Origin of the sequence: Minwuia thermotolerans, from assembly GCF_002924445.1 — a bacterium.
GTDB lineage: Bacteria > Pseudomonadota > Alphaproteobacteria > Minwuiales > Minwuiaceae > Minwuia > Minwuia thermotolerans.
The window spans coordinates 57,523-112,181 of record NZ_PIGG01000045.1; the positions used below are offsets into that span (position 1 = coordinate 57,523).

Sequence of the window (54,659 nt, forward strand, 5' to 3'; positions counted from 1 at the left end):
GGCCGCAGGAAGACGGCCCGCTGCTCTACAGGCCGCGCAAGCGCGGCGAGAAGCCGTCCGGACGCAAGAGCGCAAACGCCGGCCGCCGTGGCCGCAAGCCGGTCCCGCCGGACCCCGATTCACCTTTCGCAGCCCTGTTGGAGTTGAGGAAGACATGACAGAAAGCGCCATCCGCATCGATCTCTGGCTCTGGTACGCCCGCCTCTTCAAAAGCCGCTCGCTCGCGGCGAAGGCCGTCAAGGGAACCCGGTTCAGGATCAACAAGCGGGTGGTGACCAAACCAAGCCAGACAATCCGGCCCGGCGATGTCCTGACCTTCCCGAGAGGCGACGACGTCTGCGTCATCGAGGTCGTGCAGATCGGCGCACGGCGCGGTCCCACTTCGGAAGCCCGCGGCCTCTACCGCGACCTGGCGGCGCACGACGCGGGATAGCGGAAGCTTTCTTCGCGACTTGCAATCCGGCCCCCGAGAGCCGAGAAATTCCCCTGCCCGAGCGAGAATCGAGGGGACGTCATGCGCATCGCCACCTGGAACGTGAACTCCATCAAGGCCCGCCTGCCCCGCGTGGTGGAATGGCTGGGCGCCGCGGCGCCGGACGTGGTCTGCCTGCAGGAGACCAAGTGCGAGGACCAGAACTTCCCGGCGATGGAAATCGAGGATCTCGGCTACAACATCGCGATCCACGGGCAGAAGTCCTACAACGGCGTCGCCATCCTGTCGAAACGGCCGATCGAGGACGTACAGACCGGCCTGCCCGGCGATGACGGCGACGAACAGGCGCGCTACATCGAAGCCACCGTGGACGGCGTCCGCATCTGCGGGCTCTACCTGCCCAACGGCAATCCCGTACCGGGGCCGAAGTTCGACTACAAGCTGGGATGGATGGACCGGCTGATCGGGCGCGCGCAGGAACTGCTGTCGCTCGAGGAGACCTTCATCATGGCCGGCGACTACAATGTCTGTCCAACCGACGACGACGTCTTCGATCCCGCCGGTTTCGCCGACGACGCGCTCTGCCAGCCGGAAAGCCGCAACCGGTTCCGCCAGCTCCTGAATCTCGGTCTGACGGATGGCGTGCACGTGTTCAATCCGCAGCCGCATTTCTACACCTACTGGGACTATCAGCGCGGCGCCTGGCAGAAGGATCACGGGCTGCGCATCGATCACCTGCTGCTCTCGCCACAGGCGACGGACCGGCTGGTGGCCAGCGGCGTCGACAAGGCTCCGCGCGGGGAGCCAAAGGCCTCCGACCACACGCCGGCGTGGATCGAACTCTCGGAACCGGACGCATGAAGGTTCTGGAGGGCGGATGTCTTTGCGGCGCGGTGCGCTACCGCCTGTTCGCCGCGCCCAGCGCTGTCTTCTACTGCCATTGCCGCATGTGCCAGAAGCACGCCGGCGGGCCGTTTCTCGCCTTCCTGACCCTAGCCGCCGATGCGGTGCAGTGGGCCGGCGAGCCGGCGGTATGGCGGTCATCCGACATCGCGGTCCGCGCCCATTGCGGCGCCTGCGGAACGCCGCTCTACTGGCAGGGCGATGACCTGAAGGACGAATTCGACATCGCGCTGGCGACGCTGGACGAGCCCGACGCCTTCCCGCCGCGCGAACACCTCTGGACCGAAAGCGCCCGCGCCTGGCCCGTGATCGAAGACGGCCTGCCGCGCCACGCGCGCGAACGCGACGGATCGGGCTGAGCAGGCGCGGCCATGGACCCCACCGCCTTCATTCTGCCGCTGGCCGGCATTGCGCTGATCGTCGTGCTCGTCTGGCTGTTGCGCGGGGGGCGATCGGTCGACCTGGACGAGGGCAATGTGAGCCGCGCGCTGGCGGACGAGGGACTCTCCGCCGTCCGCACGGCGATTTCCGCCGACCGCAAGAGCGGGCTCGCCTGGCTCGCCGGCGAGGACCGTCTCGCCGTCATCCGCTCGATGGGCGATGACGTCGGCGTCAGCGTGCTTGCCCCGGACGATGTCAGCCGGCTCACCATCCGTGGCGCCCCGCCCCTCCTGACGGTTCATTTCCGCACGCTGGGGCAGTCGCGGCTGGCGATGCGCTTCGCCGGCGACGCCGAGCTCGACCGCTGGCGTCCGGTCCTTGCGCTCTATGGCGATCTCGGGGAAAAGTCTGTCTCATGACGCTACCGGATCCAGTCGCCATCGCCATTCCGGCCTTCATCGTACTGATCGTGCTGGAACTCGCGATCGGCCGTCTCGGGCTGGCGCGCGGCCGCTACGAGCTGCGCGACACCACGGCCAGCCTGGTGATGGGACTCGGCAATCTGGCGCTCGGCATCCCCTTCGCGATCCTGATCTACGGCCTGACCGTCTGGGCGCACCGGTTCGCGCTGTTCGACATCGGTTTCCAGTGGTGGGCCTTCGCGCTGATCCTGTTCGCCGAGGATTTCGTCTACTACTGGTTCCACAGGCTCAGCCACGAACACCGCTTCTGGTGGGCGGCCCACGTGAACCATCATTCCAGCCGCCACTACAACCTGTCGACGGCGCTGCGCCAGACGTGGACCGGAAACGCTGCCGGCACCTTCGTGCTCTGGCTGCCGCTGGCGCTGATCGGTTTTCCGCCGGCGCTGATCGTCTTCCAGAAGGGCGTCAGCCTCGTCTACCAGTTCTGGATCCATACCGAGAGCGTGGGCCGCCTGCCCCGCCCCATCGAGTGGATCTTCAACACGCCCTCCCATCACCGGGTCCATCACGCCGTCAATCCGCGCTATCTGGACCGCAACTATGCCGGCATCCTGATCATCTGGGATCGCCTGTTCGGCACGTTCGTGCCGGAGGACGACGCCGAGCCCTGCCGCTACGGCATCGTGAAGCAACTCGGCACCTTCAACCCCCTGCGCATCGCCTTCCACGAATGGGCCGACATGATCGGCGACCTGCGCCGGGCCAGGAACCTGCGGGAAGCGGCGGGCTACCTGTTCGGCCCGCCCGGCTGGTCTCCCGACGGCAGCCGCCGCACCTCCGCCCAGATCCGCGCCGGCGCCGCGAAGGCGTAGGCCCTAACCTTCTCCGCCCCGGGCGAGAGCGGGTATGCGGATCGTGAAGCGGGCGCCGCGGATACCGACCAGCAGGCCGTGCTTGCCCACCTCGCGGATGTTCTCCACCTCGATGGTGCCGCCGTGCGCCTCGATGATCTGGCGGCAGATGTTCAGCCCCAGACCCGAATGGCTGCCGAAATCCTCGCCGCTGGGCCGTTCGGAGTAGAAGCGTTCGAAGATCTTGGCGCGCGCTTCCTCCGGCACGCCGGGGCCCTGATCCTCGACGGACATGACCACGTCCGCCCGGTCCCGCCGCACCGTCACCAGAACGCGACCGCCCGCCGGACTGAACGAAACCGCATTGTCGACGAGGTTGCGCAGCACCTGGCCCAGCCGGTGTTCGGCGCCCAGCACCATCAGGCTGCGGTCCCGTTCGACCTCGATGTCGATGCGGATGTCGGGCCGGGGCGACTGCAGCACCTCCTGCAGGTCGACGACCATGCGCCCGATATCGACGGGTTCGCGTTCGATGCGTCCCATCTCCGCGTCGATGCGGCTGGCGTCGGAGATTTCGCTGATCAGCCGGTTCATCCGCGCCAGATCCTGCAGGATGATCCGGCTGAGCTGCTCGCGGTGCTCGGGCTTCTCCGCACGCTCGAGAGTTTCGACGGCGCTGCGCAGGCTGGTCAGCGGATTCTTCAGTTCGTGAGCCACATCGGCCGCGAAGGTCTCGATGGCGCCGACGCGGGCGTTCAGCGCCGAGGTCATCTCCCGCAACGAGACCGAGAGATCGCCGATCTCGTCGTGGCGATTCCTGAGATCGGGAATATCGGCGGACTGACCGCCCTGGTTGCGGACCTTGTCGGCGGCCTGTGAGAGACGCTGGACGGGGCGGATGATGGAGCGCGAGAGGAAGACCGACAGCAGGAACGTGATCAGCGCGGCCACGGCGAAGACAGCCAGCGTGCCGACCTGTTCGCGGCGCACGGCGGCGTCGATTTCGGCGCTGTCGACAGTCAGAACCACCGCGCCCAGCACGCGCTTCAGCGCCTGGACCGGCACCGCCGTCCCGATGAGCAGCCGGCCGTCCGGCAGCGTCCATACCTGGCGCGCGTCGCCGCCCTGCAGGGCCGTGGCAATGCCCGGCCAGGTCCAGTCCGACGACAGGCTCACTTCGTCATAGGCCGGGTACTCGCCCCGCCGGGGCAGCCAGTTCATCGCCCGGTCCCAGAGGTCGCGCGCCAGCGACAGCGGCCAGATCGACCGGTCCGGATCGAACAGGCGGCGGGCCTCGACGTCCCTGTCGCTGGCCGGCAGGCGGCGGCTGTCGACCATCAGCCGGCCGTTCGAATCGAACAGCCGCGCGCGGGCGTTGGTCGTGACCACGGCGCGGCGGAGAATATAGGGCGCGAGCGTCGCGTCGATGCGCAGATCCTCGATCGGCCCGGCCAGCGCCGCTTCGCCCAGTGCGCCCGCGATCAGGTGGGCTTCCTTCTCCAGCGCCTGCTGGCGCGCCTCAAGCAGGCCGGCGCGGTACTGGTCCAGGTAGAACCAGGCGCCGACCAGCACCAGAAAGGCCGGCAGGTTGATGGTCAGGATACGGCGTGCAAGGGGCGACATCGACGCCCGGTTCAGTTTTCGCGGAACCGGTAGCCCACGCCATAGAGCGTATCGATCGCGGTGAAGCCTTCGTCGACGGCCTTGAACTTCTTGCGCAGCCGCTTGATGTGGCTGTCGATGGTGCGGTCGTCGACATAGACGTTCTCCTCGTAGGCGGCGTCCATCAGTTGGTCGCGGGTCTTCACGTGGCCCGGCCGGATTGCGAGCGATTCGAGGATCAGGAACTCGGTCACCGTCAGCTTGATCTCGCGGCCGCGCCATTCGCAGTGATGGCGGTTCGGATCCAGCATCAGATCGCCGCGGATGATGATCTTCCGCTCCCCCTCGCCGCCGGCGCCGGCCGCTTCGCGGCGGCGCAGCACTGCGCGGATGCGTTCCACCAGCAGGCGCATGGAGAACGGCTTGGTGATGTAGTCGTCGGCGCCCATCTTCAGGCCGAGCACCTCGTCGACCTCGTCGTCCTTCGAGGTGAGGAAGATCACCGGCACGTCGGAATTTCGCCTCAGCTTGGTCAGCGCCTCCATGCCGTCCATGCGCGGCATCTTGATGTCGAGGACGACCAGGTCCGCGGGCTGGGTCTGCAGTCCGCGCAGGGCCTCGATACCGTCGCCGAAGCTGCGTACGCGAAACCCTTCGCCCTCCAGGGCGATGGTTACCGATGTCCTGATGTTCTGATCGTCATCGACCAGTGCAATTGTCTCGCTCACCCCTCGTCACTCCCTGAACGGCGTGTTGTTCCTGCAGGTATCCAGACACCTGACTGGAACACAAGCGGGCCCGTCATTTGTCCAAGATGAGGCCGAATTGGGGCGGTTACAACGTCCGGCGCGCCGCCGGGCGCTTCAGGCGCGGCGCAACGGGCGGTGAGACATGCGCCGGAAGCGCCAGCCATTGACCGCCGTCGCAGCGACCACGCCGATGTAGATTCCGCCCATCAGGCCGGCCGTCCCGAGCTCCAGATGGAAGGCCATGATCCAGGCTGCAGGGATCGCCAGCACCCAGAAGGACAGAATCTGCGCCATCATCGGGAACCAGACGTCGCCCAGGGCGCGCAGCGCATTGATCAGCACCGCCTGGGAGCCGTCGAAGATCATCATGGTTCCCGCCACAGCCAGCGCCGGCAGGGCGAAGGCGACGACACCGGCGTCGGCGGTGTAGACCGCGACCAGCGTCTCGGGGATGGCGAGGAAGCTGCCGCCCAGCACGGTCATCGCGGCGACAACGAGCCCCAGTCCGGCCGCGAGAGCGCTGCGCACGCCCTGCGGGTCGGCGCGGCCCACGGCGTTGCCCACCCTGACTCCCGTCGCCGCGCCCAGCCCGATGGCCGACATGAACACCAGCGCTACCAGGTTATGGGCGATCTGGTAGCCGGCGATGCCATCGCCGCCGAGAAAGCCGGCAAGCTGGATCATCGTGGTGAAGGCCGCGACTTCCACGAACATCGCCAGCCCCATGGGATAGCCCAGTCGCCGCATCCGGCGGCCGACGCGCGCCTCCGGCAGGCTCGCGCGCCGGATGCCGAAGCGGTCGCGGTCCGGCAGCCACCAGATATAGGTCAGAATGGCGAAGGCGGTGAGCCAGCGGGCGATCGTCGTGGCCAGGGCCGCGCCCTCGGCGCCCATGCCGGAGAAGCCCAGATTGCCGTAGATCATCACCCAGTTGAGGCCGAAATTGACCACGTTGGCCGCCATCATGATGACCATGCCGGGCAGCGGCCGGCTCAATCCCTCGAGAAAGAACGAGCTGGCGACGAAGACCATCACCGCCGGCAGGCCGTAGCCCAGCATACGCATCACCTCGCCGCCGCCAGCGGCAAGCGCCGGGTCGTGACCCACGGCGCCGAGCAGGAATTCGCCGAACTGGCAGATCAGCAGGAACGCCAGGCCGAGAACCGCGGCGTGAACGAGACCCGTGCGCCAGATGCCGCCGGTCCGCCCGGACTCGCCGGCGCCGTCGGCCTGGGCGGTCAGGATCGAGACGCCGAGCAGGAAACCCAGGCCCAGCAGCGTCAGCGCGATGGTCGGCGAGAGACCCATGCCGAACCAGGCCAGCTCCTCGCCGCCGGCCCGGCCGGTCATCGCCGTATCGACAGCCATCATGATGAGCACACCCGAACGGGCGACGATAACCGGTCCCGCGAGCTTCAGCGTCTGGCCGACATGGCGTCCGAATCCGCCGCCGCCTGCCGGGACGGAGGCGGCCCCGGCGTCCGCGCTCATGCCGCTTCGTCGTTCTTGACCTGCCGCGTAATCGACAGAAAGACATCCTCCAGATCGGCCTCGTGGGTGGTGACATCCACAATCTGATAGCCCGCCGCCTGTACCGCCGCGAGCATGGCGCCGATGGAGTCCTTCGATGGCCTGTAGCTCAGGGAGATGTAGCCCACGTCATCGACTTCAGCGCCCATGCGCCTGAGCTCGGCAGGCAGCTCGCCCACCTCCCCCTCGACCCGGACCGCGATGGTCTTTCGGTCCAGACGCCGGACGAGCCGTTCCTTGGGTTCGCTGACCACCACCTCGCCATTGTCGATGATGGCGATCGTGTCACAAAGCTCCTCGGCCTCCTCGAGGTAATGCGTCGTCAGCACGATCGTGGTGCCGTCCTGGTTGAGCCGGCGGATATAGCCCCAGAGCTGCTGGCGCAGTTCCACGTCGACCCCGGCGGTGGGCTCGTCCAGCACCAGCACCGGCGGACGGTGGATCATCGCCTTGGCCACAAGCAACCGCCGGCGCATGCCGCCCGAGAGCGTGCGCGAATAGACGTCGGCCTTGTCGGCCAGCCCCATGGCGTCGAGGACCTCCATGGTCTGGCGCTCCTTCTTCGGCACGCCGTAGAGCCCTGCCTGGAATTCCACCACCTCACGCGGGGTGAAGAACGCGTCCAGATTGAGTTCCTGCGGCACGACGCCGATGGCCGAGCGCGCCTTCCGGGTCGCGCGGTCGATGTCGTGACCCCAGATCGAGGCGGCGCCGCCGGACTTGATGACCAGTCCGGCAAGGATGTTGATGAAGGTGGACTTCCCCGCGCCATTCGGTCCCAGCAGGGCGAAGAACGAACCGCGCGGCACGGAAAGATCGACGCCCTTGAGGGCTTCCTTGCCGGGTTCGCCCTTCGAGCCGCGATAGGTCTTGCGCAGGCCCTCGGCCAGGATGGCGTGATCGATGCTCATGGCGGTCAGGTCCGTTCGTTTCCCCAGGATTCCGCGGACGGTTCTGCGCCGTCGCGCGGTCGGCATGGTTGCATATATGCAGAAGTCGGGGCGCGGACCATGCCCGATTTCCCCCGCCGCGATCAATCTGTTGAACCGCGGGGACGAGGTTGTATCATCGCGCCGCCTTGGATGAGACAAGTGTTGGGGGGATGACCGTGGCTACGGCGGAAACCGTGAAGATCGACAAGCGCCGGGTCGCCTGCGACGGCGGCGGCGGCGCCCTGGGCCATCCGACCGTCTATCTGGAAATGGGCCGCAACGACCGGATCGACTGCCCCTATTGCGGCCGGCATTTCGTCTATCAGGGCCCCGAGCGCAAGGAGCCCGGTTCCTGAGGGCCCGCCCGGGCCAGATCGACCCTGTCGCGTCCGCGCTCAACGGCTAGAATGCCGGCCCGAATGGATTCCCGAAGGACGGCGCGCTGATGGCGGAGAACGGCAAGCATCTGGTCTATCTGATCGACGGCTCGGGCTACATCTTCCGCGCCTATCACGCCCTGCCGCCGCTGACCCGCCCCGACGGCACCAATGTCGGCGCGGTCTCGGGTTTCTGCAACATGCTCTACAAGCTGCTGGACGAGACGCTGCAGTCCGGCAAGGCGACCCACTTCGCCGTCATCTTCGACCATTCCTCCAAGAGTTTCCGCAACGAGATCTACAGCGACTACAAGGCCAACCGGCCGCCGCCGCCCGAGGACCTGGTGCCGCAATTTCCGCTGTTCCGCGACGCCGTGCGCGCCTTCGGCCTGCCCTGCATCGAGATGGAAGGCTACGAGGCCGACGACCTGATCGCGACCTACACCGAACAGGCGAAGGCCGACGGCCATGACGTCGTGATCGTCTCCTCCGACAAGGACCTGATGCAGCTCGTCGACGGCGGCGTCACCATGCTGGACCCGATGAAGAACCGCCCGATCGGCCGCGCCGAGGTGCGCGAGAAGTTCTTCGTGGAGCCCGAGCGGGTGGTCGACGTCCAGGCGCTGGCCGGGGATTCAACCGACAACGTGCCGGGCGTACCGGGAATCGGCATCAAGACCGCTGCGCAACTCATTGAGGAATATGGGGACCTCGAAAACCTTCTCGCTCATGCCGAAGAGATCAAGCAGCCCAAGCGCCGTCAGAATCTGATCGAGCATGCCGAGCTTGCGCGGATCAGCCGGGACCTGGTCCGGCTGAAGCGCGACGTCGAGGTCGAACACGACATTGACGGCTTCATCATCGGGGCCCCCGATCCGGCGCCGCTGATCGGCTTCCTCGAGGCGCAGAGCTTCCGCACCCTGACCAGCCGGGTCCGCGCGCGCTTCGGCGGCGAGGAGGGTCAGGCCCTGAACGAAGTCGCCGAAACGCCGCCGCCGGAAGATGCCGAATACGAACTGATTCAGGATATGGCGGCGCTGGAGAAGTGGATCGCGGAGATCCGCAAATGCGGTTTCGTCGCGGTGGACACGGAAACGAATTCCCTCGACGCGGTCGCGGCCGATCTCGTCGGCATCTCGCTTTCCACCGCGCCGGGCCACGCCTGCTACATCCCGCTGCGCCACCGCGGCGCGGCGCCGGACGGCGAACTCGATCTGGGCGGCGGGGCCGCGGATGCGCCGAAGCAGATTCCGCTCGCTGACGCCATCGCGGCGTTGCGGCCCGTGTTCGCCGATCCGGGCATTCTCAAGATCGGGCAGAACATCAAGTACGACTGCACGGTGCTGCAGCGCGCCGGCGCGCCGATGCACCCGATCGACGACACAATGCTGCTCAGTTTCGTGCTGGACGCCGGCGCCCACGGCCACGGCATGGACGAGCTTTCGCGGCTGCATCTGGACTACACGCCGATCCCCTACAAGGAGGTCGCGGGCACGGGCAAGGCGCAGATCACCTTCGACAGGGTGCCGCTGGACAAGGCGCTCGACTACGCCGCCGAGGACGCCGACATCACCTTCCGGCTCTGGCGGGTGTTGAAGCCGCGCCTGGCGCAGGAGCACATGGCGACCGTCTACGAGACCATCGAACGCCCGCTGGTGCCTGTGATCGCGGCGATGGAACAGGCCGGCATCAAGGTCGACGCGGAAATCCTGCGCGAGCTGTCCAACGACTTCGAACTGCGCGCCGCCGAAATCGAAAGCGATATCCACGCACTGGCCGGCGAAAGCTTCAACATCGGCAGCCCCAAACAGCTCGGCGAGATCCTGTTCGACCGGATGAGCCTCGGCGGCGGCAGGAAGGGCAAGACCGGCGCCTACGCCACCGGCGCGGACATCCTGGAAGACCTGGCGGCCCAGGGCCATGAACTGCCGCGGCGGGTGCTCGACTGGCGCCAGCTCACCAAGCTGAAGTCGACCTATACCGACGCCCTGCAGAAGGAAATCAATCCGCTTACCGGCCGGGTTCACACCGCCTATCACATGGCCGGGGCGTCGACGGGCCGTCTCGCCTCGTCCGATCCGAACCTGCAGAACATCCCGATCCGTACCGAGGAGGGCCGCAAGATCCGCCGTGCCTTCGTCGCCGAGAAGGGCTGCAAGCTGATCTCGGCTGACTACAGCCAGATCGAGCTGCGCATCCTGGCCCATATCGCCGACATCGAGGCGCTGAAGGGCGCCTTCGCCGAGGGCGCGGACATTCACGCGCTCACCGCCTCGGAGGTCTTCGGCGTGCCCCTGGCCGAGATGGACGGCGCCACGCGGCGCAAGGCCAAGGCGATCAACTTCGGCATCATCTACGGCATCTCGCCCTTCGGACTTGCGCGGCAGCTGCAGATCCCCCAGGGCGAGGCGAAGAGCTTCATCGACGCCTATTTCGAGCGCTATCCCGGCGTGAAGGACTACATGGACCAGGCGCGGGAACAGGCCAGGGAACACGGCTTCGTGGAGACGCTCTACGGTCGCCGCATCCACCTCGCCACGATCCGCGACAAGAACCCGGCGCGGCGGAGCTTCGCGGAACGGGCAGCGATCAACGCGCCGATTCAGGGCTCGGCCGCCGATATCATCAAGCGCGCCATGATCCGCATTCCCGCCGCCCTCGACGACGCCGGGCTGGCGGCGAAGATGCTGCTGCAGGTCCACGACGAACTGATCTTCGAAGCGCCCGAGGATCAGGTCGACGCCACCATCAAGGCCGTGAAGACCACCATGGAGCGCGCGGCGCGCCTCTCCGTCCCGCTCACGGTGGAGGCGGGCGTCGGCGATTCATGGGCCGACGCGCACTGAGCGCATCGGCCCGTAGCGGATATCAGGCGCCGGCGCGGGTGCGGATGAACAGGCCCGCCCGATCGATGGCCTCCCGGCCTTCCGACAGCATCGGCGCGAACAGGTGCCAGACGTGGATCATGCCGCCGGCTTCCTCCAGCGAAGACTGCACGCCGTCGGCCAGCGCCTTGCGGTGCAGCCGGCGCGCGTCATCGACCAGGGTTTCCCGGGTGCCGACCTGGATCAGCAGCGGCGGCAGGCCCGTGAGATCCGCGTGGATCGGCGAGGCCAGCGGCTGACGCGCGTCGGCGCCATTCAGGTACATGCCGGCCATGCGGTCGAGGCCCGGTTTCTGCACCATCGGGTCGATATCGTGATTGGCGGCCATGCTCTCGCCGACGCCTTCCATGTCGACCCAGGGCGACATGGGCACGGCGCAGGCGGGCGGTTCCACGCCCGCGTCCCGCAGCGCCAGCAGCAAGGCCATGGTCAGGCCGCCACCCGCCGAGTCGCCTGCGACGGCGATATCTCCCGGCTTGAAGCCCTGGCCCAGAATCCATTTGTAGGCCGCCACGGCATCGTCGACCGCCGCCGGGAACGGGTTCTCCGGCGCCAGGCGGTAGTCGATCAGCAGGATCCGCGCGTCCGCCGCCTTCGACAGGTTGTACGCCAGCGTGCGGTGGGTGTTTATGGAGCCAATGACATAACCGCCGCCGTGCAGGAACAGCACGGCCCTGTCCTGATTGGCGCCCGGCGCGGAAACCCACTCGCCTGGCACGCCGCCGGCGTCGACGGCCTCGGTCCTGGCGTCGCCGGGCGTCGGCAGGAAGGTGGCGAGCTTCTCGAACCGCTCCCGCATCTCGGCCGGCGGCGGGTTCTCCGGCTGCGGGCGGCTGGTCAGCAGTTCGATGATGGAGTTCAGTTCCTGCACGGTCATTGGTCGAGTTCCTCCCCAGGTTCGGACCGCGCGATCTTGACCCAGCCGCCGGCCGCGCTCAATCCCGCAGCGGCGCTCACCTGCCCCTCGCGCAGCGTTGATCCGGCCGCGGCGGGCGCGACATTGCCGGCGACGGGGTTCCTCGCCATTGTGAAGGCCTTCCGAAGAACGGCGCAGCGCCGGCCCATTCCCCATCGCCGGAGCGACAGGACGTCATGACCGACAGCCACAATGGCGAGAGCGCGAAACGACCGGGAGTCCTGCGCCGCTTCGGGCCGCTGGCGCTGCTGATCCTCGCCATCGCGGCGTTCTTCGCCTTCGGCCTGGACGAATGGCTCAGCTTCCGCGCCATCAGGGACAACCGCGACGCCCTGCAGGCCTTCGTCGCCGAGCGTCGGGTTCTCGCCGCGATCGCCTTCATCGCCGTCTATGCCACCGCAACGGCGCTGTCGGTGCCCGGCGCGACGGTGCTGACGGTCACCGGCGGATTCCTGTTCGGCAACATCTTCGGCACGGTCTGGGCCGTGATCGGCGCCACCATCGGCGCGACGCTGGTCTTTCTCGCCGCCCGCAGCGCCCTGGGCGACGCCCTGCGCCGCCGCGCCGGCGGCCGCGTGAAGCGGCTGGAGGAGGGCTTCCGCGAGAACGCCTTCAGTTACCTGCTGTTCCTGCGCCTGGTGCCGCTGTTCCCGTTCTTCGTCGTCAACCTGGCGCCGGCCTTCCTCGGCGTGCGTCTCAGGACCTATGTCGCGGCGACCTTCATCGGCATCATTCCCGGCGGCTTCGTCTACGCCCAGGTCGGCCACGGCCTGGACAGCATCTTCCGCGCCGGCGGCGAACCGGACCTCGGCGACATCTTCACCACCGACGTGATCCTGGCGTTTGTCGGTCTCGGCCTGCTGGCCCTGCTGCCCGTGGCGGTGCGGCGGTTTCGGGCCCGGCGTCGCGCGAAGCCCTGACCGGATTCTATTTTACGAACATATAATGTGAAAATAGCAGAACAACACGCCGCTTGACAGCGCGGCGCGGTCTCCATAGCGTCCCCTTCGCGCCGATTTGAGCCAGCTTGCGGGCGCGGGAGCGGAAGCCCGCTTCGAAGAAATACTGCTAAAGAGGTGGTCTGCTCCGGACCGAGCGCCGCCCCGGGTTCAGCCGATCGGGCGGCTTTTTCGTCTCCACCGCCCGAACCGACACGAACCGGGACGCGCCGTCGCCGTAACGGCCCCTCGCTGGTCCCTTGTGCTCGTGGAAAGGAGCCCCAGAGATGAGCCTCGATTCGAAGAACCCGGAAACCATCGTCCTGCATGCGGGACACCGCGCCGACCCGACGACCGGCGCGGTCGCCGTGCCGATCTACCAGACCACCTCGTACCAGTTCCAGCACACCGAGCATGCCGCGAACCTGTTCGCGCTGAAGGAGCTGGGCAACATCTACAGCCGCATCATGAACCCGACCTGCGACGCGCTGGAACAGCGCGTGGCGGCGCTGGAAGGCGGCGCGGCGGCGCTGGCGCTGGCGTCGGGTCAGGCGGCGAGCGCCTTCGCGGTGCAGAACCTCGCCCGCGCCGGCGACAACATCGTCTCCTCGACCGACCTCTATGGCGGCACCTGGAACCTGTTCGCCAACACGCTGAAGGACCAGGGGATCGAAGTCCGCTTCGTCGACCCGGAAGATCCGCAGGCCTTCGCCAACGCGACCGACGACCGGACCCGCGCCTATTACGCGGAGACCCTGCCCAATCCGAAGCTGAAGGTGTTCCCCATTGCCGAGGTCGCCGAGATCGGCCGCGGCTTCGGCATCCCGCTGATCATGGACAACACCGCGGCGCCCATCATCTGCAAGCCGTTCGAGCATGGCGCGGCGGTCATCGTCTATTCGGCCACCAAGTACATCGGCGGTCACGGCACCTCCATCGGCGGCCTGCTGGTCGACGGCGGCAATTTCGACTGGGAAGCCCACAAGGAGCGTCAGCCGGCCCTGAACACGCCCGATCCGAGCTATCACGGCGCCGTCTGGGCGGAGGCCGTGAAGCCGCTCGGTCCCATCGCCTACATCCTGAAGGCGCGGGTGACCCTGCTGCGCGACCTGGGCGCGGCGATGAGCCCTTTCAACGCCTTCCAGTTCCTGCAGGGCCTCGAGACCCTGCCGCTGCGCATGCGCGCCCACAGCGAGAACGCGGCGAAGGTCGCGGACTATCTGAAGGGCCACGACAAGGTCGACAAGGTGATCTTCCCCGGCCTTCAGGACGGCGAAGCCAGACGCCGCGCCGACGCCCATCTCAAGGGCGGCTACAGCGGCCTGCTGGGCTTCGAGATCAAGGGCGACAAGGACGCCGGCGCGAAGTTCATCAATGCGCTCGAACTGTTCTATCACGTCGCCAATATCGGCGACGCGCGCAGCCTGGCCATCCACCCGGCGACCACGACCCACAGCCAGCTCACGCCCGAGGAGCAGACGGCCTCCGGCGTCTCCGATTCCTATGTCCGCCTGTCGATCGGCATCGAGCACATCGACGACATCCTGGCCGACCTGGAACAGGCGCTGGCCAAGGCCTGAGCGGGCCGCGAACGCGCTTGACAGTCCGCCGGGTCGCCCCCTATAGACGGGCGGCCCGGCGGACGCCGTCCGGGCCGCGTGGGGCCGTAGCTCAGATGGGAGAGCGTCGCGTTCGCAATGCGAAGGTCAGGGGTTCGATTCCCCTCGGCTCCACCAATTCCCTTCCCGCAATCCGACGACGCCCGCGCCGGGCGAATCACCTGAGTGTCCGGCGACCTGCCGGCGTCCGCCGCCCATCGCCGCTGGCACGACATGGGCGGCGTCAGTTCCCCGAGAACAGCAGGTCCGGCAGCCACAGCGCGATGGCCGGAAACAGCACGATAAGGAACAGGCCGAACAGCTCAACCACCGTATAGGGCCCGACCGACCAGTAGATGTCCTTCATGGTCAGGTGCCGCATGGACGGATCCGCTTGCGTCACCGATCTGAGATAGAACAGGTTGAAGCCGAATGGTGGCGTCATGTAGCTGATTTCCATCATCACGACGAAGAGGATGCCGAACCACACCGGATCAAATCCGTGCGCGTTCACAAGCGGCAGGAAGACCGGCAGCGTGATCAGCATGATCCCCACCGGGTCCAGCACCATGCCGAGGAAGAACAGCACGACCATCATGAACAGCATGGCGCCCCAGCGGCCGCCCGGGATCTGCTCGGTCAGATGCGTGATGAAACTCTCCGCGCCCATCGCGGTATAGGCCGTGGAATAAGCATGCGCCGCGAAGACGATCCAGGTGATCAGCGTGGTGAGACGGAAGGTCCGGATGGCGGCTTCCTTCACCAGCCGCGTATTCAGCTTGCGGTTGACCGCGCTGGCGACCAGAGCGCCGAGCACGCCGACCGCCGCCGCCTCCGTGACGGTCGCAAGACCCGAAAAGATCGCCCCGAGCACCATCACGATGATCATGATGGGCAGCAGCACGGACCTGAGAGCGCGAAATTTCTCGGGCCAGGTCCCGCGGTCCTCGGCCGGCAGCGAAGGGCCCAGCCTTGGCTGGAACCAGCAGCGGATGCCGATATAGGCGGAGACGAGCGCGAACAGCAGCAACCCGGGACCGACGCCGGCCGCGAACAGCTTGCCGATCGAGACTTCCGTGATCAGCGCGTAGAGCACCATCAGGATCGACGGCGGAATCAGGATGCCCCAGCCGCCGCCCGCATTGATCGCGCCCAGCGCCAGCCGCGCGTCATAGCCACGCGACAGCATCTGCGGCAGGGCGATGGTCCCCATGGTCACCACGGCGGCGCCGGAGATCCCGGACATGGCCGCGAAGATGGTGCAGATCAGCACCGTGCCGATGGCCAGACCGCCGCGCAGACCGCCCCACCAGAGATGCATCATCCGGTAGAGGTCGTGGGCGACACCCGATCGTTCCAGAACCATGGCCATGAAGACGTAGAGCGGTATCGCGATGAGCGATGATGTCTCCATCAGGTCCCATATTTTCGACGCCACCAGATAGAGGCCGTCGGAGGCCGGATTCGCCTGGAACTCGACAAAGATGAATATGACGCTGAGGCCGCCCAGCACGAAGGTCAGCGGCACGCCCAGCAGGATGAAGAGAAACAGAAGGCCGAAAAAAAGGAACGTCTTCCACTCGATGGCCATGGCCGCATAGGCCACAACGATTTCAGACATCGACCTTGCCCTCCGCGCCATCGGCGATCGGGCCAAAGGCGGTCTCGTCCACGTCGATGCCCATCAGGATGAACACGTCAGCGGCGAATTTCACGATGCCCTGCAGCAACAGCAAAGTGGCGGCCACGACGATCATCCATTTCGATGGCCAGAGCGGCGCTTTCCAGATGGCGAGTTCATCCACCTCCGGTTTGCACCAGGGGGGAACGCCTTCGGTCATGCAGACGGACTGCGCCGCCATCTCGTAGGCGTTGGGCAGCAAGACGATCATGAAGGAGAAGAACAGGAACGAGGTCGCGATATCCACGGCCGCCTTCCGCTTCTTCGAAAAACTGCCGTAGAACAGGTCGACGTTGACGTGCTCGCGGCGGGCCAGCAGGTAGCCGCCCCCGATGATGGCATAGACGCCGAAAATCAGCCGCGAGGCCTGTTGCGACCAGGAAATCGGCGCACCGACCACCTTGCGCATGATGACATCCGCCAGCAGCAGGACGAACAGGATCAGGACCGCCCAGTTGACCACCCTGGCAATCCAGAGATTGGTCGTCGTGATCATCCGGGCGATCGCCGTGATGGCGCCCATGTGACTATCCACTCAATTCAGGATCCGAACTTCCGCACGACCGGTCGCCCGGAATCGGTCCGGAGCTCCGACCGGCGAAGGACGCAGGCGCCGGGGCCGGGGTTCCCTGCCCCCGGCCCCGGCCCCGGCAGATGTCGCGGTCAGGCGTAGCCCAGCACCTTGAGGAACTCGACCAGCATCTCGGTGCCCTTCGCGGCGTTGCCGCCCTTGGCCCGCTCCTCTTCCAGGATGGCGCGCGACGCTTCGGCGAACTTGTCCAGCACACCCTGGGGGAACTGCTTCACCTTGACGCCGTGGTCGGCGATGCCGGCCGCCAGCGCCGTCATCTCCTTGTACTGATACTCGGCGCAGCGCTTCCAGAAGCGGTTCTCCAGATGCATCATCAGCGTGAAACGCAGATCCTCGGGCAGCGCGTCGATCGCCGCCTTGTTCATGATCAGCGTATCCATGGCCATGCCCATGGTCGGCTTCATGTGGAACTTGGCGACTTCCCACAACGACATGGACTGGGCGCCCTGCGCCGCGCCCCAGTGGGCGCCGTCGACGACGCCGGAAGCCAGCGACTGATAGAGCTCGGGTCCGGCGACGTACTGCGGTGCAGCGCCAGCGGCCTCCAGGTACTTCAGGTAGGAACCCGAGGAGCGCAGCTTCATGGCGGAGAAGTCGCTCGCATCGTTGATCTCCTTCGAGACCACCAGTTCGGTCGGATAGACCTTCTCCGCGCGGCTGACGACGCCGTGATAGGCCAGTTCCTCGTTGAACATGGCCTCTGCGCCCATGTTCTTCAGATAGTACTGGAACTCCCAGGGCTCGCGGAACGTGCCCGGCACGCCAAGGCAGAGACCGGCCATCGGCGCCTCGCCCAGGATGTAGCCCGGCGAGAGGGTGCCCATCTCGACCACGCCCTTCTTGACGATCTGGAAGATCTCGGCGCCCTTGGCGAATTCGCCCGCACCGTGGAGTTCCAGGGTGAAGCGGCCGTTGGTGATCTCCGCCAGTTCGTCGGCGATGACCTGCAGGCTGTCGCCATAGGAAGCGGAGGCCTTCGGCCAGTGCGACTGCACCTTCCAGACGATCTTCTCCTGCGCGCGGGCCGAACCCGACCCGATGATGGCGGGCGCTGCGGCCAGCGCCGCGCCTCCCAGAAGCGCCTTGCGGCGGGACAGTCCGGTCTTCTTCTCGGTCATGAGATACCTCCCTCGTCACGCGGAGACAGCCGGCCCGTCCGGCAGCCCCGATGCGCAATCATTTCTGATTCTTCATTCTTCCCAACATGATGAACACGCCGGGCGGGCAGGGCAATCAGGAATACGCAGAAAGGCGAGTACCAATGGCGAGGCGGCGGGCGCTCGTGTACCGCGCACTTCCGGACTAGTCTTGACGCCACCGCGCGATTCATCGTCGTTTGCGGCCGGGACGGGGGATACAGGTGGACATCTTCATTCAGCTTCTGCCGCTGGCGCTGGCGATCATCATGCTCTCGCTGGGCCTCGGCCTCACGGTGGCCGACTTCGCCCGCGTGCTGACCGCGCCGCGCGCCTTCGTCATCGGCCTGATCTCCCAGGTCGTGGCCATCCCGCTTGTCGCCTGGGTGCTGGCGAGCTTCGCCGGCCTGCCGCCGGCGCTGGCCGTGGGCGTCATGATCCTGGCCCTCTGTCCGGGCGGCGTGACCTCGAACGTGCTGACCCGGTTCGCGCACGGCGACCTGGCGCTCTCGATCTCGCTGACCGGCCTGGTGAGCCTGCTTTCGGTGCTGACCGTGCCGGTTCTCGCGGCTTTCTTCGCCGACCATTTCATGGGCCTCGACGCGCCGGCGATCGACGTCACCGCGCTCGGCCTCGCCATGTTCGCGATGACCGCGGTGCCGGTGGCGATCGGCATGACCGTGCGACGCTTCGCGCCCGGCTTCAGCGCCCGCGCCGAAGGCCCGCTCTCGGTGCTGGCGCTGGTGCTGTTCGTCCTCATTGTCATCGGCGCCATCGTGCTCAACTGGAGCCTGCTGGTGGAGAACCTGCCGCGTCTCGGCCCGTCGCTGGTGGCGCTCAACGTCGTCCTGCTGGCGATCGGCCTGGGGCTCGCGCGCCTTGCCGGCCTGTCGCAGCGCCAGGGCACCGCCATCGCTATCGAGACCGGAATCCAGAACTCCACGCTGGGCATCACCGTGGGTTCGCTGATCGTGGAGCAGGCCTCGGGCCTGCCGCCCTTCAGCCTGCCGTCCGGCGTCTACGGTCTGACCATGTACGCCGTGGCGCTGCCCTTCATCTTCTGGCGCCGCGCCGGTCAACGGAAAGCAGCGCCGCTCAGCCCCTGAGCCCCACCCCGGCGAGACAGCCGAGACTTTCCACCCGGTCCTCGACGCCGGCCAGCCGGAGCAGGTGCCAGGCCAGCACCTGATTGCTGGCCAGCGCCGGCTTGCCCAGCGCCGCTTCCGCCTCGGCCAGGATATCGACGGCGCGGAGATTGGTGCAGGAGGCGAAGACGGCCTCGACATCGGCGGCCGCGCCAATGGCGGTCATGGCTTCCACGATCGACGGCTTGGCGATGCGCGCGACCAGCCGTTCCTCCTTCTGGCCGAAGCTGCCGAAGGCCGCGACACCCACGCCATGACCCTCCAGCGCGGCGCGTAGCGAGTCCGAGACATCCTCGACATAGGGGCTGACCAGCCCGAGACGCCTGACGCCCAGCGCATCACAGGCGGCCTTCAGCGCCGTCAGCGGATTGGTGACCGGCGTGCCGGGATGCGAGGCGGCGATCATGCGCGCGACCTCGGCCTCGCCCAGCACGGTCGCGCCGGAGGTGCAGCCATAGGCGATGGCGTCGAGCGCCGCCGCCTGCGGCAGCAGCGCCGCGGCGTCGGGGAGGGTCTCGCGCATGGTGCGGATGGTCTCGGCGGTCAGATCCGGCGAGCTCGGCACCCGGCTGTGGAACAGCGCCACATCGCCGGGCAGCAGGCGGCGGAAGTCGCGCTCGATGGTCTCGTCGATGGAGAGCAGGATCAGCCCCAGCGCGGCGCGGCGCGGCGGCGCGGCCTCGACATCATAGTCCAGCCGCATCAGCCGCCCTCCCCGATCACCGGCAGCTCCGTCGGCGCGGGCCGGGTCAGCCAGGCCGGTCCGTCCTCGCCGATGACGATGTTCTCCTCCAGCACCATCACCCGGCCCGGCCGGAAGGTCATCCCCGGCTCCAGGGTCAGCACCATGCCCGGCCGGATCACGGTCTCGTCGCCCGGCCGGTGGGAAGGCCACTCGGTGAGCTGCATGCCGAGCCCGTGGCCGAGGCGCCCGACATCATTGCCGAGCGCCCCGCCCCGCTCCAGCACCGCCTGCATGGCGCGGAAAAGTTCAGCGCAGGTGACCCCCGGCCGCGCCGCCTCGAACCCCGCGTCGACGGCGGCCCGGACGGTGGCGTAGGCGCGGCGCGCATCGTCGTCGGCCCGCTCGAAGGCGTAGTTGCGGTCGAAATCGCAGTAATAGCCATCGAAGGTCGCGCCAGTGTCCAGCATCAGCACATCGCCCGGCTCCGTTCGCCGCTCGCTCGGCGGAGAGATGATGTCGCCGATCCCGCCCGGGGCCGCGCCGCCGACCAGATAGGGCACGTCATCGGCGCCGCGCTGCAGGCATTCGATGCGGAAGGCGCGGAAGATCTCCGCCTCGCTCATGCCCGTGCTCACGAAACCGGGCAGCGCCTCGAAGACGCCGGAGACGAGGGCGCAGATATGGGCGATCTTCCCGATCTCGGCCGGCGACTTGGTCATGCGCAGCTCCCGTACGATCGCCCCGGCGTCCACGAAGGCGCAGTCCTCCAGCCCAGCCACGAGGCGGGCGTGATCGGCGAGCGGCATGCGCAGATGCGTTTCCGGCCCCATGGGCAGGCCGATCCGCGCCCTCGGCCCCGCCAGTTCCAGCACCGCGTCGGCCAGCAGGGTCACGCCCTCGTCCTCGGGGCGGGGCGAGGGCCAGCTGCGGACGTCGTCCAGCCATGTGCGGGCCAGACACTCCGCGCCGATCGAGGGGACCACTGCGACGGGCTTGCCCTCGGCAGGAACCAGCAGGAACCAGGGCCGCGTCGGGCTCTGCCAGAACTGGGTGAGAAAGCCGGAGTAATAGCGGAACTCGGGCTCGGTCGTGAGCAGCAGGATGTCGATGCCGGCTTCCGTCATCAGCGCCTGGGCGCGGGCGGTCCGCGCCGCCAGTTCGTCGGGCGTAAAGCCGCGCGCCGGCTCCGCCCCCGGCTCAGCCATCGATCAGGTCTTCCAGGCGCGCGCCGGGACCATTGCCATCGACGATCTCCCGGTAGATCGCCGGATCGGTCGCGCCTTCGCAGCCGAACAGCAGCACGCGGGAATCGGCGTCCAGTCCGATTGCCGCCCGCAGGTCCGGGTCCGCTGCCGCGCCGATCAGTCCGATCAGGCCGGGCACAGCCGACTCGCCGGCCGTGATCGGCCCGCCGCCCGCCGCGCCGGCGGCCAGCAACCGCATGGCGGGAGCGACCTTCTCCTCGCCGATGGTCAGATAGTCGGCGGCGCTGCGCGAGAGCACCTCCCAGGCCAGCAGGGAAACCTCGCCGCAGGAGAGACCGGCCATCACCGTTTCCTCCTCCAGCGTTACGGACGTCGGCCTGCCTGCCCGGGCCGTCGCCATGAGGCAGGCCGCCCGGGTCGGCTCCACGATGACGAAGCGCGGCCGCGCGGGACCGAGACGCTGCCACATGGCCGCACAGACCGCCGCCGCCAGTCCGCCAACCCCGGCCTGCACGAAGACATGGGTCGGCGGCTGCGGCAGCTGCGCCATTGTCTCCCCCGCCATCACGCCATAGCCGGCCATCACCAGCCGCGGCACCTCCATGTAGCCCTCCCAGGAGGTGTCGGAGACCACCTGCCAGCCATTGGCCTCGGCCTCCCCGGCGCAGAGGCGCACGGACTCGTCATAGTCGCCCTCGATGCGGACGACCTCCGCGCCGAAGGCTTCCATGGCCTGCTGGCGGCCCTTGCTGACACCGGCATGGATGTAGATGCGGCAGCGGCAGCCGGCCATTTCGGCGCCCCAGGCGACCGAGCGGCCGTGATTGCCGTCGGTCGCCGTGACCACGGTCAGGCCCTGCAGATCATCGCGATGCCCGCCGTTCCTGATCGCGGCCGGATCCGGCCGCCACCCGGTCTGAGCTTCGACATGATCGGCGGCCAGTCGAAGGACGGCATAGGCCCCGCCCAGCGCCTTGAAGCTGCCGAGCCCCAGCCGTTCGCCCTCGTCCTTGTAGTGAACCGCGGCGAGGCCAAGCCGGTCGGCAAGGCGGTTGAGCTCGGCCAGCGGCGTCGGCCGGTACCCGGGCCAGGCCGCGATCTCTTTTGCCGCTTCATCGAACATCGCCGGCGAGACCACGCGGTCGAGTTCCCCCGGCCACGGGCCGCGTTCGGCCTGTCTCTTCACGTGATCGGCGACGATTGCCTTCCCGGCCATGCTTTCCCCTCTCCGCCTGCGGAAGGGACGAGCATGACCGTCGGGCCCGGCCGGCGCAACCGGACCCGGGTAGCCGCCTGCTACCGGATCAGGCCTTGCCCGCGCGAATCTCCGCGGCGCGGTGAATGCCGCGGCGGATGCGGGCGTAGGTGCCGCAACGGCAGATGTTGGTCATTGCCGCATCGATCTCGGCATCACTCGGCGCCGGGTTCTCCGCCAAAAGCGCGGCGGCGGCCATGATCTGCCCGGACTGGCAGTAGCCGCACTGGGGCACGTCGATCTCCGCCCAGGCCTGCTGCACCGGATGGGCGTTGTCCGGCGACAGCCCCTCGATCGTGGTGATCCTTGCCTCACCCACCGCCTCGACCGGCAACACGCATGTCCGGGTGGCGACGCCATCCAGATGCACGGTGCAGGCGCCGCAGAGCCCGGCCCCGCAGCCGAAACGGGTGCCGACCAGACCCACGGTGTCGCGCAGCACCCAGAGCAGCGGCGTGTCGGGTTCGACATCGACCTGGAGCCTGCGGCCATTGACGTTGAGCGTGAACATGGCGGCGTCTCTCCGTTGCAGGCGTCTCAGACGCTGAAGCCGTGGCGGGTCAGCGGAAGCTCCCGGATGCGCCGCCCGGTCGCGGCGAAGATCGCGTTGACCAGCGCGCCGGCGGCGGGCGGCGTGCCCGGCTCGCCCAGGCCGGTCGGATGGGCGTCGCTGTCGATGAAATGGACCTCGACGGGCGGCGCCTCGTTCAGATGCATGACGCGGTAGTCGTGGAAATTGCTCTGTTCGACGCGCCCGCCCTCGACGGTGATCTCGCTGAACAGCGCCCCTTCCAGACCCCAGAGCACGGCGCCGTGGACCTGCGATTCGGCGATGGCCGGGTTGATCACGCGGCCGCAGTCGACCGCGCAGACGATACGGTGGATCGTCAGGTCACCCTTCCCCCCGACCGAAATCTCGGCGACCTCCGCAACCCAGGTGCCGAAGGAGCGGTGCACGGCAATACCCTGGAAACGGCCCTTCGGCGCCTCGCCCCAACCCGCCTTTTCCGCCGCCAGCTCCAGCACGCCGAGATAGCGCGGCTCTCCCGCCAGCAATCGGCGGCGGTATTCGACCGGATCGATCCCGGCCGCGTGGGCGCACTCATCGACCACCGCCTCCTTGCAGAAGCCCGAGAGCGAATGCTGTACCGAGCGGTGTGAGCCCGTCGGCAGCGCGAAATCCATGATCTCCGTATCGACGTCGAGATCGTCGACCGCGTAGGGAAACGGATTGGTTTCGACGAAGGAGCGGCTGAGTCCCGCACCCATGTTGACGTCGCCGATGATCGATTCCACCGGTATCCAGGCGAGATGCGGGAGATTGTCGTCCAGGGCGCGTTCGAAATGCGAAGGCTCTGCGACCTTGACGCGCCAGTTCGTCGGCATGCCGTCCTGGCCGAGCGCAATCTGGAAGCGGACGCGCGACATCGGGCGGTAGAAATCGTGGCGCATGTCTTCCTCGCGCGTCCAGAGCAGCTTCACGGGCTTGCCGATGGCCCTGGCAACGGTCACCGCCTGGCGGACGAAATCGCTCTCGAGACGCCGCCCGAAGCCGCCGCCCAGATGCGTGGTGTTGATCTCGATCCGGTCCTTCGGCAGTCCCGTGACCTCCCGGATCGCGGCCGAGGCCGATTGCTGGTTCTGGGTCGGCGCCCAGACCCGGCAGAAGTCCGCCGTCACGTGGGCGGTGCAGTTCATCGGCTCCAGCGGCTGATGCGCCAGCAGCGGCGTCTGGTATTCAACATCCAGGTGATGGGCGGCACCCTCGAAATCCCGCGTGGCCATTTTGGCGAGCGACGCCTTCATCGCCCCGGTGAAGCGCGCGCTGCTCTCGTCCGCATTGGGCCCGTCGTCCCAGGCGACCGAGAGCGCCTCGAGTCCCTTCTTCGCGCGCCAGAAACTGTCGGCAACGACGGCGACGCCGTTGTGGATCGGCACCACGGCCCGCACCCCGGGCGAGGCCAGGGCGGCGGCTTCGTCCATTCCCGCGATGGTTCCGCCGACGACTGGCGACTGGGCCACGGTCGCGTAGAGCATGTCCGGCAGCCGGACATCGATGCCATAGATCGGCGCGCCGCTGATCTTGCCCGGCGTGTCGAGCCGCCGGACCGGCTGACCCACCAGCCGGAAGGAGGCGGCGTCCTTGAGCGGCGGATCCGAAGGCGGCGAGAGCCCGGCCGCCGCGGCGGCGAGCTCGCCATAGCCTGCCGACCGGCCGTCCGGATGACGGACCGTCGACACGTCAGTGGTGCAGTCCGTGGCCGCCACGTCCCAGCTCTCCGCGGCGGCCTCCACCAGCATCATGCGCGCGGCCGCGCCCAGCTTCCTGAGCTTCTCCCAATGGCTGGTCACCGAATTGCTGCCGCCGGTCACCTGGACCATGTAGTCCGGATTGTCGAAGGCGGCGTGATAGGGCGCGAACACCTTGCGGATGACGGTCCAGTCGGCGTCCATTTCCTCGGCGACGATCATGGTGAGCGCGGTCTGCACACCCTGGCCCATCTCCGAGGCCGGCACGAAAAATGTGATCGCGCCGTCGCCGTCAATGTGGAGCCAGGCGTTGCGGAAGGCTTCCTTCCCGTCGGTCTCCGAGAAGGCGTCGATGGTATCGAGTTCCGGACTGCAGCCGATCAGCAGCCCGGCCGCCGACAACGCGCCCAGGCTCAGAAACTGCCGTCTGTCGAGGCTCTGAGACCTTGCCATGGCGCGCCGCCGCTGTTGTGACCCGCTCGACTATGGCCCCCTGGCCCGCACGTGGCCAAGACCCGGCGTGTAAACTTTCGTAACGGCCGGAGAACGACCGCTCAGCCCTTCAGCCGCGCCAGGATCGCGCCCATGCGCTCGCCGACGTCGGCGATCTCGTACGCCGCTTCGGCCTCATATCGGAGGCCCTCGTCGAGACCCGCATTCTCGGACTTCCGGTAGAGATCCTTGTAGGCCGCGATGGAGCCGGCGCTGTTCTCGGCGATCGCGGCGGCCAGCTTCGCCACATGGGTGTCGAGCTCCGCCAATGGCACCGCCTCCATGATTAGGCCGTATTGTGCCGCCTCGACGCCGGTGATCGTGCGTGCAGTGAAGGAGAGCTCTTTGGCGCGCTGCATGCCGACACGTCGCGCCAGCCGCTGGGTCATGCCCCAGGTTGGACGCAGGCCGATCTTCGCATGCGTGTCGCCGAACTTCGCCTCTTCGGCGGCGATCGCGATGTCGGCGGCGAGCATCAATTCAACGCCGCCGGTGAAGCAGAAACCGTTGACCTTGGCGATCACCGCCTGGGGCATGTGTTCCATCAGGCGCTGCACGCGGCGCGCCGCCGCATTCAGTTCCTCGCCCACGTCGCCGGCGGTCAGGTCGCGGCCGGTCGCCTGCAGCGCCTTGAGATCGACGCCGGCGGTGAAGGCGCGGCCCGCGCCGGTGAGAACCACCACACCGATATCGTCCGAGCGCGCAAACCCTTCCAGCGCGTTGCCCGTCTGGCGCAGCATCTCGGCAGTCAGGGCGTTGAGCGCGTCCGGCCGGTCGAAGGTGACGGTGGCGACCCTGCCGACGGTCTCCACGGTGATGAATTCGCTGGTCATGACGCCCTCCCCCTCCGGTTTGCCGCGCGATCCTAGTGCGGGCGGCGACAGCCCGTCTAGGACAGGAAATCGACGGCGAGGACGAGGCGGTCGACCTCGTCGGTCTGCTCCGCAAGCGGCAGCACGAGAGCCAGGAACGCCACCGCCGTTCCGCCCACCACGCGCAGTTCGCCGCGGAACCCCGCGGGCTCGCGATGCTCGGCGGCCGCGCGGCAGATCCGCTCGAAGCCCTTCAGGACCTGGCCGTCATAGACTTCCCGGAACCAGCGCCCGTCGTCGTCGCGCCCGGTGACCTCGGCAAAGCGCGAGCCCTGCAGACGCCAGCGGAACGCGCGGCCCCCCTCGCCCACGTCGATCAGGCTGGCATGGCCGACCCAGGGCAGCAGCTTCTCCGGGGAAAAGTCGCCGTGATCCGGCAACCGGCCGCCGTCCCGGCGGTCGCGCCAGTAGTCCTCGATCGATTCGAGCAGGTGGGAACGCGACGCCGCGGCGGGCGTTTCCGTCAGTTCCAGACTTTCATACGCGGTCTGGTCTTCTCTGTTCCGGGCCATGCTGCCGCTCCGATACGCGAACGGGGTCACCGGGAGATGGGTTTCGGCCGCCGGCGCTTCAACGCGCCGACCCGACTCTCGGCCTCAGCGGTGGCGGTTGCGCACCCGCACGCGCTCGCGCCAATGGAGCGCAACAGCGAGGACGGCGCCCAGTCCCGCGGCGGCGAGCACGATGGCCAGATGGGTCCGGTCGGAGACCCAGTGCGCGACCAGTCCGACGATGCCGGTGACCGGCTCGCCATGGCCCGGATGGGCCGAAGCGCCCGTGGCGGCAAGGGTGGACAGGACAGCGGCGGAAAGGACGGACAGGTGGCGCACGGCGTTCTCCTCGAAAGTGCTCAGTCGACAGGCAGCGGTCACGATCTAGGCAAGAATCAGCTTCAGGAGCAAGCTCGCAAGCCCCAGTGCGGCAACGCCGCACGCCCAGATCGCCACGAACCAAAGGATCCGGCGGACTCTTTCAGGAATCGCCGGCACGCTCAATGGTAACCCTCTCCCTCCCGCACCTTGCCGCGGAACACCCAATAGGCGTGCACGGTGTAGGCCAGAATGATGGGCAACAGGATACCGGCGCCGACCAGCATGAAGATCAGGGTGCTCCGCGGCGCCGCCGCCTCCACGATGGTGATCTCCGGCGGGATCATCATCGGCCAGAAGCTGATGCCGAGGCCGACGAAGCAGAGCGCGAACAGACCCTGGGCGGCGAGGAACGGCGCCCGGTCGCCGCCGCGCAACAGGCCACGCACCATGATCGCGGCCGTCGCCGCGACCAGCAGCGGCACCGGCCAGGCGAACCAGATCACGGGCGTGCTGAACCAGCGCTGGAAATAGAGCGGATCGAGGAACGGCGTCCAGAGGCTGACCGCGCCGACCAGGACATAGGTGGTCACGCCGGCGGCCCAAGCGAAATCCGTCGCCTGGCGGCGCAGCCCGCCCTCGGTCTTCATGATCAGCCAGGTGGCGCCGAGCAGGGCATATCCGGCGATCAGCGCCGCGCCGGTAAACAGGCTGAAGGGCGTCAGCCAGTCGAAGGGCCCGCCGGCATAGGCCCGGTTCTCCACCGCGATCCCCTGCACCAGCGCCCCCAGGGTCACACCCTGCGCCAGCGCCGCGACGAGCGAACCGCCGAAGAAGGAGGCGTCCCAGAGCCAGCGGCGGCGTTCGCTCTTCCAGCGGAACTCGAACGCGACCCCGCGGAAGATCAGCGCCACCAGCATCACGATGACGGGGATGTAGAGCGCCGGCATGATCACGGCGTAGGCCAGCGGGAAGACCGCGAACAGCCCGCCCCCGCCGAGGACCAGCCAGGTTTCGTTACCGTCCCAGACCGGCGCGACGGAGTTCATCGCGACGTCCCGGCGTGCGTCGTCCTTCAGCATCGGGAACAGGATGCCGATGCCCAGGTCGAAACCGTCCAGGGCGACATAGAGCAGGACGGACAGGGCGATCAGACATGCCCATACATAGGCGAGTTCAGGCATGGCGGCCCTCCTTCATCGCGCTTTCGCTGGGCGCCGCACGGGTGGGACCGGGTTCGGCCTCCTCCGCCTCCGGCGTGCCCGGCGTCGCCGCCATCAGCCGCAGGATGTAGACCGCGCCCGCGCCGAAGACGGCGAAATAGGTGACGACGAAGACCGCCAGCGAGGTCCCCACCGTCCCGGCGTCGATCTCCGAGGCCGACTGGGAGGTCCGCAGCAGGCCGTAGACCGTCCAGGGCTGACGCCCGACCTCGGTCGTCACCCAGCCGGCCAGCACCGCGACGATGCCCGACGGGCCCATGACGACGCCGGCACGGAGCAGCCAGCCGCTGTCGAACAGTCTTCGGCGCCAGCGCAGCCAGAGGCTCCAGAACCCGAGCAGCGCCATGGCCGCGCCCAGCGCCACCATGATCCGGAAACTCCAGAACACGATCGTCGCATTCGGCCGGTCCCCGGGCGGGAAGGCCTTCAGCCCCTGAACCTCGCCTTCCCATTCATGGGTCAGGATCAGACTGCCAAGCTTCGGTATCTCGATCGCGTAGCGTGTTTCCTCCGCCGCCATGTCGGGCCAGCCGAACAGGATCAGCGGCGCGCCGCGCTGCGTCTCGAAATGCCCTTCCATTGCCGCGACCTTGGCCGGCTGGTGCTCCAGCGTGTTCAGGCCGTGCAGATCGCCGGCGAGGATCTGCGCCGGCGCCACCAGGGCCGCCATCCACATGGCCATGGAGAACATGACCCGCGCCGCCTCGTTCGCCCGGTCGCGCAACAGGTGGAAGGCGCCGACCGCGCCGACGATGAAGGCGGTGGTGAGGTAGGCCGCCAGCACCATGTGCACGAGGCGGTAGGGAAAGGACGGGTTGAAGACGATGTCCCACCAGTCGTCGGGTACGAACTGGCCCGCAGCATTGATGGCGTAGCCGGCGGGCGTCTGCATCCAGCTGTTCACCGACAGGATCCAGAATGCCGAGAAGAAGGTGCCGAAGGCGACCATCAGCGTGGCCGTGAAGTGCAGGCGCTTCCCCACCCGCTTCATGCCGAACAGCATGATGCCGAGGAAGCCGGCCTCGAGGAAGAACGCCGACAGCACCTCGTAGCCCATCAGCGGGCCGAGGATCGGTCCCGTCCGGTCGGAGAAGACGCTCCAGTTGGTGCCGAACTGGTAAGACATGACGATGCCGGAGACGACGCCCATGCCGAAGCTGAGGGCGAAGATCTTCAGCCAGAAACGGAATACCCGGAGGTAGATATCCCGGCCCGTCCACAGCCAGAGCGCCTCGAGTACCGCAAGATAGGAGGCCAGGCCGATGGTGATTGCCGGGAAGACGATGTGGAACGCGACCGTGAAGGCGAACTGCGCCCGGGCGAGGTCGACGGCGAGGGACTGGTCCATGGGGCGTTCCGTTCCTGCCTGAGAGGCTGTCTTCTATTTCACACCCGAAGCGCGGAGTTCACAGGCGCCCTGCTGTCGCAGGCCACATGTTGCCCTCCCGTTCTCGCTCTCATAGGATGTGTTTCATGAGATCATGCAATCGACATGAGGGAAAGTCGCATGGGGCACGCACTGGTCTACGTCCTGTTGCCGGAGGATCCGGGAGCAACCGGAAAGCATCCCGATTCAGTCGTCATCGACCGCCTGATGCCTTACGCGGACATGGGCATGAGCGACGATACGGAGGCCTATCGGCTGTCCGAACCCGCGCCGCCGGATGATGATGGCTACATGTCGGCGAACTGGCGCATGACGCCGCGCCAATGCCGCCTCGAACTGGACGCCCGCCTGCAGGAAGCCGGTATCCCGAATGACATGACCGCAGAGACGCCGCTCGAGCGGCTTGCCGAGCTCGCCAACCGGACCCGGGAGTATCACGGCGAGAGCTATCGGGTGGAGAACGGCATGATCGTCGCTGTCTCGACCGTCCAGCCATTCCCGAAATACGACTGGTACGAAATTGGCGGGCGCTGGTCGTCCGAGTTTGCACCCCCTGAGGTCGTGAAACGCACGGAGCGCGAGGTCACCTGCAGCCTGTGCGAAGGCAGCGGCCGGCTGGTCGAGAAGACGGGCTTCCTCTCGAGCCTGTTCGGAAGGAAGCCCGACCCGTCGGACGGCGCCCCCTGTCCGCGCTGCAAGGCCACCGGCACCGTCACCGAAGTGACGGAGAGCGGCGAGGCCCGGGACGAGGACCTGATCCTGTCGCCGAAAGACGCGATACGGATCATGGACGCCGAGGACATCGGCGGCCCCTGGGCGATCGTTGACCTCGACGGCGTCTGGCACGGCGGTGAAGGCGGCATGCTCTGGGGCCTCCCCGAAGAGGATGACGCCGAAGCCGCCATCAAGGACATTGCACGCGACATCCTGCGCAGGGCGCCGGTGGGGACCGTCGTCGTGCCTGTCGACATCCACATGTAGCCAAGGTCACTGCGCGTAGCCCCCCGCACACTTCGTGTCATCATTCCTGGGGACATGCCAGGAATGCACCACACAACAATTCCTGTTGCGCGCCATCTTTTTATAGAAGAACATCCAGTTCAACAAACCTGTTCGCGCTCCGGACGCTTTTCGTGTGAGGTGTGCAAATACTTTTCCTCGATCTTGCCCAGAATGCCAGTCTTCTATTGGCGCTTTGTTTCCTGCAGCGATTCATCGTCGAAAAGGAAAAGAGTCACAAGCGCCGGCGGAGCGTCTATTCGGGATTTCTTTTCGGAATCGCCGCGATCTCAGCCATGCTCATGGCCACCGAGACGGCGCCGGGCGTGATTTTCGATGGGCGGACCGTGGTTCTTTCCATGGGCGCGCTTTTCGGCGGTCCCCTGGTGGCGGTTCTCTCCGCGGCCATGGCCGCAGCATTCCGTCTCTGGCTCGGCGGCGGCGGAGCCCTTGTCGGCGTTTGCGTTATCGCGACAGCCACAGGCATCGGCCTTCTTGCCCGGAAAGCCGTCGGGGGCCACGAGACCGACGTCAAGTTCTGGCGGCTGGTGGCAATCGGCCTGCTGGTCCACCTGGGCGCCGCCGCATGGTTCCTCGCCCTGCCTTTCGACTTTGGCGCCACCGGCTATGTCGACGTCGTCTGGCCCTATGTGGCGATCCTGACTCCCGCCACGGTCATAACAGGCCTTCTGCTGCGTGAAATCGAGAAGATGCGCCAGGTCGACCGGATCGTGCGCGAAAGCCGGGACCGCTTCACGGAGCTGTTCGAGTCCAGCACCGTTGCGCTGTTCGAGGAGGACGTCTCCGCCACACTGCGGCAGCTCGGGAAGCTGAGGGCCGAGGGCGTTGAGAACCTGCGCCAGCGTCTTGTGGACGAACCCGCTCTGATCGCGCGCCTCGCCCGCACCATTCGGGTCGTTGACGTCAATCCGGCAGCCGTCCGCATGTTCGGCGCAGGCTCGCCGGCCGACCTCCGGGGCGACATCTCGACCCTGTTCGGCGACGGCGCAGACCGGACCTTCGCCAATCTGCTCTGCGCGATCTGGAACGGCGAGCCCGAATTCCTGGAACAGACGACGTTCCGCACCCTGGATGGCGAGGAGAAAGCCGGCCTGATCTCCGTCCCCTTGCCGGCAAGTCCGGAAGCCGCGCGTCACGTTCCCGTCAGTATCGTCGATATCAGCGACCAGATCGCCGCGGAGGAACAGTCCCGCAAGCTCGGCAAGCAACTGGAGAACGCCGCGCTGGGCGCGGTGACTGCGGTCGCCGCAACCGTCGAGAAGCGCGACCCCTATACCAGCGGCCACCAGGCCAATGTCGCCGCCCTGTCGGTGGAGATCGCGCGCAAGCTCAGCTGGGACGAGTTCCGGATCGAGGGGCTTCGTCTCGGCGCCCTGATCCACGATATCGGCAAGATTTCGGTCCCTGCCGAGATCCTGAACCGCCCCGGCAAGCTCACCGACAGCGAGTTCACGATCATCAAGGCGCACCCCCTGAACGGCTACGACATTCTTGCGTCAACCGAGTTCCCCTGGCCCATTCATGCGATGATCCTGCAGCATCACGAACGCCTCGATGGCAGCGGCTATCCCAACGGCCTGACGGCGGACGCCATCCTGGAGGAATCGCGTGTGCTCTCGGTGGCCGACGTGCTGGACGCCATCACCTCCCATCGCCCCTACCGGCCGGGTCTCGGGATCGAAGTCGCCCTGAAGGAGATCGAGGACGGCCGCGGCGCGCGTTACGATCCGGCGGTCGTCGACGCCGCCCTGGCCCTGGTGCGCGACGATGGCTATCGCTGGCAGAAGGACTTGAAGGAGACCAGCTGAGGTCTGCGCCGCCGACATTGCGCACCCGGCCGGCTGCCGGCATGGTCCGCATCCGGGGAGGTATCGCGCATGAAGATATGCGTCATGGGCGCCGGCGGGCTGGGCGGCTTCTTCGGGGGCTGGCTCGCCGCCGCCGGCGAGGAGGTCAGCTTCGTCGCCCGCGGCGACCATCTGCGCGCCATGCAGGCGAACGGCCTTACTGTGCGGAGCGCACTGGGCGACCGCGCTGTCAGTCCCGTCCGCGCCACCGACGATCCGGGCGTCATCGGACCGGTCGACGTGGTGCTGTTCTGCGTCAAGACCTACCATCTGGAAGAAGCCGCGCCGCGCTGCCGGCCCCTGCTCGGCCCGGAGACGGCCGTGATCTCCGTGCTCAACGGCGTCGAGGCGCCCGAACGGCTGGGCGCGATCCTCGGTCCCGCTCATGTGGTCCCCGGCCTCACCTACGTGCCCGCGGCCATCGCCGCGCCTGGCGTCATCGAGCACAAGGGCGACGCGGCGGGGCTGGTGTTCGGCGAAGCGGACGGCCGCGAGAACCCGCGCCTCCTCGCCTTCCGCGATGCCTGCCGCGGCGCCGGGATCGATGCCCGGATCGAGAAGGACATCATGGCGGCGCTCTGGACCAAGCTTGTGCTCTGGTGCGGCACCAGCGGCGTGACCAGCTTCGCCCGCTCCCCCTTCGGCGCCGTGCGTTCCTCGGCCGAAATGCGGGAAATGTACGCGGCCCTTGTCGCCGAGGCTGCCGCGGTGGCCCGGGCCCGCGGCATCGCCCTGCCCCGGTCGGTCGAGGCCGACCTGTTGGCGCGGCTCGACGCCATGCCCGCGGAAGCCACCTCCTCGACCCACCGCGACCTGGAGAACGGCCGCCCGCTGGAGCTCGACGCCGGGCTCGGCGCCATTGTCCGGCTCGGCAGGGAAGCAGGCGTCGCCACGCCGATGAGCGCCCGCGTGCTGGCCGCGCTCGTCCCCTTCGCCGCCGGGGACTCATCGCGGGCGTGATTTCTGCTACCATTGACCGGGGAGGATGACCGCCATGCTGACACCCGAAGAGAACGAGCTGCTGACCCGGACCGGACCCGGCACCCCAATGGGCGAGTTGTTCCGCCGCTTCTGGCAGCCCGTCGCCCTGGCCGAGGAAGTCGCGGCGCCGGACCAGCCGCCCAAGCGCATGAAGCTGATGGGCGAGGACCTGCTGCTGTTCCGCCAGAGCGACGGCCGCGTGGGACTGGTCGAACCGCGCTGCGCCCACCGCGGCGCCGACCTCTATTTCGGCCGCAACGAGGAATGCGGCCTTCGCTGCGTCTATCACGGCTGGAAGTTCGACGCCGACGGCCGCTGCGTCGATGTCCCCAACATGCAGCCGGGCCGCGCCCGCGACAACATCATGAAGACCGCCCGCATCCGGTCCTACCCGGTGCGCGAATGGGGCGGCCAGATCTGGGCCTGGTTCGGCCCGGAGGGCATGGAACCGGAACTGCCCATGGTCGAATGGGCGCTGGTGCCGCCCGAGAACCGCTATATCTCCAAGAAGCTGCAGGAGTGCAACTGGGCGCAATCGCTGGAAGGCGCGATCGACACCGCGCATTTCAGCTACGTCCACCGCGTCCTGTCGGAGGAAGGCACGGGCAAGCCGGTCTATCTCGACAAGCGCCAGCAGTGGATACACGAGGACGGCGCCCCAACCTTCGAGGTGATCGGCCATGACGGCGGCCTGGTCATGGGCGGCGCCCGCCGCGCCGATCCGGGCGAGCTCTACTGGCGGATCAGCCAGTACCTGGTCCCCAACCATTCGCTGGCCCCGGGCACCTTCCCCGGCGAGCCCTACGCGGCGCAGAGCTGGATGCCGGTCGATGACGAGAACTGCTGGATCTTCACCGTCACCTGGTGCCCGGACCGCCCGATCAGCGACGAGGAGCTGGAACGCTACGACAGCGGGCGCAGCGTCCATGCCATGGTCGACGAAAACTACGTGCCTCACCGCAACCGCGCCAACGAGTACATGCTCGACCGAGAACTGCAGCGAACCAGGCTGTTCATGGGCATCACGGGCCTGTCGGAGCAGGACGCGGCGATCCAGGATAGCCAGGGCCGCATCGCCGACCGCGCGCGGGAGACCCTGACGCCGTCGGACGCCGGTATCGTGCAGTTCCGAAAGCTGGTGCTGGGCCTCGCCCGGGATCTGCAGCAGGGCATTGAGCCGCCCCAGGCGCAAAGGCCCGAGGTCTATGCCTGCCATTCCGGCGGCGCGGTCGAGCCAGAGGATGTGTCCTTCGGGGAGGTGCTGGAGCGGCGTTTCGGCCATCCGACCGCCCATGCCACGGACCTGCTGCCCGGGCGCCAGGCGGCGGAGTAGCGGCCGCGCTTGACCCCCGCCCCGCCCTGTAGGAGACAGCGGGATACGGTTCGACACGGGGAGCGGAGCGCCTTGACCAATCATCTCTACGATCATCTGCTGGGCGTCCGCGCCGGGGAGGCCAGGACCTTCATCGACGTACCCGGGGCCGGGTCCATCGGGTTCGACGGCCTGCATCGGCTCGCCGGCCAGGTGGCCGGTGCGCTGGTCGGTATGGGCGTCCAGCCCGGCGACCGGGTGGCGTTGCAGGCGGAGAAGTCGCCGCAGGCGGTCGCGCTCTATCTCGGCGCCGTCCGCGCCGGCGCGATCTTCCTGCCGCTGAACACCGGCTACACCCCCTCCGAGATCGACTATTTCATCGGCAATGCGGAGCCGAAAGTCTTCGTCTGCGATCCGGCGAAGCGCGATGCGCTGGCGGTATCCGCCGCCGCGCACGGCGCACGGCTGGAAACGCTTGGCGCGGATGGCCGGGGCAGCCTGTGGGAGACGGTGGAAGCCTCGGCGCCGGACTTCGCGACCGTCGAACGGGGCGCCGACGATCTGGCGGCGATCCTCTATACCTCCGGCACCACCGGGCGCTCCAAGGGCGCGATGCTGAGCCACGGGAACCTGCTGTCGAACGCGCAGGTGCTGAAGGACTACTGGCGATTCACGGACGCCGACGTGCTGCTCCACGCCCTGCCCATCTACCACTCCCACGGCCTGTTCGTGGCCATCAACACCTGCCTGCTGGCCGGCGCGACGATGATCTTCTTCCCGAAGTTCGACGCCGAGACGGTGCTGCGCGAGATGCCCCGCGCGACGGCCATGATGGGCGTGCCGACCTTCTACACCCGCCTGCTCGCCGCCGAAGCCTTCACGAAGGATCTCGCCGGCCACATGCGGCTGTTCATCTCCGGCTCCGCCCCGCTGCTGGCCGAAACCCATGACCGCTTCCGCGAGCGCACCGGCCACGCCATCCTGGAACGCTACGGCATGACCGAAACCAACATGAACACCTCCAACCCCTATGACGGCGAGCGGCGCGCCGGCACTGTGGGCTTTCCCCTGCCGGGCGTGGAGCTGCGCGTCGCCGACCCGGAGAGCGGCAGGATCCTGGGCGCCGGCGAGATCGGCGTCATCGAGGTGAAGGGTCCCAACGTCTTCTCCGGCTACTGGCGCATGCCCGAGAAGACCGCTGAGGAATTCCGCGAGGACGGCTTCTTCATCACCGGCGACCTGGGCAAGGTGGACGCCGACGGCTATGTCACCATCGTCGGGCGCGGCAAGGATCTGGTGATCTCCGGCGGCTTCAACGTCTATCCGAAGGAAATCGAGGAGAAGATCGACGATCTGGAGGGCGTGGCGGAATCGGCCGTGATCGGCGTGCCCCATCCCGATTTCGGCGAGGGCGTCACCGCGGTGGTCGTGAAGGATGGTTCGAAGGATATCTCGGAGGACGATATCGCCGCAGCGATCCGCGAGGACCTCGCCGCCTTCAAACAGCCGAAGCGCATCTTCTTCGTCGACGAACTGCCCCGCAACACCATGGGCAAGGCGCAGAAGAACGTCCTGCGGGACCGCTACAAGGACATTTACGAAAAGCAGTAGGAAGCCAGGGCGTCCGGCCCCCACGGACCGGTCCTGGGCCCTTGGGTCAAGCCCAAGGGCGCCAATCATGGGACCACAAAGCTGGCGATGTACCGGAAGGCTCCGCAAGCGCCGCAAACACCGTGGCGTCCTGGGGCTCGACCCCAGGACCCAGATCAATCGCGGTCAGGCCGGAGACGCAATCCCGGGGATACAGCTCCTACTCCGCTGCCGCGGGCCGGCGCGCCTTGGCGATCATCTCGAGAATCTCGGCCGCGGCAGCCGGGATGTGCGTCCCGGGACCGTAGATGCCGGCGACGCCTTCCTTGCGCAGCATCTCGTAGTCGCCCGAAGGGATGACGCCGCCGCAGATCACCAGGATGTCTTCGGCGTCCTGATCCTTCAGCGCCTGCATCAGGGCCGGCACCAGCGCCTTGTGCCCGGCCGCCAGCGAGGAGACGCCGATCACGTGGACGTCGTTCTCCACGGCGTCGCGGGCGACCTCCTCGGGCGTCTGGAACAGCGGCCCCACGTCGACATCGAAGCCGATATCGGCAAAGGCTGTGGCGATGACCTTGGCGCCGCGGTCGTGGCCGTCCTGGCCCATCTTGACCACCAGCATGCGCGGACGGCGCCCTTCCGCCTCGGCGAAGGCCTCGATGTCCTTGCCGATTTTCGCAAAGCCCTCGTCGCCCTCGTAGGCCGCGGCGTAGACGCCGGAGACGGAGCGGATCTGGGCGCGGTGACGACCGAAGACCTCTTCCATGGCGTCGGACATCTCGCCGACGGTGGCGCGGGCGCGGGCCGCGTCGACGCAGAGCGCCAGCAGGTTGCCGTCGCCCCTCGCGCCCTCCGTCAGCGCCGCCAGCGCCTTGCGGCAGGCCGCCTCGTCGCGGCTCTCGCGGATCCGCTTCAGCCCGGCGATCTGTGACTCGCGCACCTTCGTGGTGTCGATGTCGAGCACGTCCGGCGAGTTGTCCTGCGTCGGCTTGTACTTGTTGACGCCGACAATGACCTCCTCGCCGCGGTCGATCCGCGCCTGGCGGCGGGTCGCCGATTCCTCGATGCGCAGCTTGGGCATGCCCTCCTCGACGGCCTTGGTCATGCCGCCCAGTTCCTCGACCTCCTGGATCAACGCCCAGGCGTCCTCGGCCAGCTTCGCCGTCAGCGCCTCGACGTAATAGGAGCCGCCCAGCGGGTCGACGACCTGCGGAATGCCTGTCTCCTCCTGCAGGATCAGCTGGGTATTGCGCGCGATGCGGGCCGAGAAGTCCGTCGGCAGGGCGATGGCCTCGTCCAGGGCGTTGGTATGCAGGCTCTGCGTACCGCCGAGTACCGCCGCCATGGCCTCGATCGTGGTGCGCATGACGTTGTTGTAGGGATCCTGCTCGGTCAGGCTGACGCCCGACGTCTGGCAATGGGTCCGCAGCATGGTCGAGCGCGGATCCTTGGGATCGAACTGGCTGACGATGCGGTGCCAGAGCAGGCGCGCGGCGCGCAGCTTGGCCACTTCCATGAAGAAGTTCATGCCGATGCAGAAGAAGAAGCTCAGCCGCGGCGCGAAGCGGTCGATGTCCAGGCCGCGGTTGACCGCGGTGCGGACATATTCCAGGCCGTCGGCCAGGGTGAAGGCCAGCTCCTGCACCTGCGTCGCGCCCGCTTCCTGCATGTGGTAGCCGGAGATCGAGATCGAGTTGAACCGCGGCATGTGGTTCGCGGTGTAGTCGATGATGTCGGCAACGATCCGCATCGAGGGTTCGGGCGGATAGATATAGGTGTTGCGGACCATGAACTCCTTCAGGATGTCGTTCTGGATGGTCCCGGAGAGCTTGTCGGGCGTGACGCCCTGCTCTTCCGCCGCCACGATGTAGCCGGCCATGGTCGGCAGCACGGCGCCGTTCATGGTCATCGACACCGACACCTGATCCAGCGGGATCTGGTCGAAGAGAACCTTCATGTCCTCGACGGAATCGATGGCAACGCCCGCCTTGCCGACGTCCCCCATCACCCGCGGATGGTCGCTGTCATAGCCGCGGTGGGTGGCGAGGTCGAAGGCGACGGAAAGGCCCTGCTGCCCGCCGGCCAGGTTGCGGCGGTAGAAGGCGTTGGATTCCTCGGCGGTGGAATAGCCGGCGTACTGGCGGATGGTCCAGGGGCGGTTGGCGTACATGGTCGCGCGGACGCCGCGGACATAGGGCGCGAAGCCGGGCAGGCTGCCGAGATGCTCCAGACCGTCGACATCCTCCTCCGTATAGAGCGGCTTGACGTCGATGCCCTCGGGCGTGCGCCAGACCAGATCGTCCAGCGTCTTGCCCTTCAGCTCCTTTTCGGCCGCTGCCTTCCAGTCCTCGACCGTCCGCTTCTTCGAACCGCTCACGACTTCCATCCCCAAACAGAATTGACGTGCGCCGTGTATAACGCCGCGCGCGGCGCGACGCAAAGCGATGGGCGCATGTCGGCCCGGGATGGCCGGCAAATACTGCCACGTCCGGCGTGGGCCCTGCGGCCCGGTTCACGATTTCGAACCCGATTTATTCGGCCTTTTCGCAGAATGAGTCGGGATTCCAGCCAGATAGCGTGGCGGTCGTCACAATCCGGCATCCGGCAAACTGGCACGGCCATTGCTTTTTTCCTCGTGAGACTGCGGTGGGCCGACCGGAAAGACGCGGCCTTCAAACAGAGGAGACCCGACCATGTACTATCTGCTGATTGCCGCTGCGATGGGTGTGGGCGTTCCGGCCGAGGAATCCGCGCTGATCCAGGTGACCGAGATCGTCGTGCCCAACGAGGCGCTGACCGCCTACGACCAGCAGCGCATCAACTACAATGTCCGCAACTGGGAAGCCGAGCTGGGTGGCCAGGCCATTGTGCACTTCGGCACCTATGACGACCTCGAGGCCTGCAAGGCCGCCCGTGCCGAAATCCGGCTGGCGCTGCGCGACGCCGACAAGGCCGACGCGATCCGCTCCAACTGCTTCGAGAGCCGTGAGCAGGTCGCGAGCAACTGACCCCATTCAAGGCCCGGCGAAGAAGGGGGCTGCGCCCGAAGGCGCGGCCCCTTTTGCTTTTCCGCAGGAAGCCTAGTTGATGGCGCTGAGCGGCGTGTCCCGCAGCTTCTCGCGGTAGGCGGTCATGAACTGCTCGAAGCGGCCGACCTGGGCGATCTCGGCGGCGAGATTGCGGAATTCGGCAGTCTCGCGCTGATCCACCGAGGTCACCACTTGGAAGGCCGGCCATTCCGGCTTGTCCTGCATGCGGATGGTGAAGTCGTCCCTGATCCGCTCCAGCGCCGGACGGTCGCCGGCCAGCGAGCTGGCGATGGCGAAACGCAGGATGTCCTGACGCGCTTCGGTGTCCAGTTCCTTGTTGGTGGTGCGCAGCTCCACCAAACGGGTGCTGAGCGAGACTGCCGCGCGTTGCCATTTCCGGGCGCGCCACAGTATCTCGGTCCGGACGTCGTTGACGTCCTCGCCTTCCAGGCCGTTGAGCAGCGCGAGGGCGCGCTCGTAGTGGCCGAGATCGGTCAGGCCACGGGCTTCCAGCATGCGGCGCTCCTTCACCTGATCGTCGGTCAGCGAGAGGTTGCGCGAAGCGCGCAGTGCGGAGATCGCCTCGTTCGGCTTCCGGTCCAGCAGATAGAGAACCGCCAGGCGCGTGGCGACCCGGGATTTCTCGACCCCGGTCAAACGGTGGCGTACCTGGTGCTCCAGCAGCTTTGCGGCTTCGTCCAGCAGTTCCACCGCGGCCAGCCGGTCGGCCAGACGGCGGATCATCCGGTCGCCCCGGTCGCCCTCGGGGGTCAGCTCGCGGAAATCGTAATAGAGTCCCATGGCTGTCACCGGGGACATGGATTCGGCGTGCACACCCTCGAACAGGCTGGCGAAGACCTCGTTCATGCCGCCGGCCAGTTTCTGCGCCTCGGGCAGGTCCGGGAACTGCTCCACCGTCCGGCGCATGGTGACCATGCCCAGGCGGTAGTCGCCCACGTCGATGTAGAGCTCACCCAGACGCCGCATCAGATCGAATTCGAAGACGTCGCCGCGCCAGGCGAAGCGGAGCCGCTCCAGCCGCTCGATGGCGTCTTTCCTGGTGATCCGCTCGTCGTCCAGCAGCAGGTCGGTCTCGGCGAAGCGCGCCCGCGCACGGACGGAGCGCTGCACGCTCTCCGAAAGTTCCGCGAACAGATCGGCGGCATCCTCGGTCTCGCCGGTCAGCGCCTTGATGCGCGCCGCCAGCAGGCGCGCCTCCTCGCGGCGCGCCTCCGTGCCGGCCTGCTTCAGCAGCTTGGCGACCTGTTCCTCGGCCAGCGCCGGATCATGCAGGTGCAGCGCCGTTTCGGCCAGGGCGATGCGGAACATCGGCTGCATGTCGGCCGGAAGTTCGTCCAGCGCCGTCAGACCGTAGCGGAACTCGCGCCGCGCCTCCTGGAATTCCCGGCGCTTGGCGGCAAGCAGCCCGCGGAACAGGGCCACGTCGCCAGCGTCCTTGAGCTGCGGATGACGCAGGTCCGCCGCCGCCTCCGCATACTGCCCGGCCAGCAGGCGCGCAACGCCACGCAGCGCCCGGTAGCCGGGATCGATGTCGGCGCGCTTGTCGTCGTCCTCGATACGGGCCATCACGCCCAGCGCCTCGCTGGCCAGACCGTTGGCGACCATGAAGCGGGCGAGAATGCGCCGTTCGCCATTGCGGGCCAGCGGCTGGGCGACCGAGATGCGCTGCAGCAGGTCCTGGCGGATGGCCACGGGGTCTTCCTCGCCCTTCCACGTCGTCAGGTCGAGCACGCGCCGAGAGGGCGTCGGCGCACCGTCACCATTGAGCTTCGGCGGTCCTTCCGTCAGATGCGCGGCGGTCGTTGCCTCAGCGGCCAGATGCAGCGTCCGGGGTCCCGCGATCGAAAGGCCGGACTCGTCCACGGCCACGTCGAGGTCCAGTGACTTGAAGCGCACGGCGACGCCCTGCGGCGTCTCCGGCAGGTCGAACTTGACCAGCCGCCGCTCCGGCCTGACGCCAAGCGCCGCTTCCCGGAGCGGAATCAGGGCGATGCGGTCGCCGACCAGCGGGTCGTCGACGATCACCGGCCTGGCCGCGTCGGCCACGGCGGCGAACATCCTGGGACCGCGGGCGCTCTCGGCCTGGGCGTCGAAGATGACGGCGCTCTCCGCCCGTCCGCGGCCGCCGCCGATGTCCACCACCCAGTCGTTGCCATCGACCGTGATGTCCAGTGGCGAACCCGCCGCCACGTCGATGCGGAACAGGGTGCCGTCGCTGGAATGTTCGGGCTCGATGCGGTCGACCGGCCCCAGACCCGTGGTGGGCTGACCGCCGAAATCGGGCGTCATGTCGTCCCCGAACACCAGCCAGACATGCTCACCCCTGTGCAGGGCCGCAGCGCTGGTCCGGACCGGCCAGCGGAAACGGAAGATCGTGCGGCCGGGACGCAACTCGTGCTCGACCCGGACGGTCTGCGACGGGTCGGAGACGGGCCGGGGCGCCGGCTCGGCGGCGGCCTTCGCAGGTGCCGGCGCCTCGGCGCGGGCGGCCGGTTTCTTCGGTTCGGGCGCCGAAGCGGGTGCGGGCTTCGGTGATGGCGTGCGCATTTCCGCGGCCTCGCGGGCGCGGCCGAGTGCGTCGGCCAGCGGCTGCGTGGCATAGTCGGTCTTGCGCGCGGGTCGTGCGGGCCTGGCTGTCGCTGCGCCCAGGGCCACGTCGACAACGACCTTGGGACCGATCCGGAATGCCTTGAGGATGTCGCCCGACGGCGCCTCGAACCGCACGGTCCGGCCGTCGGCCGAGACCTTCACCGCACCGATCGCACGCGGCGCCCGGGCGCGGAACTGCGAGATGTCGAAGTCCGCCGCCCGCTCGAAGCGGACGCTGACCTCGCCCTGCGCCTCGCTGACCGTGTACTCCACGGGGGAGGTCCAGTCGAAGACCGCGCGGCTGTAGCCCGCATGGTCGCCAAAGCGGATGTTGACGCTCTCGCGCGCCGCAGCCGGGCCGGCGGCCAGCACCACGAGAACCGAGATCGACAGCAGCAGATGTTTCATCCGCGATTCTCCGAAGCGACATCGAGAATGATCTGCAGCGCTGCCGGAGTCTCGCCGGGGCTGAAGCGGGTCTCGACGGGAATGGCGGTGTCGACGCCGCCGCGTTGGAGCAGCGCCGCCAGACTGCCGGCCTGTCTGAGGCCGTCATCGAAAACGCCGAGAACGCCGGCGCGGCGGCCCTGTGAAGCTGGAAGAATTACCGCCACGCGAAGGGGATATCCGGCAGATCTGAGATACTGGATCATGTCGGCGGGCGCCGCGGGCGCGACGCCGCCGATCGGCTGCTGCAGGGCCACGCCCGAGGCCAGCCGCACGACCGTCCAGGGCCAGCCGGCGCGCGCCAGACGCTCCGCCAGTACAGTCGCCAGGTAATCGCTTTCGGCGTCGGCCACCACCGGGGCGCGGCGCATGGCCAGCGCCGCCGGCCCCGGATCCGGCGCCACGGTCTGCCACTGGCCGTCATTGCTGCCGAGTACCAGCGCCAGGCGGTCAAGCTTCGGCGCGTCGTACTCCGAAATCGCCAGCAGCATGACGAAGAAGGCGCCCAGCACCGCGGCGAGGTCGGAGAATGCGATCAGCCAGGAGGTTCTGGGCATGCCTGTCACGCCTCCGGCGCCGGCTGCAGCAGGAACTCGATCGAGGCGGACGGATCGCGTTGGACGCGCAAGGCGAAACGTGCGGGATCGACGCCGTTGCGGATCAGATCGCCGCCCAGCGCCGCCGCTCGGCGGCGGGCCAGCGACGTGTCGCCCGCGTCGCCCATCACCAGGACGAGATCCAACCTTTCATTCGCGCCAGTTTCACCCAGCAGCGCGGCGAGCCGGTTCACCATGGCGATCCGGGTCGGCCTGAGTATGCTGCTGTCCGCGCCGAAGGCCTTGCGCTGCGGCATGCTGACGGCGATGAGACCCTCGGATGCCTGCAACCGCCATTCACCGCGATCCATGTGCCCGTCGAACAGTTCCACCAGCTGCGCCTCCAACGCGTCGGCCACCAGCGTCAGCGGCCCATCGGGCCGGGGCGCCAGCTCGACCGGCGCGATGGTGATGCCGGCAAGCACGGCACGGGCGCGGGCCTCGGAAATCTCGGCGTTCGAGTTCAACATGATGAAGAAGGCCAGAAGGATCAGGTAAAGCGCCAGGAACAGCACCACATTGGCCTGGTCCGGTCCCGCCGGCGCATCGGCCTCGGGCGTCGTCGGCTCTGTTTCGGTGGTGCTGGTGTACATGCCGCAAGCCTAGCGCCGCCATGGTTAAGGCCGCGTAAAGCGAAGACCGCCTCAGCGCTTGAGGCGCTCTTCCAGATCCTCGCGTGTCGCCAGCTCGATCGTCAGCTCCTGCGCCCGTTCGGGGGTCATCTCGGCCATGATGCCGGCGATGCTGGTTTCCTTCATGCGGGCGCTGACCTCGATCAGCACGTCCATCTCGATCTGCTCGAAGATGCGGGCCGCGTCCTTGGCCTTCATCTTCTCGTAGACCTTGACCAGCCGCGCGAAGCGATACTCCTCGGCCTCGTCGTGCTTCTTCACCAGACCCTGGATGCGCTTCTCGAGCTGCTGCAGGGTGGCGATCTTCTCGTCGATGCGCTGTTCCGTGGCCGCCAGCAGGTTTTCGCGGACGTCCAGATCGGCCGCGCGCCCCTCGATCTGGTCGCGGCGGCGGGCGAGGTTTTCCAGCAGCGCGATCTCGGAGGGCGAGAACGTGGTCGGATCCCTTTCCGCCAGGCTGCCGGACAGCGCCGTGGCGGGTTCGGCCTCCGCTGTCTTCTCGGCGGCTTCGGGGTCGACCGGCTCCTTGGCGGCAGCGGTCTCGTCCTCGGCGGCAGTTTCGTTTCCGGCGTCGGCCTGGGCCTGAGCCTGGGCGAGAGTGACAAGGGCGCCCTCGCCTTCCTGGAAGATGTCGGTAATGCGGACGCCGAGCACCATGGTGGCGGCGATGACGGTAACGGGCAGCAGCCTGATGCGGAGTGCTTTCACGTCAGCGGACCTTTCTCAGTGCCTGCAGCAGATCGTGCTCGGCAGGGCTGCGCTCCTGGCGCTGCGTCTCGGCGGGTGCGGCGGCCTTGCTCCGGTCGACGCCCTGTTCGATGCGCTCGGCCACCTTGCCGCCGCTGTGGACCACGACTTCCAGCTCGTCGAGCATGCTGCGCCCAGCATCGATCCGCTTCTGCAGATCGGCGCCGACCGCATTGGCCGCGACCTTGAGTTCGCCGACGCTGGCGCGGGCATTCTCGGTCGCCTGGTGGAAGGAGCGGACCAGCTCCGCCATTTCCCCCTGAGCGTTGCGCAGACGCGACAGACGCCGGTTCAGGACGAAGCAGTAGATGACCGTTGCCGCCAGCAGCACCGCCAGCAGCCCGTCAAGGATCACGTCGACGCCAAGGTCCATCAGTTCCCCCGGAACTTGCGGTGGCTGCGGTCGATCTTGACCGCGATGTTCTGGCCGCGCCGGCCCATGCGGCCCACGCCCATGGGAATGCCGCCGCAATGGAGCTGGATCGCGCTTTCCGGCGAAGCGTTGAGCAGCAGGGTGTCCCCCTTCCGCATCGCCATGAACTTGCTCAGCGGCATCGTCTGTTCGTCCAGCACGGCGACGAGGTCGACGTCGGTCTGCCAGAGCTCGGTCGCCAGATGGTTCTCCCAGATACTGTCACGGCCGAACTTCTCGCCCATGAACATCTGAAGCAGCAGTTCGCGGATCGGCTCCAGCGTGGCGTAGGGCAGCAGCACGTCCAGCCGGCCGCCACGGTCTTCCATGTCGATGCGCAGCTTGATGACGATGGCCGCGTTGGCGGGCCGGGCGATGGTCGCGAAGCGCGGATTGGTCTCGACGCGGTCGAAGTTGAAGGAAACCGGTGACAGCGGCTCGAAAGCGGCGGCCATGTCGGCCAGGACCACGGCGACCATGCGCTCGACCAGATTGCGCTCGATGGTGGTGTAGGGCCGGCCCTCGATGCGCATCGCCGCGGTGCCGCGGCGCCCGCCCAGCAACACGTCGACGATCGAGTAGATCAGCGAGGAATCGACGGTGATCAGACCGTAGTTGTCCCACTCGACGGCGCGGAAGACGGAGAGGATCGCCGGCAGTGGAATGGAGTTCAGATAGTCGCCGAAGCGGATCGAGGTGATGTTGTCCAGCGTCACCTCGACATTGTCCGAGGTGAAATTGCGCAGGCTCGTCGTCATCATCCGGACCAGCCGGTCGAAGACGACCTCCAGCATCGGCAGCCGCTCGTAGTTGACCAGCGCCGAGTTGATGATCGCCTTGATACCGGACTTGTCTGTGTCGTCCTCGTCGCCCGCGTCGAAGCCGAGCAGGCTGTCGATCTCGTCCTGGTTCAGGATGCGGTTGGTGGCGCCGCCGCTCTCGCCGTCGCCGGTAAGCTTGTCCCAGGCGGCGGCCATATCATCTTCGTTGTCCTTGGCCGCGGCTTCCGCCGCATTGGCCTCGGACCACTGTTCAGCCAGCTTGTCCTGGTCGACGGTGTCACTCATTCGACGCAACTCCCGATGACGGTGGAACGCATTACTGAACCAGCATTTCCTTGAACAGTACGTCGCGGATACGGGCCGGACGTACGGACTGGTTCACGCGGATCATCAGCTCCTCCTTCAGCCGGTACATGCCGGCGGAGCCTCTGAGATCCTCGCGGCGCAGCTCTCTCAGATAGACCTGAAAATGATCGACGATCCGCGGCATGACGCGGTCGATCCGCTTGACGATGCTGCCGTCGCCGAACTCCAGCGCGACCTTGATCTTCAGATAGCGGGGCTGGCTGCCCGAGGTGTTGAGGTTCACCAGCATGTCCGGCAGTTCATAGAAGATCAGATCGGAACCGGCGTAGGTCACGCGGCCGCCGCTGGGCACGCCGCCGCCATGGCCGTCGGCCCCGCCATGGCCATCGCTCTCGCCGCCGCCGTGATCGGACCCGCTCTCTTCCTTGCCATGCCCGTCTTCGACTGGCGCGTGGGATTCCGCGGCCGCCTCGGCAGGACTGTCGCCGCCCGAGAGCATCATGAAGGCCGCGCTGCCGCCGACAAGCAGCAGGACCGGCAGCGCGATGAAGAGCACCAGCACCTTGCCGCTGAGCTTCCTCTTGCGCGGCGCGTCACCGTCTTCCGGGACCTCGCCTTCCTCGTCCGCCATGTTCACCGTTTCCCTGAATGGGTAATGCCTTGATGTCGTGAAGCGGAGCATCGGCGTTTTCGGTTAACAAAGCGTTGGAACCGGGGCAGCGGACGGGCAAAAAATGCCGCCCCGCGGCAAGCCCTGACCGGCAATCCCCCACCAGCCAAATTGAAAATCACTCTATTTCAATAACTTGGCTCTGGCACGGCGCGTGCTCTCTGTTCGACCGGCATCAACGCTCGACGAATTCGAGGACATCATGGGAATCGAGAACGCGATCCTGATCGGCCTGTCCCGCCAGATGGCGCTTCGCCATCAGATGGACATGGTCGCCAACAACATCGCCAACATGAACACCACCGCCTACAAGTCGGAGGAACTGCTGTTCCGCGAGTACCTGGTGACGTCCGAACAGGGCGACCAGATGTCCTACGTCGAGAGCTACGGCACGCTCCGCAACACCACCGAAGGCGCAATGCGCCCCACCGAGAACCCGCTGGATCTGGCGATCTCGGGCGTCGGCTACTTCGTGGTGGAGACCGAGGACGGTCCCAAATACACCCGCAACGGCCATTTCCGCCTCAACGAGGAAGGCCAGCTCACGACCATGGAAGGCGATCCGGTTCTCGACGTCGACGACCGCATCATCGAGTTCGCCGATCCCTCTACCGAAATCTCCGTCTCCAAGGACGGCTCCATCACCGGCGTCGACGGCCAGGACTTCCGCATCGCCGTGGTGAGCTTCGAGAACGACCAGGCGCTGAAGAAGGATCAGAACGGCCTCTACAAGACCGATCAGGATCCCGTGCCCGTCGAAACCCCCGGCGTCCTGCAGGGCATGCTGGAGGGGTCCAACGTCCAGCCCATTATCCAGATGACCAACATGATCGAGGTCCAGCGCGCCTACGAGCAGATGCAGAAGGCCATGAACACCGAACACGACCTGCAGCGCGACGCCATCGGGCGTCTGGGCGCGGTCGCCTGAACGCCGGAACCCGAGGAGTAAGCCGAAATGCGCAGCCTTTCCATCGCCGCCACGGGCATGCTGGCCCAGCAGCTCAACGTCGAGGTCATCTCGAACAACATCGCCAACCTGAACACCACCGGCTTCAAGCGTCAGCGCGCCGCGTTCCAGGATCTGCTCTACCAGAACGTCCGCCGCGTCGGCTCCAACTCCTCCGACGCCGGCACCATCGTGCCCTCGGGCGTGCAGATCGGCGTCGGCGTGAAGGCCGGATCGGTCTACCGCATCTCCGAACAGGGCGATCTGGCGATCACGGACAACCCGCTGGACATGGCCATCAACGGACGCGGCTTCTTTCGTGTGACCCTGCCCACCGGCGAGGACGCCTTCACCCGGGCCGGCACCTTCTCGGTGTCGCCGGACGGCCAGATCGTCACCCAGGAGGGATTCGTTGTCGCTCCGGGCATTGTCGTGCCCAACAACGTTCAGGACCTCTCGATCAACGCCAATGGCGAGGTTCTGGCCAAGATCGCCGGCCAGACCGACTTCCAGAACCTGGGTCAGTTCGAACTGGCCAACTTCTTCAACGACGCGGGCCTGGAAGCCATCGGCGACAATCTGTTCCTGGAAACCCCGGCCTCCGGCGCGGCCACGATCGGCATTCCCGGCCAGGCCGGCTTCGGCGTGATCCAGCAGGGCTTCCTGGAAACCTCCAACGTGAACCCGGTGCAGGAGATCACACACCTGATCACCGCCCAGCGCGCCTACGAGATGAATTCCAAGGTCATCACCGCATCCGACGAGATGATGTCCGCCATCAACACCCTGAGGTGATCGCCATGAGCCGCACCATCGCCGCCCTGATCGCCGCCGTCCTGATGACCGTCGCCGCCGCGGCCGCCGCCGCGACCGACATCATCGACGCGACCATGAAACACGGCATCGTCGTCGATCGGCCCACCATCCTGCTTTCCGATGTGCTGGAAGGCGCCGACGCCCGCGAGGACGTCGTCATCGCCCGCGCGCCGATGCCCGGCGACAAGGTGGCGCTCAACCCGCTCGCCGTCGCCCGCATCGCCGGCCGCCATCGCATCCGCTGGATGCCGCCGGCGAACCTGCACCGCATCATGGTCCGCCGGGCCAGCCAGATCGTCGACGCCGGCCAGGTGCTGACAGAAATCGAGCTGGCGCTGATGGACGCCGCGCCCCAGGCCGATCTCGAGATCGAACTGGCCGGCCGCCGCCCCACTCTGCACGTCGCCACCGACGCCGACCCCAGCGTTCAGGTGGAAAGCATGGACTATGACCGCCGCACGGGCCGCTTCACCGCCATCGTCGCCGCCCCGGCCGACGACCCGTCCGCCCAGCGCCACAAGATCCACGGCCGCGCCTGGCCGATGACGGAGGTGCCGGTCCTGTCCCGCGCGATCCGGCCGGGCGACGAGATCATGCCCCAGGACGTCGGCTGGCAGCGGGTCCGCGAGGACCGCGTGCGCCGCCAGAACGTGGTCGACATCGCCGAGCTCGTCGGCATGAGCCCGAAGCGTTCGATCCCTGCGAACCGCATGGTCCGCGTCAGCGACCTGCGCCGCCCGGTGATGGTCGCCAAGGGCGATATCGTCACCATGGTCTTCCTGACCAACGGTCTGACGCTGACCGCCTCGGGCCGCGCCATCGAGGATGGCGGCCGCAATGCGGTGGTCCGTGTGATGAACGAACGCAGCCGCATGATCGTCGAAGGCCGCGTCACGGCGCCCGGAAGGGTGTCCGTCGGCGAGGCCGCCCACCGCCTGTCGCAGTTGCAGGACTGACCATGTCCGCGCCCCACAGCCATCCCCAGCAAGGTAGCACGCAGATGACCCGAATGATCACCCGCCTCGGCGTTCTCGCCATCGCCGCCGCCGCCCTCGCCGCCTGCGGCACCGTCGACCGCGTCGCCAATATCGGCAAGGCGCCGGACCTGGCCGCGATCGAGGATCCGCGGAAGGACGAAAACTATCGTCAGGTCAGCCTGCCGATGCCGCGGCCGGAACCCGTCATCCACCAGGCCAACTCGCTCTGGCGTCCCGGCGCGCGCGCCTTCTTCAAGGACCAGCGGGCCGCCCAGATCGGCGACATCCTGACCATCGTCGTCGCGATCCAGGACGAGGCCCAGCTCAACAACTCGACCACGCGCAACCGCACCGCCTCCGAGGACGCGGACCTGACACAGTTCTTCGGCCTGCAGGGGAACCTGCCCAACTTCCTGCCCGACGCCGTCGACCCGACCAGCCTTGTCAGCCTGGGCAACACCAGCGCCCACAACGGCACCGGCACGGTGGACCGCGAGGAGACGATCAACCTGCAGGTCGCAGCCCTGGTGGTCGATGTCCTGCCGAACGGCAATCTGGTCATCGCCGGCCGCCAGGAGGTGCGGGTCAACTACGAGGTCCGCGACCTGCGCGTCTCCGGCGTGGTCCGCCCGCAGGACATCACCGCCACGAACACCATCCAGCACAGCCAGATCGCCGAGGCGCGCATTTCCTACGGCGGCCGCGGCCAGCTCACCGACGTGCAGCAGCCGCGCTACGGCCAGCAGCTCTTCGACGTGCTGATGCCGTTCTGAGCCAACAGTCTTCCCTCGTCCGAAAGACCATCCCCCAATAGTCTTGACAGGGAATTGGGCCGGCGCCCCGAAAGGCGCCGGCCTCTTTTTTGTCTCGATGTCCGGGGCGCGGCGTCAGTCGTCGCGGTACGACTTCTCCCGCCGCTCATGGCGCTCCTGCGCTTCCACGGAAAGGGTCGCGATCGGACGGGCTTCCAGCCGGTTCAGGCTGATCGGGTCGCCGGTGTCCTCGCAATAGCCGTAGGTGTCGTCTTCGATGCGCTGCAGCGCGGCGTCGATCTTCGCGATCAGCTTGCGCTGCCGGTCACGGGTCCGCAGTTCCAGTGCGCGGTCGGTTTCGGTCGATGCGCGGTCGGCGAGGTCTGCGAGACGCTCGGTCTCCGACTGCATGGTCTTGATGGTTTCCTGAGAGTCCCGAAGGATGTCGTCCCGCCAGCGCAGAAGCTTCTTGCGGAAGTATTCCTTCTGGACGGGGTTCATGAACGGCTCGTCATCGCTGGGCCGATACCCGTCACTCGATTGGATCCCCATTGGCCTCCCTCGTCGACTGATGGGATGAAACGGCGCGGAATATATGGGGCGCGGCAGAACGCCACAAGCCTTTTCGATGAAAAAGGGCGATTGCGAACTATCGGGTTAACAGCCTGACCTAATTGTGATATTTGGCCAGTTCGACCGCGACGCGAAGATCGATCGCGTCAAGGGTTTCCTTGAGTCCCGGATCGTCGCTGTCGCTCCTGCGGGCCGACAACGCGCTCGCGAGGTTCTCCAGCGTCCGACGCGTCAGGCTTCCCGAGAGCAGGGAGATGCGAATTTCGTCCAGCCGGTCGAGGAGGTCGTCTGCGCGGCGAATTTCCTGGCGGCGGCGACGCTCTGGCGTATCGTCCTCCTGCGCCAGCAGCACCGCGCCAAGCGCCGACGGGCCGCCCAGTCCGGTCAACATCGCCGGCGCGCTGGCCTGGGGAGATTCGCCGACCGCGAAGGTCCCGCCGTCGGCCCGCTGTTCGCGCCGCCGGGTCCGGTTCGCCGGCTGGGCGCTCTTCAGGCTCTGGGTATCGATCTTCATGTGCGTTCGAATCCTGTCCTCATGACAAGCGACTGTCCCCCAACGGCGTAAAGAATTCCTTTAGAACCGGCAGATCTTGCCGCCCTGGCGGCAGAAACGTCCCGCCCCGAGGTCCGGCCATGGGCGGTATCCCCCGGAAAAGCCGGAACTTTTTCATGGCACGACTTTCGCTTGGAGGACGCCGCCAGAACAGCATCTCACAGGGCAGAACCATGTTTCGCACCGTACTCGCCGCGTTCATCGGAACACTCGCCGTCCTCGCGGCCACGCCTTCGGAGGCGTCCTCGGTCCGGCTGAAGGACATCGTCGAGTTCGAAGGCATCCGCGACAATCCGCTGGTGGGCTACGGCCTGGTCGTCGGCCTGCAGGGCACGGGCGACACCCTGAACAACTCCCCCTTCACCCAGCAGAGCCTGGAGGCGATGCTGGAGCGGCTGGGCGTCAATACCCGCGACCAGAACATCAACACCGAGAACGTCGCCGCGGTGATGGTCACTGCCGACCTGCCGGCCTTCGGGCGGCAGGGCTCCCGCATCGACGTGGTGGTCAACTCCATGGGCGACGCCGAAAGCCTGCTTGGCGGCACGCTGCTGGTCACCCCGCTGATCGGCGCTGACGGCGAGGTCTATGCCGTGGCCCAGGGTCCGATCATCGTCGGCGGCTTCAGCGCCACCGGCAACGCCCAGACCGTGACCAAGAACATTCCCACCGTCGGGCGCATCTCCAATGGCGGCATCGTCGAGCGCGAGACCGGCTTCGAGCTGGTGCACATGAATCAGATGCGGCTCAGCCTGCGCAACCCGGACCTGACAACGGCCATGCGGGTCGAGGAGGCGATCAACGGCCAGTTGGGCAAGCGCATCTCCAAGGCCGTCGACCCGACCACCGTCGTGCTGGCGATTCCGGAGGACCGCCGCCTCGACATGGTCGGCCTGCTGGCCGAGATCGAACAGGTGCGCGTCGAAACCGACCAGATCGCCCGCATCGTCATCGACGAAAAGGCCGGCGTCATCGTCATGGGCCGCGACGTGCGGGTGGACGAGATCGCCATCGCCCAGGGCAATCTGACGGTCACCGTGACCGAGACGCCGCAGGTCAGCCAGCCCAACGCCTTCGCCGCGCAGGGCAACACGGAGACCGTGGACCGCACAGCCATCCAGATCGACGAGGGCGAGGACCGCAAGCTGACGGTGCTCGAGCAGGGCGTCAGCCTGCAGCAGCTCGTCGATGGTCTGAACGCCCTCGGCGTCGGACCGCGCGACATGATCTCCATCCTTCAGACCATCAAGGCCGCCGGCGCCCTGCAGGCGGAAATCGAGGTGATGTGATGGCCGGTTTCGAACAGCTCAACGCCGCCCGCAACATCGTCCCGGCCGCACCCGAGGCGCCGCAGAGCGCGGCGCAGAGAAAAGCCAGGGAAACCGCCGAGGACTTCGAGGCGGTGTTCATCTCCCAGATGCTGGCGCACATGAAGATGGGCGTCGATCCCGACGGCGCCTTCGCGGGCGGCAAGGGCGAGGAAGCCTTCCAGTCTGTGATGAACGAGAAATATGGCGAGGCCGTCGCCGAGATGGGCGGAATCGGCATCGCCGACGCCATCTACCGCGAGATCCTGAAACTGCAGGAGAGCACGGAATGAGCACCGAAAGTGGCCCCGCCGCCGTGACCGAGAGCGCCCGCCGCCTGATCGAGCTGATCGAAACCGAGAACGCCTGCCTGGAAGCCCGGCAGCCACAGAAGCTCGCCGACACCGAGGCCCGGAAGCGCGACCTGATCGAACGCTACCGCGCCGAAGTCGACATGATCCGTTCGGGGCGCGTCCGCATCCGTCCCGAAGAACGCCAGATCCTGATCGACACCGGCCGCGCGCTGGAGACCGCCATGGCGCGGCACGCCCGCATGGTCGTGCGCATGAAGTCGGTCACCGAGGGGCTGGTCCACGCCGTGGCCGAGCGAGCCGCCCGCAACAAGGCGCCGGCGGACGGCTACGGCGCCAATGGGCGCGTCCAGGCCGCGACCCTCGCCCGCAACGCCTATCGCGCCCCGACGGCGCTTTCCGTCAACCGGATGGTCTGATCGCGCCAACCTCCGCAGGGTCCGCATCCCTCTTCGTTCAAGGCCATGCAAACGCTTGATCGCGTGCTCGACCGAGCTAGAATGAACATTGTTCATTCTACTGATCGGAGTTCATTCACAATGGCTGAAGACACTTTCGAGACGGTCCGCTACGACAGGGAAGGCCGCATCGCGCGGATCACGCTCGACCGGCCGGACCGGCTGAACGCCATCGGCAGCGGCATGCCGGGCGAGATCGCCGCCGCGGTGGCGCGCGCGAATGCCGACGACGAGATCCACGCGATTGTCGTTCAGGGCGCCGGCCGGGCCTTCTGCGCGGGCTACGACCTCAAGGAATACGCAGAAGCCGAGGGCGAGAACCCCGGCGTCCAGTCCATGCCGTGGGATCCGATGATCGACTACAAGTGGATGCGGGATTGCACGGAGAAGTTCATGACGCTCTGGCGCAGCGACAAGCCGACCATCGCCAAGGTGCACGGCTACGCCGTCGCCGGCGGCAGCGACATCGCTCTCTCCTGCGATTTCGTCGTCATGGCCGAGAATGCGCAGATCGGCTATCCGCCCGCCCGGGTCTGGGGCTGCCCCACGACGGCGATGTGGGTCTACCGCCTCGGCCCGGAGATGGCGAAGCGCATGCTGCTCACCGGCGACCTGATCGACGGCGCCGAGGCGAAACGGATCGGCCTGGTGCTCGACGCCGTGCCGGAAGCGGGGCTGGAGGACCGGGTCCAGACGCTGGCGCAACGCATGGCCGGCGTGCCGAAGAACCAGCTCATGATGCAGAAGATGATGATCAACCAGGCCATCGACATCATGGGCCTGCGCCATACCCAGATGTTCGCCACGCTGTTCGACGGCATCACACGCCATTCGCCCGAGGGCATGTGGTTCAAGGACCTCGCCGAGCGCGAGGGTTTCCACACCGCGGTCGCCCATCGTGACAGCGGTCAGGCCATTCCGGAAGGCCGCGAACTGAAAGCCGGACGATGAGCGCGATGCGCCGGGCCGAACGGCGCGCCGCCATCCGCGGCTTCCGGCGCGCGCAGCTTCTCGAAGCGGCGCAAGGCGTCTTCATGGAACGCGGTCTCGATGGCGCGACCATGCGGGCCATCGCCGAGACAGCGGGTTGCGCCGTCGGCACACTCTATCTGCACTTCGCCGACAAGGAGGCCATGTACGCCGCCCTGCTGGAGGACAGCCTGGACGAGCTCGCCGCGCATGTGCGGGCGGCCGGCGAAACCGCCACGGATCCGGAACAGCGGGCCCGGACGGTGCTGGGCGGCATGTACAGTTACTACGCGGCGCGGCCGGACGAACTGGAACTCGGGCTCTACCTGTTCGGCGGCGCCCGGCGGCGCGGTCTCGGGCCGGAAGCCGACCGGCGGCTCAACGCCGGACTGGGAAAGACCATCGACCTGAAAATCGGCGCGCTGCGCGCCATCGCGCCCGGACTCGACGACGGTCACGTGCGCGCGATCGTCGCGGGCTTGCTCTCGGAAACAGTCGGCGCGCTGATCCTGCAGGCCACGGGCCGTCTCCGGCTGCTCGGAGCCGATGCCGGGACCATCGTCGCCCGAAGTGTCGATCAGGCCATCGCCGAAACCGGGGCCTGACCCGACGCTCTGGCGATCAGGTCGGCCACCTCGACGGGATGGCTGTCCAACATGGCGTGGGTCGCACCTGCGATCGTTTCCCGGCATGCATCGGGCAGCAATTGCTCGAGCGCATCCAGAATTCGGCCTGCGACCGGCGGGCTGGCGGCACCCGCCACC

57 protein-coding genes and 1 tRNA gene (2 of these 58 only partly in view) are annotated in these 54,659 nt (G+C 67.4%); 27 read left to right on the forward strand and 31 right to left on the reverse strand.

What is annotated here, in order from left to right; all coding sequences use genetic code 11:
- The 6 genes from CWC60_RS14495 to CWC60_RS14520 all read left to right on the forward strand — a co-directional run.
- Positions 1–158, forward strand: partial view of a helicase-related protein gene (locus CWC60_RS14495; protein WP_206419945.1) — the end only. The gene continues 2,404 nt to the left of window position 1, outside the view; only the last 158 of its 2,562 coding nucleotides appear in the window; its start codon lies off the left edge, out of view; the stop codon is at positions 156–158.
- Positions 155–433 carry an RNA-binding S4 domain-containing protein gene (locus CWC60_RS14500; protein WP_109794658.1) on the forward strand — a complete coding sequence of 93 codons (279 nt, stop codon included), beginning with the start codon at positions 155–157 and terminating at the stop codon, positions 431–433. The genes CWC60_RS14495 and CWC60_RS14500 overlap by 4 nt, the downstream gene beginning before the upstream one ends.
- 81 nt (positions 434–514) lie before the next feature.
- Positions 515–1,294, forward strand: coding sequence for an exodeoxyribonuclease III (locus tag CWC60_RS14505; RefSeq protein ID WP_109794659.1), 780 nt, complete (start codon positions 515–517; stop codon positions 1,292–1,294).
- Positions 1,291–1,695, forward strand: a complete 405-nt coding sequence (locus CWC60_RS14510; RefSeq protein ID WP_109794660.1) for a GFA family protein — start codon at positions 1,291–1,293, stop codon at positions 1,693–1,695. The genes CWC60_RS14505 and CWC60_RS14510 overlap by 4 nt, the downstream gene beginning before the upstream one ends.
- Positions 1,696–1,707: 12 nt before the next feature.
- Positions 1,708–2,136 (forward strand): hypothetical protein, encoded by a 429-nt coding sequence (locus tag CWC60_RS14515; protein ID WP_109794661.1) that lies wholly within the window; start codon positions 1,708–1,710, stop codon positions 2,134–2,136.
- Positions 2,133–3,014 (forward strand): sterol desaturase family protein, encoded by an 882-nt coding sequence (locus CWC60_RS14520; protein WP_109794662.1) that lies wholly within the window; start codon positions 2,133–2,135, stop codon positions 3,012–3,014. The genes CWC60_RS14515 and CWC60_RS14520 overlap by 4 nt, the downstream gene beginning before the upstream one ends.
- Positions 3,015–3,017: 3 nt before the next feature.
- On the opposite strand, the gene CWC60_RS14525 is transcribed toward CWC60_RS14520, so the two are convergent.
- The 4 genes from CWC60_RS14525 to CWC60_RS14540 all read right to left on the reverse strand — a co-directional run bounded on the left by CWC60_RS14525 (position 3,018) and on the right by CWC60_RS14540 (position 7,785).
- Entirely contained in the window at positions 3,018–4,616 is a 1,599-nt protein-coding gene (locus CWC60_RS14525; RefSeq protein ID WP_109794663.1) for a stimulus-sensing domain-containing protein, read from the reverse strand.
- Between the two features lie 11 nt (positions 4,617–4,627).
- Complete coding sequence (locus CWC60_RS14530; RefSeq protein ID WP_109794664.1) at positions 4,628–5,323, reverse strand: response regulator transcription factor; 696 nt, start codon at positions 5,321–5,323, stop codon at positions 4,628–4,630.
- A gap of 135 nt (positions 5,324–5,458) precedes the next feature.
- Positions 5,459–6,835 (reverse strand): MATE family efflux transporter, encoded by a 1,377-nt coding sequence (locus tag CWC60_RS14535; RefSeq protein WP_109794665.1) that lies wholly within the window; start codon positions 6,833–6,835, stop codon positions 5,459–5,461.
- Complete coding sequence (locus CWC60_RS14540) at positions 6,832–7,785, reverse strand: ABC transporter ATP-binding protein (protein ID WP_206419946.1); 954 nt, start codon at positions 7,783–7,785, stop codon at positions 6,832–6,834. Before CWC60_RS14540 ends, CWC60_RS14535 begins: the two co-directional genes overlap by 4 nt.
- A 191-nt stretch (positions 7,786–7,976) precedes the next feature.
- Here CWC60_RS14540 and CWC60_RS14545 point away from each other — a divergent pair, with 191 nt between their 5' ends.
- Together CWC60_RS14545 and polA are read left to right on the forward strand one after the other, a co-directional pair.
- Positions 7,977–8,162 carry a zinc-finger domain-containing protein gene (locus CWC60_RS14545; RefSeq protein ID WP_109794667.1) on the forward strand — a complete coding sequence of 62 codons (186 nt, stop codon included), beginning with the start codon at positions 7,977–7,979 and terminating at the stop codon, positions 8,160–8,162.
- Between the two features lie 89 nt (positions 8,163–8,251).
- On the forward strand, positions 8,252–11,029 hold the full coding sequence (gene polA / locus CWC60_RS14550) for a DNA polymerase I (RefSeq protein WP_109794668.1): 2,778 nt from the start codon (positions 8,252–8,254) through the stop codon (positions 11,027–11,029).
- A 22-nt stretch (positions 11,030–11,051) separates the two neighbouring features.
- Here polA and CWC60_RS14555 read toward each other — a convergent pair whose 3' ends face one another.
- Both CWC60_RS14555 and CWC60_RS23675 read right to left on the reverse strand, forming a co-directional pair.
- Positions 11,052–11,945 carry an alpha/beta hydrolase gene (locus CWC60_RS14555; protein ID WP_109794669.1) on the reverse strand — a complete coding sequence of 298 codons (894 nt, stop codon included), beginning with the start codon at positions 11,943–11,945 and terminating at the stop codon, positions 11,052–11,054.
- Complete coding sequence (locus tag CWC60_RS23675) at positions 11,942–12,094, reverse strand: hypothetical protein (protein ID WP_164516557.1); 153 nt, start codon at positions 12,092–12,094, stop codon at positions 11,942–11,944. The genes CWC60_RS14555 and CWC60_RS23675 overlap by 4 nt, the downstream gene beginning before the upstream one ends.
- A gap of 66 nt (positions 12,095–12,160) precedes the next feature.
- On the opposite strand from CWC60_RS23675, the gene CWC60_RS14565 reads away from it, so the two are divergent.
- The 3 genes from CWC60_RS14565 (at position 12,161) to CWC60_RS14575 (ending at position 14,658) form a co-directional block, all read left to right on the forward strand.
- Entirely contained in the window at positions 12,161–12,904 is a 744-nt protein-coding gene (locus tag CWC60_RS14565) for a TVP38/TMEM64 family protein (RefSeq protein WP_109794671.1), read from the forward strand.
- A gap of 305 nt (positions 12,905–13,209) precedes the next feature.
- Positions 13,210–14,502 (forward strand): O-acetylhomoserine aminocarboxypropyltransferase/cysteine synthase family protein, encoded by a 1,293-nt coding sequence (locus CWC60_RS14570; protein ID WP_109794672.1) that lies wholly within the window; start codon positions 13,210–13,212, stop codon positions 14,500–14,502.
- Between the two features lie 80 nt (positions 14,503–14,582).
- A tRNA-Ala gene (locus tag CWC60_RS14575) sits at positions 14,583–14,658 on the forward strand.
- Positions 14,659–14,764: 106 nt separating this feature from the next.
- Here CWC60_RS14575 and CWC60_RS14580 read toward each other — a convergent pair.
- The 3 genes from CWC60_RS14580 to dctP form a co-directional block, all read right to left on the reverse strand.
- On the reverse strand, positions 14,765–16,111 hold the full coding sequence (locus CWC60_RS14580) for a TRAP transporter large permease (protein WP_109794797.1): 1,347 nt from the start codon (positions 16,109–16,111) through the stop codon (positions 14,765–14,767).
- 22 nt (positions 16,112–16,133) lie between these two features.
- Entirely contained in the window at positions 16,134–16,724 is a 591-nt protein-coding gene (locus CWC60_RS14585; protein ID WP_206419949.1) for a TRAP transporter small permease subunit, read from the reverse strand.
- Positions 16,725–16,864: 140 nt separating this feature from the next.
- Entirely contained in the window at positions 16,865–17,911 is a 1,047-nt protein-coding gene (dctP, locus tag CWC60_RS14590; RefSeq protein WP_109794673.1) for a TRAP transporter substrate-binding protein DctP, read from the reverse strand.
- A gap of 242 nt (positions 17,912–18,153) precedes the next feature.
- Between dctP and CWC60_RS14595 the strand changes: the two genes are divergently transcribed.
- A complete protein-coding gene (locus tag CWC60_RS14595; protein WP_109794674.1) occupies positions 18,154–19,035 on the forward strand; it encodes a bile acid:sodium symporter family protein in 882 nt (293 codons plus the stop codon).
- On the opposite strand, the gene CWC60_RS14600 is transcribed toward CWC60_RS14595, so the two are convergent.
- The 11 genes from CWC60_RS14600 to CWC60_RS14650 form a co-directional block, all read right to left on the reverse strand.
- On the reverse strand, positions 19,025–19,777 hold the full coding sequence (locus CWC60_RS14600; protein WP_109794675.1) for a maleate cis-trans isomerase family protein: 753 nt from the start codon (positions 19,775–19,777) through the stop codon (positions 19,025–19,027). The two genes, CWC60_RS14595 and CWC60_RS14600, sit on opposite strands and share 11 nt — an antisense overlap.
- Entirely contained in the window at positions 19,777–20,964 is a 1,188-nt protein-coding gene (locus tag CWC60_RS14605) for a M24 family metallopeptidase (protein ID WP_109794676.1), read from the reverse strand. The genes CWC60_RS14600 and CWC60_RS14605 overlap by 1 nt, the downstream gene beginning before the upstream one ends.
- Positions 20,957–22,180: a diaminopropionate ammonia-lyase gene (locus CWC60_RS14610; protein WP_109794677.1), complete on the reverse strand. Its 1,224-nt coding sequence runs from the start codon at positions 22,178–22,180 to the stop codon at positions 20,957–20,959. The genes CWC60_RS14605 and CWC60_RS14610 overlap by 8 nt, the downstream gene beginning before the upstream one ends.
- Positions 22,181–22,268: 88 nt before the next feature.
- A complete protein-coding gene (locus CWC60_RS14615; protein ID WP_109794678.1) occupies positions 22,269–22,730 on the reverse strand; it encodes a (2Fe-2S)-binding protein in 462 nt (153 codons plus the stop codon).
- Positions 22,731–22,756: 26 nt separating this feature from the next.
- The gene (locus CWC60_RS14620) at positions 22,757–24,922 is read right to left on the reverse strand and encodes a xanthine dehydrogenase family protein molybdopterin-binding subunit (protein WP_109794679.1); all 2,166 of its coding nucleotides are present in this window, start codon (positions 24,920–24,922) and stop codon (positions 22,757–22,759) included.
- A 101-nt stretch (positions 24,923–25,023) separates the two neighbouring features.
- Positions 25,024–25,794 (reverse strand): enoyl-CoA hydratase/isomerase family protein, encoded by a 771-nt coding sequence (locus CWC60_RS14625; RefSeq protein WP_109794680.1) that lies wholly within the window; start codon positions 25,792–25,794, stop codon positions 25,024–25,026.
- Positions 25,795–25,850: 56 nt separating this feature from the next.
- Entirely contained in the window at positions 25,851–26,345 is a 495-nt protein-coding gene (locus CWC60_RS14630) for a PAS domain-containing protein (protein ID WP_109794681.1), read from the reverse strand.
- A gap of 84 nt (positions 26,346–26,429) precedes the next feature.
- A complete protein-coding gene (locus tag CWC60_RS14635) occupies positions 26,430–26,663 on the reverse strand; it encodes a hypothetical protein (RefSeq protein WP_109796401.1) in 234 nt (77 codons plus the stop codon).
- A 45-nt stretch (positions 26,664–26,708) separates the two neighbouring features.
- Entirely contained in the window at positions 26,709–26,822 is a 114-nt protein-coding gene (locus tag CWC60_RS24400) for a DUF2474 family protein (protein WP_420891160.1), read from the reverse strand.
- A gap of 2 nt (positions 26,823–26,824) precedes the next feature.
- Positions 26,825–27,826 (reverse strand): cytochrome d ubiquinol oxidase subunit II, encoded by a 1,002-nt coding sequence (gene cydB, locus CWC60_RS14645; protein WP_109794684.1) that lies wholly within the window; start codon positions 27,824–27,826, stop codon positions 26,825–26,827.
- Positions 27,819–29,213: a cytochrome ubiquinol oxidase subunit I gene (locus tag CWC60_RS14650; protein WP_109794685.1), complete on the reverse strand. Its 1,395-nt coding sequence runs from the start codon at positions 29,211–29,213 to the stop codon at positions 27,819–27,821. Before CWC60_RS14650 ends, cydB begins: the two co-directional genes overlap by 8 nt.
- A 159-nt stretch (positions 29,214–29,372) precedes the next feature.
- Between CWC60_RS14650 and CWC60_RS14655 the strand changes: the two genes are divergently transcribed.
- The 5 genes from CWC60_RS14655 to CWC60_RS14675 all read left to right on the forward strand — a co-directional run bounded on the left by CWC60_RS14655 (position 29,373) and on the right by CWC60_RS14675 (position 36,023).
- The gene (locus CWC60_RS14655; protein ID WP_109794686.1) at positions 29,373–30,233 is read left to right on the forward strand and encodes a DnaJ-like cysteine-rich domain-containing protein; all 861 of its coding nucleotides are present in this window, start codon (positions 29,373–29,375) and stop codon (positions 30,231–30,233) included.
- Between the two features lie 161 nt (positions 30,234–30,394).
- Entirely contained in the window at positions 30,395–32,080 is a 1,686-nt protein-coding gene (locus CWC60_RS14660) for an HD domain-containing phosphohydrolase (protein ID WP_109794687.1), read from the forward strand.
- A 69-nt stretch (positions 32,081–32,149) separates the two neighbouring features.
- Positions 32,150–33,079, forward strand: coding sequence for a 2-dehydropantoate 2-reductase (locus CWC60_RS14665; protein WP_109794688.1), 930 nt, complete (start codon positions 32,150–32,152; stop codon positions 33,077–33,079).
- A gap of 34 nt (positions 33,080–33,113) precedes the next feature.
- On the forward strand, positions 33,114–34,433 hold the full coding sequence (locus CWC60_RS14670) for a Rieske 2Fe-2S domain-containing protein (RefSeq protein ID WP_109794799.1): 1,320 nt from the start codon (positions 33,114–33,116) through the stop codon (positions 34,431–34,433).
- A 72-nt stretch (positions 34,434–34,505) separates the two neighbouring features.
- Positions 34,506–36,023, forward strand: a complete 1,518-nt coding sequence (locus CWC60_RS14675; RefSeq protein ID WP_109794689.1) for a malonate--CoA ligase — start codon at positions 34,506–34,508, stop codon at positions 36,021–36,023.
- 199 nt (positions 36,024–36,222) lie between these two features.
- On the opposite strand, the gene scpA is transcribed toward CWC60_RS14675, so the two are convergent.
- Positions 36,223–38,379 (reverse strand): methylmalonyl-CoA mutase, encoded by a 2,157-nt coding sequence (gene scpA, locus CWC60_RS14680; RefSeq protein WP_241147936.1) that lies wholly within the window; start codon positions 38,377–38,379, stop codon positions 36,223–36,225.
- Between the two features lie 316 nt (positions 38,380–38,695).
- On the opposite strand from scpA, the gene CWC60_RS14685 reads away from it, so the two are divergent.
- On the forward strand, positions 38,696–39,010 hold the full coding sequence (locus CWC60_RS14685; protein WP_109794691.1) for a hypothetical protein: 315 nt from the start codon (positions 38,696–38,698) through the stop codon (positions 39,008–39,010).
- A 72-nt stretch (positions 39,011–39,082) separates the two neighbouring features.
- Here CWC60_RS14685 and CWC60_RS14690 read toward each other — a convergent pair whose 3' ends face one another.
- The 7 genes from CWC60_RS14690 to CWC60_RS14720 are packed head-to-tail and all read right to left on the reverse strand — an operon-like array spanning position 39,083 to position 46,194.
- The gene (locus tag CWC60_RS14690; RefSeq protein WP_109794692.1) at positions 39,083–42,049 is read right to left on the reverse strand and encodes a tetratricopeptide repeat protein; all 2,967 of its coding nucleotides are present in this window, start codon (positions 42,047–42,049) and stop codon (positions 39,083–39,085) included.
- Positions 42,046–42,645, reverse strand: coding sequence for a flagellar motor protein MotB (locus CWC60_RS14695; RefSeq protein WP_109794693.1), 600 nt, complete (start codon positions 42,643–42,645; stop codon positions 42,046–42,048). Before CWC60_RS14695 ends, CWC60_RS14690 begins: the two co-directional genes overlap by 4 nt.
- A 5-nt stretch (positions 42,646–42,650) precedes the next feature.
- The gene (locus CWC60_RS14700; RefSeq protein WP_109794694.1) at positions 42,651–43,277 is read right to left on the reverse strand and encodes a hypothetical protein; all 627 of its coding nucleotides are present in this window, start codon (positions 43,275–43,277) and stop codon (positions 42,651–42,653) included.
- A gap of 51 nt (positions 43,278–43,328) precedes the next feature.
- Positions 43,329–44,024, reverse strand: coding sequence for a MotE family protein (locus CWC60_RS14705; protein WP_109794695.1), 696 nt, complete (start codon positions 44,022–44,024; stop codon positions 43,329–43,331).
- Position 44,025: 1 nt separating this feature from the next.
- Positions 44,026–44,436, reverse strand: coding sequence for a DUF6468 domain-containing protein (locus tag CWC60_RS14710; protein WP_109794696.1), 411 nt, complete (start codon positions 44,434–44,436; stop codon positions 44,026–44,028).
- Positions 44,436–45,542, reverse strand: a complete 1,107-nt coding sequence (gene fliM, locus CWC60_RS14715; RefSeq protein ID WP_109794697.1) for a flagellar motor switch protein FliM — start codon at positions 45,540–45,542, stop codon at positions 44,436–44,438. Before fliM ends, CWC60_RS14710 begins: the two co-directional genes overlap by 1 nt.
- Before the next feature lie 31 nt (positions 45,543–45,573).
- Positions 45,574–46,194, reverse strand: coding sequence for a flagellar basal body-associated FliL family protein (locus tag CWC60_RS14720; protein ID WP_109794698.1), 621 nt, complete (start codon positions 46,192–46,194; stop codon positions 45,574–45,576).
- Positions 46,195–46,435: 241 nt separating this feature from the next.
- On the opposite strand from CWC60_RS14720, the gene flgF reads away from it, so the two are divergent.
- Genes flgF through flgH form a run of 4 tightly spaced genes read left to right on the forward strand, consistent with a single transcriptional unit; the run spans position 46,436 to position 49,745 of the window.
- Positions 46,436–47,161 carry a flagellar basal-body rod protein FlgF gene (gene flgF / locus CWC60_RS14725; protein ID WP_109794699.1) on the forward strand — a complete coding sequence of 242 codons (726 nt, stop codon included), beginning with the start codon at positions 46,436–46,438 and terminating at the stop codon, positions 47,159–47,161.
- Positions 47,162–47,188: 27 nt separating this feature from the next.
- A complete protein-coding gene (flgG, locus tag CWC60_RS14730; protein WP_109794700.1) occupies positions 47,189–47,974 on the forward strand; it encodes a flagellar basal-body rod protein FlgG in 786 nt (261 codons plus the stop codon).
- A gap of 5 nt (positions 47,975–47,979) precedes the next feature.
- On the forward strand, positions 47,980–48,951 hold the full coding sequence (gene flgA / locus CWC60_RS14735; protein ID WP_109796402.1) for a flagellar basal body P-ring formation chaperone FlgA: 972 nt from the start codon (positions 47,980–47,982) through the stop codon (positions 48,949–48,951).
- 44 nt (positions 48,952–48,995) lie between these two features.
- Positions 48,996–49,745: a flagellar basal body L-ring protein FlgH gene (gene flgH / locus CWC60_RS14740; RefSeq protein WP_109794702.1), complete on the forward strand. Its 750-nt coding sequence runs from the start codon at positions 48,996–48,998 to the stop codon at positions 49,743–49,745.
- A gap of 114 nt (positions 49,746–49,859) precedes the next feature.
- On the opposite strand, the gene dksA is transcribed toward flgH, so the two are convergent.
- Complete coding sequence (dksA, locus tag CWC60_RS14745; protein ID WP_109794703.1) at positions 49,860–50,276, reverse strand: RNA polymerase-binding protein DksA; 417 nt, start codon at positions 50,274–50,276, stop codon at positions 49,860–49,862.
- Between the two features lie 118 nt (positions 50,277–50,394).
- Positions 50,395–50,811: a flagellar assembly protein FliX gene (locus CWC60_RS14750; RefSeq protein WP_109794704.1), complete on the reverse strand. Its 417-nt coding sequence runs from the start codon at positions 50,809–50,811 to the stop codon at positions 50,395–50,397.
- A gap of 212 nt (positions 50,812–51,023) precedes the next feature.
- Here CWC60_RS14750 and CWC60_RS14755 point away from each other — a divergent pair, with 212 nt between their 5' ends.
- The 5 genes from CWC60_RS14755 (at position 51,024) to CWC60_RS14775 (ending at position 54,500) form a co-directional block, all read left to right on the forward strand.
- On the forward strand, positions 51,024–52,139 hold the full coding sequence (locus CWC60_RS14755; protein WP_109794705.1) for a flagellar basal body P-ring protein FlgI: 1,116 nt from the start codon (positions 51,024–51,026) through the stop codon (positions 52,137–52,139).
- The gene (locus CWC60_RS14760; RefSeq protein ID WP_109794706.1) at positions 52,139–52,450 is read left to right on the forward strand and encodes a rod-binding protein; all 312 of its coding nucleotides are present in this window, start codon (positions 52,139–52,141) and stop codon (positions 52,448–52,450) included. The genes CWC60_RS14755 and CWC60_RS14760 overlap by 1 nt, the downstream gene beginning before the upstream one ends.
- Positions 52,447–52,887 (forward strand): hypothetical protein, encoded by a 441-nt coding sequence (locus CWC60_RS14765; RefSeq protein WP_109794707.1) that lies wholly within the window; start codon positions 52,447–52,449, stop codon positions 52,885–52,887. The genes CWC60_RS14760 and CWC60_RS14765 overlap by 4 nt, the downstream gene beginning before the upstream one ends.
- Positions 52,888–53,007: 120 nt before the next feature.
- On the forward strand, positions 53,008–53,877 hold the full coding sequence (locus CWC60_RS14770) for a crotonase/enoyl-CoA hydratase family protein (protein WP_109794708.1): 870 nt from the start codon (positions 53,008–53,010) through the stop codon (positions 53,875–53,877).
- Complete coding sequence (locus tag CWC60_RS14775) at positions 53,874–54,500, forward strand: TetR/AcrR family transcriptional regulator (protein ID WP_109794709.1); 627 nt, start codon at positions 53,874–53,876, stop codon at positions 54,498–54,500. The genes CWC60_RS14770 and CWC60_RS14775 overlap by 4 nt, the downstream gene beginning before the upstream one ends.
- Here CWC60_RS14775 and CWC60_RS14780 read toward each other — a convergent pair.
- Positions 54,473–54,659: the 3' portion of an alpha/beta fold hydrolase gene (locus CWC60_RS14780; RefSeq protein ID WP_164516559.1), read on the reverse strand. The gene runs 662 nt beyond the window's last position; 187 of the gene's 849 nt are visible here — the last part of the coding sequence; its start codon lies off the right edge, out of view; its stop codon occupies positions 54,473–54,475. The two genes, CWC60_RS14775 and CWC60_RS14780, sit on opposite strands and share 28 nt — an antisense overlap.

Bases quoted from the DNA above. Each gene is read 5' to 3' on its own strand.
- CWC60_RS14700 (WP_109794694.1), bottom strand. From the start codon at position 43,277: ATGTACACCAGCACCACCGAAACAGAGCCGACGACGCCCGAGGCCGAT.
- CWC60_RS14685 (WP_109794691.1), top strand. From the start codon at position 38,696: ATGTACTATCTGCTGATTGCCGCTGCGATGGGTGTGGGCGTTCCGGCC.
- flgH (WP_109794702.1), top strand. From the start codon at position 48,996: ATGACCCGAATGATCACCCGCCTCGGCGTTCTCGCCATCGCCGCCGCC.
- CWC60_RS14605 (WP_109794676.1), bottom strand. From the start codon at position 20,964: ATGGCTGAGCCGGGGGCGGAGCCGGCGCGCGGCTTTACGCCCGACGAA.
- flgF (WP_109794699.1), top strand. From the start codon at position 46,436: ATGGGAATCGAGAACGCGATCCTGATCGGCCTGTCCCGCCAGATGGCG.
- CWC60_RS14520 (WP_109794662.1), top strand. From the start codon at position 2,133: ATGACGCTACCGGATCCAGTCGCCATCGCCATTCCGGCCTTCATCGTA.
- CWC60_RS14505 (WP_109794659.1), top strand. From the start codon at position 515: ATGCGCATCGCCACCTGGAACGTGAACTCCATCAAGGCCCGCCTGCCC.
- CWC60_RS14555 (WP_109794669.1), bottom strand. From the start codon at position 11,945: ATGACCGTGCAGGAACTGAACTCCATCATCGAACTGCTGACCAGCCGC.
- CWC60_RS14525 (WP_109794663.1), bottom strand. From the start codon at position 4,616: ATGTCGCCCCTTGCACGCCGTATCCTGACCATCAACCTGCCGGCCTTT.
- CWC60_RS14620 (WP_109794679.1), bottom strand. From the start codon at position 24,922: ATGGCAAGGTCTCAGAGCCTCGACAGACGGCAGTTTCTGAGCCTGGGC.
- CWC60_RS14710 (WP_109794696.1), bottom strand. From the start codon at position 44,436: ATGGACCTTGGCGTCGACGTGATCCTTGACGGGCTGCTGGCGGTGCTG.
- CWC60_RS14720 (WP_109794698.1), bottom strand. From the start codon at position 46,194: ATGGCGGACGAGGAAGGCGAGGTCCCGGAAGACGGTGACGCGCCGCGC.
- CWC60_RS14625 (WP_109794680.1), bottom strand. From the start codon at position 25,794: ATGACCAGCGAATTCATCACCGTGGAGACCGTCGGCAGGGTCGCCACC.
- polA (WP_109794668.1), top strand. From the start codon at position 8,252: ATGGCGGAGAACGGCAAGCATCTGGTCTATCTGATCGACGGCTCGGGC.
- CWC60_RS14510 (WP_109794660.1), top strand. From the start codon at position 1,291: ATGAAGGTTCTGGAGGGCGGATGTCTTTGCGGCGCGGTGCGCTACCGC.
- CWC60_RS14545 (WP_109794667.1), top strand. From the start codon at position 7,977: ATGACCGTGGCTACGGCGGAAACCGTGAAGATCGACAAGCGCCGGGTC.
- CWC60_RS14755 (WP_109794705.1), top strand. From the start codon at position 51,024: ATGTTTCGCACCGTACTCGCCGCGTTCATCGGAACACTCGCCGTCCTC.
- CWC60_RS14515 (WP_109794661.1), top strand. From the start codon at position 1,708: ATGGACCCCACCGCCTTCATTCTGCCGCTGGCCGGCATTGCGCTGATC.
- fliM (WP_109794697.1), bottom strand. From the start codon at position 45,542: ATGAGTGACACCGTCGACCAGGACAAGCTGGCTGAACAGTGGTCCGAG.
- CWC60_RS14585 (WP_206419949.1), bottom strand. From the start codon at position 16,724: ATGGGCGCCATCACGGCGATCGCCCGGATGATCACGACGACCAATCTC.
- CWC60_RS14765 (WP_109794707.1), top strand. From the start codon at position 52,447: ATGAGCACCGAAAGTGGCCCCGCCGCCGTGACCGAGAGCGCCCGCCGC.
- CWC60_RS14690 (WP_109794692.1), bottom strand. From the start codon at position 42,049: ATGAAACATCTGCTGCTGTCGATCTCGGTTCTCGTGGTGCTGGCCGCC.
- CWC60_RS14615 (WP_109794678.1), bottom strand. From the start codon at position 22,730: ATGTTCACGCTCAACGTCAATGGCCGCAGGCTCCAGGTCGATGTCGAA.
- CWC60_RS14535 (WP_109794665.1), bottom strand. From the start codon at position 6,835: ATGAGCGCGGACGCCGGGGCCGCCTCCGTCCCGGCAGGCGGCGGCGGA.
- CWC60_RS14580 (WP_109794797.1), bottom strand. From the start codon at position 16,111: ATGGCCATCGAGTGGAAGACGTTCCTTTTTTTCGGCCTTCTGTTTCTC.
- dctP (WP_109794673.1), bottom strand. From the start codon at position 17,911: ATGACCGAGAAGAAGACCGGACTGTCCCGCCGCAAGGCGCTTCTGGGA.
- CWC60_RS14540 (WP_206419946.1), bottom strand. From the start codon at position 7,785: ATGAGCATCGATCACGCCATCCTGGCCGAGGGCCTGCGCAAGACCTAT.
- CWC60_RS14665 (WP_109794688.1), top strand. From the start codon at position 32,150: ATGAAGATATGCGTCATGGGCGCCGGCGGGCTGGGCGGCTTCTTCGGG.
- dksA (WP_109794703.1), bottom strand. From the start codon at position 50,276: ATGGGGATCCAATCGAGTGACGGGTATCGGCCCAGCGATGACGAGCCG.
- CWC60_RS14570 (WP_109794672.1), top strand. From the start codon at position 13,210: ATGAGCCTCGATTCGAAGAACCCGGAAACCATCGTCCTGCATGCGGGA.
- CWC60_RS23675 (WP_164516557.1), bottom strand. From the start codon at position 12,094: ATGGCGAGGAACCCCGTCGCCGGCAATGTCGCGCCCGCCGCGGCCGGA.
- CWC60_RS14670 (WP_109794799.1), top strand. From the start codon at position 33,114: ATGCTGACACCCGAAGAGAACGAGCTGCTGACCCGGACCGGACCCGGC.
- CWC60_RS14630 (WP_109794681.1), bottom strand. From the start codon at position 26,345: ATGGCCCGGAACAGAGAAGACCAGACCGCGTATGAAAGTCTGGAACTG.
- flgA (WP_109796402.1), top strand. From the start codon at position 47,980: ATGAGCCGCACCATCGCCGCCCTGATCGCCGCCGTCCTGATGACCGTC.
- CWC60_RS14750 (WP_109794704.1), bottom strand. From the start codon at position 50,811: ATGAAGATCGATACCCAGAGCCTGAAGAGCGCCCAGCCGGCGAACCGG.
- CWC60_RS14775 (WP_109794709.1), top strand. From the start codon at position 53,874: ATGAGCGCGATGCGCCGGGCCGAACGGCGCGCCGCCATCCGCGGCTTC.
- CWC60_RS14770 (WP_109794708.1), top strand. From the start codon at position 53,008: ATGGCTGAAGACACTTTCGAGACGGTCCGCTACGACAGGGAAGGCCGC.
- CWC60_RS14655 (WP_109794686.1), top strand. From the start codon at position 29,373: ATGGGGCACGCACTGGTCTACGTCCTGTTGCCGGAGGATCCGGGAGCA.
- cydB (WP_109794684.1), bottom strand. From the start codon at position 27,826: ATGCCTGAACTCGCCTATGTATGGGCATGTCTGATCGCCCTGTCCGTC.
- CWC60_RS14650 (WP_109794685.1), bottom strand. From the start codon at position 29,213: ATGGACCAGTCCCTCGCCGTCGACCTCGCCCGGGCGCAGTTCGCCTTC.
- flgG (WP_109794700.1), top strand. From the start codon at position 47,189: ATGCGCAGCCTTTCCATCGCCGCCACGGGCATGCTGGCCCAGCAGCTC.
- CWC60_RS14600 (WP_109794675.1), bottom strand. From the start codon at position 19,777: ATGCGGCTGGACTATGATGTCGAGGCCGCGCCGCCGCGCCGCGCCGCG.
- CWC60_RS14760 (WP_109794706.1), top strand. From the start codon at position 52,139: ATGGCCGGTTTCGAACAGCTCAACGCCGCCCGCAACATCGTCCCGGCC.
- CWC60_RS14610 (WP_109794677.1), bottom strand. From the start codon at position 22,180: ATGGCCGGGAAGGCAATCGTCGCCGATCACGTGAAGAGACAGGCCGAA.
- CWC60_RS14500 (WP_109794658.1), top strand. From the start codon at position 155: ATGACAGAAAGCGCCATCCGCATCGATCTCTGGCTCTGGTACGCCCGC.
- CWC60_RS14695 (WP_109794693.1), bottom strand. From the start codon at position 42,645: ATGCCCAGAACCTCCTGGCTGATCGCATTCTCCGACCTCGCCGCGGTG.
- CWC60_RS14565 (WP_109794671.1), top strand. From the start codon at position 12,161: ATGACCGACAGCCACAATGGCGAGAGCGCGAAACGACCGGGAGTCCTG.